At 52.0% G+C, this 57,671-nt stretch carries 55 protein-coding genes and 1 pseudogene (1 of these 56 running past the window's edge); 9 read left to right on the top strand and 47 right to left on the bottom strand.

The features are described 5' to 3' along the window. From PV433_RS21415 to uvrB, 5 genes are all read right to left on the bottom strand, one after another. On the bottom strand, positions 1 to 75 hold the 5' end (the start) of the coding sequence (locus PV433_RS21415; RefSeq protein WP_332074091.1) for an AraC family transcriptional regulator. It extends 840 nt beyond the left edge of the window; the window shows 75 of its 915 coding nt (coding positions 1–75); the start codon lies at positions 73 to 75; its stop codon lies off the left edge, out of view. A 105-nt stretch (positions 76 to 180) separates the two neighbouring features. Further along, on the bottom strand, positions 181 to 1,065 hold the full coding sequence (locus PV433_RS21410; protein ID WP_332074090.1) for a helix-turn-helix transcriptional regulator: 885 nt from the start codon (positions 1,063 to 1,065) through the stop codon (positions 181 to 183). Between the two features lie 128 nt (positions 1,066 to 1,193). Then, entirely contained in the window at positions 1,194 to 2,984 is a 1,791-nt protein-coding gene (locus PV433_RS21405) for a right-handed parallel beta-helix repeat-containing protein (RefSeq protein WP_332074089.1), read from the bottom strand. A gap of 293 nt (positions 2,985 to 3,277) precedes the next feature. Beyond that, complete coding sequence (uvrA, locus tag PV433_RS21400) at positions 3,278 to 6,160, bottom strand: excinuclease ABC subunit UvrA (RefSeq protein ID WP_332074088.1); 2,883 nt, start codon at positions 6,158 to 6,160, stop codon at positions 3,278 to 3,280. 122 nt (positions 6,161 to 6,282) lie between these two features. Further along, positions 6,283 to 8,280 (bottom strand): excinuclease ABC subunit UvrB, encoded by a 1,998-nt coding sequence (gene uvrB, locus PV433_RS21395; protein ID WP_332074087.1) that lies wholly within the window; start codon positions 8,278 to 8,280, stop codon positions 6,283 to 6,285. 167 nt (positions 8,281 to 8,447) lie between these two features. Here uvrB and PV433_RS21390 point away from each other — a divergent pair, with 167 nt between their 5' ends. Both PV433_RS21390 and PV433_RS21385 read left to right on the top strand, forming a co-directional pair. Continuing rightward, the gene (locus tag PV433_RS21390) at positions 8,448 to 9,233 is read left to right on the top strand and encodes a flagellar motor protein (protein ID WP_332074086.1); all 786 of its coding nucleotides are present in this window, start codon (positions 8,448 to 8,450) and stop codon (positions 9,231 to 9,233) included. Continuing rightward, positions 9,226 to 9,996, top strand: a complete 771-nt coding sequence (locus PV433_RS21385; RefSeq protein ID WP_332074085.1) for a flagellar motor protein MotB — start codon at positions 9,226 to 9,228, stop codon at positions 9,994 to 9,996. The genes PV433_RS21390 and PV433_RS21385 overlap by 8 nt, the downstream gene beginning before the upstream one ends. 173 nt (positions 9,997 to 10,169) lie before the next feature. On the opposite strand, the gene PV433_RS21380 is transcribed toward PV433_RS21385, so the two are convergent. From PV433_RS21380 to ftsE, 5 genes are all read right to left on the bottom strand, one after another. Continuing rightward, on the bottom strand, positions 10,170 to 11,462 hold the full coding sequence (locus tag PV433_RS21380; RefSeq protein WP_332074084.1) for a PDZ domain-containing protein: 1,293 nt from the start codon (positions 11,460 to 11,462) through the stop codon (positions 10,170 to 10,172). A 207-nt stretch (positions 11,463 to 11,669) separates the two neighbouring features. Next, entirely contained in the window at positions 11,670 to 13,124 is a 1,455-nt protein-coding gene (locus tag PV433_RS21375) for a S41 family peptidase (RefSeq protein WP_332074083.1), read from the bottom strand. A gap of 86 nt (positions 13,125 to 13,210) precedes the next feature. After that, on the bottom strand, positions 13,211 to 14,395 hold the full coding sequence (locus tag PV433_RS21370) for a murein hydrolase activator EnvC family protein (RefSeq protein ID WP_332074082.1): 1,185 nt from the start codon (positions 14,393 to 14,395) through the stop codon (positions 13,211 to 13,213). A 38-nt stretch (positions 14,396 to 14,433) separates the two neighbouring features. Next, positions 14,434 to 15,351, bottom strand: coding sequence for a permease-like cell division protein FtsX (gene ftsX / locus PV433_RS21365; RefSeq protein ID WP_190929288.1), 918 nt, complete (start codon positions 15,349 to 15,351; stop codon positions 14,434 to 14,436). Beyond that, positions 15,341 to 16,027, bottom strand: coding sequence for a cell division ATP-binding protein FtsE (gene ftsE, locus PV433_RS21360; protein ID WP_332074081.1), 687 nt, complete (start codon positions 16,025 to 16,027; stop codon positions 15,341 to 15,343). The genes ftsX and ftsE overlap by 11 nt, the downstream gene beginning before the upstream one ends. A gap of 189 nt (positions 16,028 to 16,216) precedes the next feature. Here ftsE and PV433_RS21355 point away from each other — a divergent pair, with 189 nt between their 5' ends. From PV433_RS21355 to PV433_RS21345, 3 genes are all read left to right on the top strand, one after another. After that, positions 16,217 to 17,686, top strand: a complete 1,470-nt coding sequence (locus PV433_RS21355; protein ID WP_332074080.1) for a VanW family protein — start codon at positions 16,217 to 16,219, stop codon at positions 17,684 to 17,686. Positions 17,687 to 17,817: 131 nt separating this feature from the next. After that, positions 17,818 to 18,348, top strand: coding sequence for a DUF1700 domain-containing protein (locus PV433_RS21350; protein ID WP_332074079.1), 531 nt, complete (start codon positions 17,818 to 17,820; stop codon positions 18,346 to 18,348). 1 nt (position 18,349) lies between these two features. After that, on the top strand, positions 18,350 to 19,240 hold the full coding sequence (locus PV433_RS21345) for a DUF4097 family beta strand repeat-containing protein (protein WP_332074078.1): 891 nt from the start codon (positions 18,350 to 18,352) through the stop codon (positions 19,238 to 19,240). Positions 19,241 to 19,384: 144 nt separating this feature from the next. Here the strand turns inward: PV433_RS21345 and argH are convergent, their stop codons facing one another. The 30 genes and pseudogenes from argH to PV433_RS21195 form a co-directional block, all read right to left on the bottom strand. Then, positions 19,385 to 20,803: an argininosuccinate lyase gene (argH, locus tag PV433_RS21340; protein WP_332074077.1), complete on the bottom strand. Its 1,419-nt coding sequence runs from the start codon at positions 20,801 to 20,803 to the stop codon at positions 19,385 to 19,387. A 147-nt stretch (positions 20,804 to 20,950) separates the two neighbouring features. Then, entirely contained in the window at positions 20,951 to 22,192 is a 1,242-nt protein-coding gene (locus PV433_RS21335; protein WP_190929282.1) for an argininosuccinate synthase, read from the bottom strand. A 103-nt stretch (positions 22,193 to 22,295) separates the two neighbouring features. After that, entirely contained in the window at positions 22,296 to 23,255 is a 960-nt protein-coding gene (argF, locus tag PV433_RS21330) for an ornithine carbamoyltransferase (protein ID WP_332074076.1), read from the bottom strand. Positions 23,256 to 23,324: 69 nt separating this feature from the next. Further along, positions 23,325 to 24,515 carry an acetylornithine transaminase gene (locus PV433_RS21325; protein ID WP_332074075.1) on the bottom strand — a complete coding sequence of 397 codons (1,191 nt, stop codon included), beginning with the start codon at positions 24,513 to 24,515 and terminating at the stop codon, positions 23,325 to 23,327. Positions 24,516 to 24,568: 53 nt separating this feature from the next. Then, positions 24,569 to 25,357 (bottom strand): acetylglutamate kinase, encoded by a 789-nt coding sequence (argB, locus tag PV433_RS21320; protein WP_332074074.1) that lies wholly within the window; start codon positions 25,355 to 25,357, stop codon positions 24,569 to 24,571. Positions 25,358 to 25,421: 64 nt separating this feature from the next. Then, the gene (gene argJ, locus PV433_RS21315; protein WP_332074073.1) at positions 25,422 to 26,654 is read right to left on the bottom strand and encodes a bifunctional glutamate N-acetyltransferase/amino-acid acetyltransferase ArgJ; all 1,233 of its coding nucleotides are present in this window, start codon (positions 26,652 to 26,654) and stop codon (positions 25,422 to 25,424) included. 140 nt (positions 26,655 to 26,794) lie between these two features. Continuing rightward, on the bottom strand, positions 26,795 to 27,844 hold the full coding sequence (argC, locus tag PV433_RS21310; RefSeq protein ID WP_332074072.1) for an N-acetyl-gamma-glutamyl-phosphate reductase: 1,050 nt from the start codon (positions 27,842 to 27,844) through the stop codon (positions 26,795 to 26,797). A gap of 376 nt (positions 27,845 to 28,220) precedes the next feature. Next, positions 28,221 to 29,090, bottom strand: coding sequence for a YitT family protein (locus tag PV433_RS21305; RefSeq protein WP_442951559.1), 870 nt, complete (start codon positions 29,088 to 29,090; stop codon positions 28,221 to 28,223). Between the two features lie 194 nt (positions 29,091 to 29,284). Continuing rightward, positions 29,285 to 30,398, bottom strand: a protein-coding gene (gene prfB / locus PV433_RS21300; protein WP_190929275.1) for a peptide chain release factor 2 whose coding sequence is annotated in 2 segments (ribosomal slippage) — positions 29,285 to 30,325 and positions 30,327 to 30,398 — 1,113 coding nt in all. Because the reading frame shifts where the segments join, the coding sequence is not laid out codon by codon here. A gap of 106 nt (positions 30,399 to 30,504) precedes the next feature. Further along, positions 30,505 to 33,009: a preprotein translocase subunit SecA gene (secA, locus tag PV433_RS21295; protein ID WP_332074070.1), complete on the bottom strand. Its 2,505-nt coding sequence runs from the start codon at positions 33,007 to 33,009 to the stop codon at positions 30,505 to 30,507. 272 nt (positions 33,010 to 33,281) lie between these two features. Continuing rightward, complete coding sequence (locus tag PV433_RS21290) at positions 33,282 to 34,376, bottom strand: site-2 protease family protein (protein ID WP_332074069.1); 1,095 nt, start codon at positions 34,374 to 34,376, stop codon at positions 33,282 to 33,284. Positions 34,377 to 34,592: 216 nt separating this feature from the next. After that, complete coding sequence (gene hpf / locus PV433_RS21285; protein ID WP_332074068.1) at positions 34,593 to 35,144, bottom strand: ribosome hibernation-promoting factor, HPF/YfiA family; 552 nt, start codon at positions 35,142 to 35,144, stop codon at positions 34,593 to 34,595. A gap of 346 nt (positions 35,145 to 35,490) precedes the next feature. After that, positions 35,491 to 35,688, bottom strand: coding sequence for a cold shock domain-containing protein (locus PV433_RS21280; protein ID WP_131016797.1), 198 nt, complete (start codon positions 35,686 to 35,688; stop codon positions 35,491 to 35,493). A 412-nt stretch (positions 35,689 to 36,100) separates the two neighbouring features. Further along, on the bottom strand, positions 36,101 to 36,436 hold the full coding sequence (locus PV433_RS21275) for a hypothetical protein (protein ID WP_332074067.1): 336 nt from the start codon (positions 36,434 to 36,436) through the stop codon (positions 36,101 to 36,103). Then, positions 36,429 to 36,824 (bottom strand): flagellar export chaperone FliS, encoded by a 396-nt coding sequence (gene fliS, locus PV433_RS21270; protein WP_190929270.1) that lies wholly within the window; start codon positions 36,822 to 36,824, stop codon positions 36,429 to 36,431. Before fliS ends, PV433_RS21275 begins: the two co-directional genes overlap by 8 nt. Before the next feature lie 23 nt (positions 36,825 to 36,847). Then, positions 36,848 to 38,362 (bottom strand): flagellar filament capping protein FliD, encoded by a 1,515-nt coding sequence (gene fliD / locus PV433_RS21265; RefSeq protein ID WP_332074066.1) that lies wholly within the window; start codon positions 38,360 to 38,362, stop codon positions 36,848 to 36,850. A gap of 22 nt (positions 38,363 to 38,384) precedes the next feature. After that, positions 38,385 to 38,735, bottom strand: coding sequence for a flagellar protein FlaG (locus PV433_RS21260; RefSeq protein ID WP_332074065.1), 351 nt, complete (start codon positions 38,733 to 38,735; stop codon positions 38,385 to 38,387). An 81-nt stretch (positions 38,736 to 38,816) separates the two neighbouring features. Continuing rightward, complete coding sequence (gene fliB, locus PV433_RS21255; protein WP_332074064.1) at positions 38,817 to 40,055, bottom strand: flagellin lysine-N-methylase; 1,239 nt, start codon at positions 40,053 to 40,055, stop codon at positions 38,817 to 38,819. Positions 40,056 to 40,208: 153 nt separating this feature from the next. After that, complete coding sequence (locus PV433_RS21250; RefSeq protein ID WP_332074120.1) at positions 40,209 to 40,538, bottom strand: flagellin; 330 nt, start codon at positions 40,536 to 40,538, stop codon at positions 40,209 to 40,211. Between the two features lie 2,036 nt (positions 40,539 to 42,574). Continuing rightward, a pseudogene (locus tag PV433_RS21245) lies at positions 42,575 to 42,998 on the bottom strand (flagellin N-terminal helical domain-containing protein); the annotation flags it as partial. Positions 42,999 to 43,194: 196 nt separating this feature from the next. After that, on the bottom strand, positions 43,195 to 43,446 hold the full coding sequence (gene csrA / locus PV433_RS21240) for a carbon storage regulator CsrA (RefSeq protein ID WP_190929267.1): 252 nt from the start codon (positions 43,444 to 43,446) through the stop codon (positions 43,195 to 43,197). Next, positions 43,427 to 43,909 (bottom strand): flagellar assembly protein FliW, encoded by a 483-nt coding sequence (fliW, locus tag PV433_RS21235; protein ID WP_190929266.1) that lies wholly within the window; start codon positions 43,907 to 43,909, stop codon positions 43,427 to 43,429. The genes csrA and fliW overlap by 20 nt, the downstream gene beginning before the upstream one ends. Before the next feature lie 70 nt (positions 43,910 to 43,979). After that, on the bottom strand, positions 43,980 to 44,552 hold the full coding sequence (locus PV433_RS21230) for a DUF6470 family protein (RefSeq protein ID WP_317891225.1): 573 nt from the start codon (positions 44,550 to 44,552) through the stop codon (positions 43,980 to 43,982). Positions 44,553 to 44,584: 32 nt separating this feature from the next. After that, the gene (gene flgL / locus PV433_RS21225) at positions 44,585 to 45,481 is read right to left on the bottom strand and encodes a flagellar hook-associated protein FlgL (RefSeq protein WP_190929265.1); all 897 of its coding nucleotides are present in this window, start codon (positions 45,479 to 45,481) and stop codon (positions 44,585 to 44,587) included. A gap of 45 nt (positions 45,482 to 45,526) precedes the next feature. After that, complete coding sequence (gene flgK, locus PV433_RS21220) at positions 45,527 to 47,113, bottom strand: flagellar hook-associated protein FlgK (RefSeq protein WP_332074063.1); 1,587 nt, start codon at positions 47,111 to 47,113, stop codon at positions 45,527 to 45,529. Between the two features lie 33 nt (positions 47,114 to 47,146). Further along, positions 47,147 to 47,641 carry a flagellar protein FlgN gene (locus tag PV433_RS21215; protein WP_332074062.1) on the bottom strand — a complete coding sequence of 165 codons (495 nt, stop codon included), beginning with the start codon at positions 47,639 to 47,641 and terminating at the stop codon, positions 47,147 to 47,149. Positions 47,642 to 47,665: 24 nt separating this feature from the next. Continuing rightward, a complete protein-coding gene (locus PV433_RS21210) occupies positions 47,666 to 47,944 on the bottom strand; it encodes a flagellar biosynthesis anti-sigma factor FlgM (RefSeq protein WP_332074061.1) in 279 nt (92 codons plus the stop codon). A gap of 110 nt (positions 47,945 to 48,054) precedes the next feature. Next, positions 48,055 to 48,471, bottom strand: coding sequence for a TIGR03826 family flagellar region protein (locus PV433_RS21205; RefSeq protein WP_332074060.1), 417 nt, complete (start codon positions 48,469 to 48,471; stop codon positions 48,055 to 48,057). A 65-nt stretch (positions 48,472 to 48,536) separates the two neighbouring features. Next, complete coding sequence (locus PV433_RS21200) at positions 48,537 to 49,298, bottom strand: ComF family protein (protein ID WP_332074059.1); 762 nt, start codon at positions 49,296 to 49,298, stop codon at positions 48,537 to 48,539. A gap of 96 nt (positions 49,299 to 49,394) precedes the next feature. After that, positions 49,395 to 50,009, bottom strand: a complete 615-nt coding sequence (locus PV433_RS21195; protein WP_332074058.1) for a helicase-related protein — start codon at positions 50,007 to 50,009, stop codon at positions 49,395 to 49,397. Between the two features lie 472 nt (positions 50,010 to 50,481). Here PV433_RS21195 and PV433_RS34195 point away from each other — a divergent pair, with 472 nt between their 5' ends. After that, a complete protein-coding gene (locus tag PV433_RS34195) occupies positions 50,482 to 50,727 on the top strand; it encodes a helix-turn-helix transcriptional regulator (protein ID WP_442951558.1) in 246 nt (81 codons plus the stop codon). A gap of 188 nt (positions 50,728 to 50,915) precedes the next feature. Here the strand turns inward: PV433_RS34195 and PV433_RS21190 are convergent, their stop codons facing one another. From PV433_RS21190 to PV433_RS21175, 4 genes are read right to left on the bottom strand one after another with little or no spacing between them, the layout of a single operon-like run. After that, on the bottom strand, positions 50,916 to 53,246 hold the full coding sequence (locus PV433_RS21190; RefSeq protein ID WP_332074057.1) for a hypothetical protein: 2,331 nt from the start codon (positions 53,244 to 53,246) through the stop codon (positions 50,916 to 50,918). Positions 53,247 to 53,252: 6 nt separating this feature from the next. After that, the gene (locus tag PV433_RS21185; RefSeq protein ID WP_332074056.1) at positions 53,253 to 53,873 is read right to left on the bottom strand and encodes a M23 family metallopeptidase; all 621 of its coding nucleotides are present in this window, start codon (positions 53,871 to 53,873) and stop codon (positions 53,253 to 53,255) included. After that, complete coding sequence (locus PV433_RS21180; RefSeq protein ID WP_332074055.1) at positions 53,870 to 54,247, bottom strand: hypothetical protein; 378 nt, start codon at positions 54,245 to 54,247, stop codon at positions 53,870 to 53,872. The genes PV433_RS21185 and PV433_RS21180 overlap by 4 nt, the downstream gene beginning before the upstream one ends. A 15-nt stretch (positions 54,248 to 54,262) precedes the next feature. Then, on the bottom strand, positions 54,263 to 54,517 hold the full coding sequence (locus PV433_RS21175) for a hypothetical protein (protein WP_332074054.1): 255 nt from the start codon (positions 54,515 to 54,517) through the stop codon (positions 54,263 to 54,265). A 134-nt stretch (positions 54,518 to 54,651) separates the two neighbouring features. Between PV433_RS21175 and PV433_RS21170 the strand changes: the two genes are divergently transcribed. Both PV433_RS21170 and PV433_RS21165 read left to right on the top strand, forming a co-directional pair. Further along, positions 54,652 to 54,879, top strand: coding sequence for an XRE family transcriptional regulator (locus tag PV433_RS21170; protein ID WP_332074053.1), 228 nt, complete (start codon positions 54,652 to 54,654; stop codon positions 54,877 to 54,879). Positions 54,880 to 55,184: 305 nt separating this feature from the next. Continuing rightward, positions 55,185 to 55,547: an FxLYD domain-containing protein gene (locus PV433_RS21165; protein WP_332074052.1), complete on the top strand. Its 363-nt coding sequence runs from the start codon at positions 55,185 to 55,187 to the stop codon at positions 55,545 to 55,547. A gap of 72 nt (positions 55,548 to 55,619) precedes the next feature. Here PV433_RS21165 and PV433_RS21160 read toward each other — a convergent pair whose 3' ends face one another. Then, the gene (locus tag PV433_RS21160; protein WP_332074051.1) at positions 55,620 to 56,024 is read right to left on the bottom strand and encodes a hypothetical protein; all 405 of its coding nucleotides are present in this window, start codon (positions 56,022 to 56,024) and stop codon (positions 55,620 to 55,622) included. Between the two features lie 85 nt (positions 56,025 to 56,109). After that, positions 56,110 to 56,292 (bottom strand): helix-turn-helix domain-containing protein, encoded by a 183-nt coding sequence (locus PV433_RS21155; RefSeq protein ID WP_332074119.1) that lies wholly within the window; start codon positions 56,290 to 56,292, stop codon positions 56,110 to 56,112. A gap of 146 nt (positions 56,293 to 56,438) precedes the next feature. On the opposite strand from PV433_RS21155, the gene PV433_RS21150 reads away from it, so the two are divergent. Beyond that, entirely contained in the window at positions 56,439 to 56,603 is a 165-nt protein-coding gene (locus PV433_RS21150; protein ID WP_332074050.1) for a hypothetical protein, read from the top strand. Positions 56,604 to 57,250: 647 nt separating this feature from the next. Here PV433_RS21150 and PV433_RS21145 read toward each other — a convergent pair. After that, a partial coding sequence (locus PV433_RS21145; protein WP_332074049.1) for a phosphodiester glycosidase family protein occupies positions 57,251 to 57,671 on the bottom strand: 421 nt, incomplete at its 5' end.

Raw genomic sequence — 57,671 nt, 5'->3', positions numbered from 1 at the left:
AAACGTTTTCACAAAAGGCGTATTGCATAAATAGTAATATTCGTTAAACAGCGGATAACGCCGCGTTAAGATCAATCGACTCCCCCTCCTTCCCGACGATCAAACGTCCCCGCCACCGTTGTATTTAATGTAGCACGGGTGCCAATCCGGTGCTTTCCTCTTGTTAACTTCCCCCCTTCCTCATTTGACTGTATTTGATTTCCGGTTGCTGCCGCCGTCGGCCGTTCCATGATCCATAACCTTTCGATATTGTTCCGGCGTAACTCCCACCTGGGTTTTGAACATTCGGCTGAAATGAGATGCATTCTTAAACCCGACCTGCAGGCCAATATCGGTTACTGAATATGCACGATGCATATAGAAGAGCTGCTTCGCTTGTTCAATCCGTCTGCGGTACAAGTAATCGAATATGGTAATCCCCGTACTTTCCCGAAAAATTCTCGACATATACTGCTTGCTTAAGTGGAGCTCCCGCTCCATATCGTTTAACGTGACATCCTCGTTGAATGCGTTTTCAATATAATGGATTACTTTGCGGACATGCCGCTCCTTCTCGCTAATCGTATAGTTCTGCTTCTTCAAATCCGGTTCACATAAAGCGTACACCACGACCAGCAAATCAAAAAAGGCCATTACGAGCCGATTGAGATCTACCCAATTGCCGCTTTGGCTAAACCGGTGTATTCGAAGCATCAAAGCTTCCATTTCCTTGCCGGCTTCTTCCGACATGTGAATATGATGATGCCCCAGCACTTCAAAAGGTAGCATGAGATCAATTCCGTTCACCGGCGACTTCATCTTCCTCAGTGACGACGGGCGAATCGATATCCGGGTATAGATGCATCCGATTTTGTCATCCACACGTAATCCCTGCTGTTTCGTTCCATCCGAGATCAGAAGATCACGGGCAGCAAGCGGAATCGCACGGTCGCCGACATTCGACACTCCGCTGCCTTCGTGGACATATAAAAGCTCGTACAGAGCCGGCCGGATCTCCTCCGTATACAGCGGCTTGGCGCAACGGTATTCGAATTCATGAAACAAAGAGGGCCGCTCGATTGGCATGCCGTATCCCCCCAGTGGCGATTTTTATCCATATTACCACAGGTGGCTTTGCCCGGATAGACTGCTTCTCAGATGAATATCGGCCCTCCATACCTTTCCATTGTTGATTCGTGCACTACCGAATTTTTCTAAACGGGAACATGGACGGCCGCATGCTCGATACAAGAAACGCTCACTGCCAATGCCGCTGTCCCTGCGTTCGTTATCGTTACGATCAGCTCCGTCATCTCGGCGTTCAACTGGAAGTGAGTGGTGAAGTCGGTCGCCGCATTTCCGGATATTTTGGTTAAAGCTCCTGCCGATACGTGGAACGCTCCGGAATGATTGGAGAGAATCACCGTCTGCTCCGCGGCATCGAAAAGTGGCGCCGGATGCTGAACGCATCCCGTGAAAGTCAATTTGACGGCTTTGCCCGATCCTGCGGCGGCGGGGTCGATTGCAAAAGAAGCGGAACCGGCGGAACCGGATGCCGCACGGATTGTCTGCGACTGAAAAACTTTCCTGTCTGCAACATTCAACCTCGTCCCCGAAGACTGGTACAAACGTTCCAAAGTAGGAACATCGTGATTGCCGGACAACGTATGATTGCGGTTTCCGTATAACCGGATCGCCCCGCCGGTGCTGCTGAATAAAACCAATCCGTTCACTTCGTTGCGGGAGATCTCCAGATCGAGACCCGGGTCTCGTACGATCCCGATCGATCCGCTCGTAAAGCCGGGAGCAATCCGGTTCTCCACAATGCGGCAAGCTTCCGTATACGTGCCGCGAATAAATATCCCCCAGCCCCCCGGACCAACCAATTCATTGTGGCAAACTTCCAGATTTTTTATTTTACCGGCCCGGTAGGTGCTGAACTTATCGACGTAGATCCGGTCGGCTATATTATTGGAGATGATCACGCTTTTGCAATCGTTATCCTGAACCGTGACAAAGATCCGCTCTTTGATAATGTTCCCGTCAATGACCACAGTCGAGCTGTCGTCAATCCAAAGCTGCCTGTCGAAATTGTTGGAGGAAATGATCACTTCCGCCCCGGGGGAGTTCTCAATCTCGCAAGAACCGTACGAATTGTTGAAATCGTAATTACCGACAATTTTGATTTTGCCGTTGCCTCCGAAAAAATTGTAGCTGGTTGCATTTTGGCCGTTGTAACATGCATTGCCGCTGTAATAAGTATTTATAGTGCACAGGTTTTGAAAATGGCCGGCGTTTACCCCAACCGGAGCGATCGACCGGCAGCCCTCCACCACTATATCCCGGATCGGATACGACTCGGTCCCGCGGAAGTTAGTCGCATAGAAAAACTGCTCGAACTCGCAATTATGTATCGTAATCCGTCCGATGCTTCTCCCGATCAGGGCGGTCTCCGCCTGAATGCCTCGAATTTGGCTTGACGTGTTCAGCGCCTTGAACCGCAGCCCGCTGCAGCGGAAACCGTCAGCAAGTAGCGAGATATGGCGGCCCAGCACGAGCTTCCCCGTTCCTTCCAGCGTCAAATAGTTCTTATCGATCGTAAATCCGTTCGCCACCAAGTAATCTCCGGAGGGAACGTATATTTTGCCGCCCTCACCCGCTGCATCGTTTACCGCTTGCTGAAAAATAGCCGAATTGTCGTAGCTTCCGCCCGGCCGGGCATTATACGGAGGTTGCGTGATGTCGATCCACGGGCCCGGCTTCCTGGGATGAAGTCTCGAATCGTTCTCCGGAGTTGAACCTGCATACACCGATTCCGCGACGGAAGAAGCGCTTGCCCCATAGGCTCCCGCAACCGTCATACACGCACCTGCTCCGGCCAAACCGATGGACGCCAACAGCCTCCTCCGGCTTATCCGCTTCGGTGTAAGCTTCGTTTCCCACTCCCTCCCGTCCGTTGAATGTTCCTTGCCTTCATGGATCTCCTCTTCGTGTTCTGCCTTCATCTCCTGCGCCTCCTTCATCTAATGAGAATGATGGCCTAACTGGATTACTCCGGCTTGCAATGCATCACGATACCGATATCCCCCCTATCGTCACAAACACAAATTTCCTCACTCTCGCTCCCTCCATGATCCTGCGCTTAGCGTATCAAATCAATCGTTCGACTTCTTTTCTCGTATTCATGAAAATTGCGGTTTATTTGACTAAGAAGGACGATTCTAACTTTTAAGCGCGCAAAGAAAAACCAACCCCGTTACGAACGTCGTCGTTCGAACAGGGTTGGTGGTTGGAGCGGTTATACGACCGCATTCTCCTTGGCTTCGCGCTCTTTCTCCTGCTGCTTCGTGCGCTCCATGTCGCGCTCCAGAATCGGCTTTAAATACTTGCCGGTGTAAGACTCCGGTACCCGGACGACTTCCTCCGGCGCTCCGGTCGCCACAATCGTGCCGCCTCGGGTACCGCCTTCCGGCCCCAGATCGATCAAATAATCGGCCGTCTTAATCACGTCCAGATTATGCTCGATCACAAGCACCGTCTCGCCGCTGTCCACCAGGCGGTGAAGAACGGTCAACAAGCGGTCGATATCGTCGATATGAAGACCCGTCGTCGGCTCGTCCAAAATGTAGATGGTTTTGCCGGTGCTGCGCCGGTACAGCTCGGCGGCCAGCTTCACCCGCTGCGCTTCGCCACCGGACAGCGTCGTTGCCGGCTGGCCCAGCTTCATATAACCAAGACCTACGTCCAGCAGCGTCTGCAGCTTCCGGTGAATACGCGGAATGTTGCGGAAAAACTCGCAGCCGTCCTCGATCGTCAGCTCCAGCACCTCGGCGATGCTTTTGCCTTTGTATTTGATATCGAGCGTCTCGCGGTTGTACCGTTTCCCTTTGCACTGCTCGCACGGCACGTAGACGTCCGGCAGGAAGTGCATCTCGATCTTGATGATACCGTCTCCGCGGCACGCTTCGCAGCGTCCGCCTTTCACGTTAAAGCTGAACCGGCCTTTCTTGTAACCTCGCACCTTCGACTCGTTGGTAGCCGAGAATACGTCGCGGATATCGTCGAACATCCCTGTGTACGTGGCCGGATTCGATCTCGGGGTTCTCCCGATCGGCGACTGGTCGATCTCGATAACCTTCTCGATATGCTCCAGGCCGACTATTTCCTTATGCTCGCCCGGGCGTGTCTTCGCTTTGTTCAGATCGCGCGCGAGCGATTTGTACAAAATTTCGTTGATCAGCGTACTTTTGCCCGATCCGGATACGCCGGTGACGCAAGTGAATACGCCGAGCGGTATTTTGGCGTTAACGCCTCGCAGATTGTTCTCCTTGGCGCCTTTGACCTCCAGCCACTTTCCGTTAGGCTTCCTCCGCGGACTCGGGATCGGAATGAACTTCTTGCCGCTCAAATATTGGCCGGTAAGCGAGTTCGGATCTTCCATAATTTCCTTCGGCGTTCCTTGCGCTACGACTTGTCCGCCATGGATGCCGGCACCCGGTCCGATATCGATAATATAGTCCGCGGCGATCATCGTATCTTCGTCATGCTCGACGACGATCAGCGTATTGCCGAGATCGCGCATATGCTCCAGCGTACGAATGAGACGGTCGTTGTCCCGTTGATGCAGACCGATGCTCGGCTCATCCAGGATGTACAGAACCCCCATCAGGCTGGAACCGATCTGGGTCGCCAGACGGATGCGCTGCGCCTCGCCGCCGGATAACGTACCGGCCGAACGGCTGAGGGACAAGTAATCGAGACCGACGTTAACCAGGAAGCCGAGACGGGCTTCGATTTCCTTAAGTACGAGATGGGCGATCGTCCGCTCCTTCTCCGTCAGATCGAGTCCGCCGAAGAAATCGGCCGCATCTCCAATCGACAGATTGGTCACGTACGCAATATTTTTATTGCCGACGGTGACGGCCAGCGTCTCCCGCTTCAGCCGTTGGCCTTTGCAACCCTGACACGGCTTCGCGCTCATATATTGCTCGATATGCTCGCGGATGCCGTCCGACGCGGTCTCGCGGTATCTCCGCTCCAGGTTGCGGACGATTCCTTCGAACGGAACGAGCGCCTCCTTGGACAGGCCAAAATCGTTCTCGTAACGGAATTTGACCTTCTCGCCGCCGGTTCCATACATAATCTTTTTCATATGGTCCGCCGACAGCTCGGCAACGGGAACGTCCCGCGGGATCCCGTAATGTTCGCACACCGCAGCCAGAAACTGAGGATAATAGTTGGACGTGCTTCCCGCCCAAGCCTCGAACGCGCCCTCCTCGATCGTCATCGACGGGTTCGGTACGAGAAGATCCGGATCAACAATCATCTTCGCTCCCAAACCGTCGCAATCCGGGCAAGCCCCGAACGGGCTGTTGAACGAGAACATCCGCGGAGCGAGCTCATCGATGCTGAAGCCGCATTCCGGGCACGCCAGCTTCTGGCTGAACAGCAGCTCTTCCTGCTCCATCACATCGACGATCACCCGGCCGTCGGCCAGCTTCAGCGCCGTCTCCAGCGAATCCGCAAGCCGGGCCTGAATGTCGCCCTTCACGACGATCCGGTCGACGACAACTTCGATCGAATGTTTCTTGTTTTTCTCCAGCTCAATCTTCTCAGACAGATCGCGGATCTCTCCGTTAACGCGGACGCGAACGAAGCCCTGCTTCTGAATGTCGGCCAACAGCTTCGTATGCTCGCCCTTGCGTCCGGATATGATCGGCGCCAAGATCTGCAGCTTCGTCCGTTCGGGATATTCCATAATCCGGTCGATCATCTGCTCGACCGACTGTGCGGTAATCTCGATGCCGTGATCCGGGCAGTGCGGCTTCCCGATCCGGGCGAACATTAGCCTGAGGTAATCGTATATTTCCGTAACCGTACCGACTGTAGACCGGGGGTTGCGGCTGGTCGTTTTCTGGTCGATGGAGATGGCCGGGGACAATCCTTCGATCGAATCGACATCCGGCTTGTCCATCTGGCCCAGAAACTGTCTGGCGTAAGCGGAAAGCGACTCGACGTAGCGGCGTTGTCCTTCCGCGTAGATCGTATCGAAAGCGAGCGACGATTTGCCGGAGCCGCTTAACCCGGTCAACACGACGAACTTGTCGCGCGGTATCGTTACGTCAACATTTTTTAAATTATGAGCTCTCGCTCCTTTGATCACGATGCGGTCTTGAGCCACTGTGAACCATCCTTTCCGTGGGTAGAGCCATTCATTCCTTCATCATAACACCGTTAAAAACGACTGAAAACCGGCCGCCCGGTTGAAACATTCTCCAGCTCCGCCGCGAAGAAGAGCCGCCGTTACAGGGCGGCTTTGAGCTCCAATATCGCATCGCGCAGCTCGGCGGCACGTTCGAACTGCAAGCTTTTGGCAGCTTCCTTCATCTCCGCTTCGAGACGCTCGATCAGCGAGGCGCGGTCTTTCTTGGACATCTTCTCGGACTTCACGCCGGCCAAATAATCGGCCTTCTGCTCCGCCACCTTCGTGGCCTCGATGACGTCGTGCACCCGCTTCTGAATCGTCTGCGGCGTGATGCCGTGCTTCTCGTTGAACTCGATCTGGATCGCGCGACGCCGCTCGGTCTCGCGGATGGCCCGGTCCATCGAGTCGGTCCGTTTGTCCCCGTACATAATAACCCGGCCGTTCGCGTTCCGCGCCGCCCGTCCGATCGTCTGAATGAGCGACCGTTCGGCACGCAGAAACCCTTCCTTATCCGCATCCAATATGGCGACGAGGGATACTTCCGGTAAGTCGAGCCCTTCCCGCAGCAGGTTGATGCCCACCAGCACATGGAATGTGCCTAGCCGCAATTCGCGCAGCAGCTGCATCCGTTCAAACGTCTTGACATCGGAATGGAGATAACGGACCTTAATGCCGAGCTCTTTGAAATAATCCGTCAAATCCTCCGACATTTTCTTGGTCAGCGTCGTCACGAGCACCCGCTCGTCCTTGGCGATCCGCTCGTTGATCTCGCCGATCAGATCGTCGATCTGTCCCTTCGTCGGGCGCACCTCGATAATCGGATCGAGAAGACCTGTCGGCCGGATAATCTGCTGCACCATCGTCGGGCAGCTCTCAAGCTCATACGGGCCCGGCGTAGCCGAGACGAAGATCGCCTGGCTGATCTTCTGTTCGAACTCCTCAAAGCGCAGCGGGCGGTTATCCAGCGCCGACGGCAGGCGGAAGCCGTGATCGACGAGCACTTCCTTCCGCGCCCGGTCGCCGTTGTACATCGCGCGGATTTGCGGAAGCGATACGTGCGATTCGTCGACGATGACCAGCATATCGTCGGGGAAATAGTCGAGCAACGTATATGGCGTAGCGCCGCGTTCGCGGAACGTAAGCGGTCCGGAGTAGTTCTCGATGCCGGAGCAGAAGCCCATCTCGTGCATCATCTCCAGATCGTACCGGGTCCGCTGCTCCAGCCGCTGGGCCTCCAGCAGCTTGTTCTCGGAACGAAGCTCTTCGAGCCGCTCCTCCAGCTCGCGCTCGATGTCCACCAGCGCCTTCTTCATTGTGTTCTCATGGGTGACGAAGTGAGACGCCGGGTAGATCGCCACATGATCCCGCTCGCCGAGAATCTCTCCGGTCAGCACGTCGATTTCGGTAATCCGCTCGATCTCATCGCCGAACAGCTCGACGCGAATCGCCTGCTCGCCCCTGGAGGCCGGGAAGATCTCGATGACGTCTCCCCGCACGCGGAACGTTCCGCGCACGAAGTTCAGATCGTTCCGCTGGTATTGGATGTCGACCAGCTTGTGCAAAATCTCGTTGCGCGGACGCTCCATCCCCGTCCTAAGCGACAAGACGAGATTCCGGTACTCCATCGGGGAACCGAGACCGTAAATGCACGATACGCTGGCAACGATGATCACGTCGCGGCGTTCGAACAACGAACTCGTAGCGGAGTGGCGGAGCTTGTCGATCTCGTCGTTAATGCTGGAATCTTTCTCAATGTACGTATCGCTCGAAGGAATATACGCCTCCGGCTGGTAGTAGTCGTAATAACTGACAAAATACGACACGGCGTTATGGGGGAAAAACTCCTGGAACTCGCTGCACAGCTGAGCCGCCAGCGTCTTGTTATGCGCAATGACGAGCGTCGGGCGGTTCACCCGGGCGATCACCTGGGCGGCCGTAAACGTCTTCCCCGTTCCGGTCGCGCCAAGCAGCGTCTGATATCTCTTGCCCTCCTGCAGTCCGCGGACAAGCTCGTCAATAGCCCCAGGCTGATCGCCTTGAGGCTGGAATGGAGAAACCAGTTGAAACGGTTTGTTGTGGAGCACGATATCGCTCATCGCTTTATCCCTCGCTCTGGGTCTTTCGACTCTATTGACTCTTTCTTCAATTACCGATATATGGTATGACATGCGACAGGGTCTACCGAATGTTTGTTCTCATCAGATATTATACTTCTTTTTCCGAATTGTTGCAAATTTTCAAACAAAGGGTGTGGGTCTGTTTCATGGATTTAACTACGATTCTAGGCATAATGCTCGGCCTGCTGGCATTGGTGGGAGGTTTCCTGCTGGATGGAGGCCATATCAACGGTCTGCTCGTATTAAGCGCCGCCATTATCGTGTTCGGAGGTACGATCGGCGCGGTTGTCGTCAGCTTCCCGAAATCGCAGCTGAAGCAGATTCCGAAAGCACTCCGCATGGCGTTCAGCGAAAGGAAAACAAAACCGGAGCAGCTGATCGAGGAACTGGTCGAGATGGCGGTTATCGCCCGCCGGGAGGGCGTGCTTGCCATAGAAGACCGCGCTCAGCAGCACCCTAACGCTTTTCTCAGGGACGGACTGCAGATGGTGGTCGACGGCACGGACCCGGATCTGATCCGGCAAATTCTCGAAGTTGAGATCGAAGCGAAAGAAAAGCTGCATGCCAGCTATGCGAAAATATTCGAAGCCGCCGGAGGTTACGCTCCGACGATGGGGATTATCGGTACGGTCATGGGTCTGATCCACGTCCTGAGCAACATGTCCGACCCCGAATCGCTCGCCGGATCGATTGCCGTAGCGTTCGCGGCCACCTTGTACGGCGTCGCCAGCGCGAACGTCATCTACTTGCCGATCGGCAGCAAGATCAAAGTCCGCAGCGAAGAGCAAATCGCCGAGATGGAGATGATGCTCGAAGGGCTGCTCGCCCTGCAAGCGGGACATAACCCGCAGATGATCCAGAAAAAGCTGACGTCCTTCCTGCTGCTCGACACGGAGGCGCAAGTTCGGAAGGAAGCGAACGCCGATGGCTAGGAGACGCAAGCAGCCGTCCGGTTCTCATTCCAGCAGCGAGCGGTGGCTGATCACCTATGCCGACCTGATTACGCTGCTGATGATTTTTTTCGTCATCCTGTATGCGATGAGCAAGATCGACTCGGCCAAATACGACACGTTGTCCAGAGCGCTGCAGATGCAGTTCAACGACGGCTCCTCGGTCATCCCGAAAGGGACCGGCATTATGGGCGAGGCGATTCCCGGGGACCCGAAGTCCGGAGACCAGACGCAGCCGCCGCCGGAATCCAAGACGGAGCCAAACTCCGATCCCGAGAAAGAAAAAGAGAAGGAATTGCAAAATTTGCTGAAAATCGTTCAGCAATATATTGCCGATCAGCATCTGGAGGAGCAGTTGTCCGCCAGCGATACCCCCCGCGGCATCGCGATCAAGCTGAACGACCTGTTTCTGTTCGACCTTGGCAAAGCCGAGCTGAAGCAAGGGGCTTATCCCGTGCTGGAGAAGCTGGCGAGCCTGTTTCCCACCCTGGATACGAAAGTGAGCATCGAGGGGCATACGGACGACCTGCCGCTCGCCACAGGCTCGGCTTATCAGGACAACTGGGGGCTTTCGCAAGCCCGGTCGGTGTCGGTCATCCGCTACTTCGTCAATACGGCCAAGCTGGACGCCGGTACGTTCATCTCCTCAGCTTATGCCGATACGAAGCCGGTTGCGCCTAACGATTCCGAAGCGAACCGGCAAAAAAACCGCAGAGTCGAAATCGTCGTGCTGCGGAACGATTAGAAGTAACCCAAGTACAAATTCAGAGCTAGATGCGGCTCTGAAATCGTTCTAGAAGCAAGAAACTCCAGTTCCATGATGAGTGGAATTGGAGTTTTTCATTAATCCCGGAAGAACCCGGCCGGCCGGACTTCCAAATCCAGCCGTTCGACGGACGGATGCCCGGGTCCTGCCGCCTACAGCGCTCCGCTCTCCTTCGCTGCGGGAGGTACCGCCTGGCTCCGCCGTCCGGCTTTCGTAAACCAGTTGACGTTTCGCTCTTCCAGGTAATACATCACCTTCTCGTCGGGAGCAAGCAGGACGCCCAGCAAATGGTGATCGCCCGAATAAAGAGCTCTCTGAACGAACTTGCTGTGCCCTTCGGTATTGATCACCTCCAGCTTGCAAAATGCCCCGTTGACGCCCAGCGCCTCATGCAGCTGCTCCTTAGTCCGGACCCGTATACCGTTCACCTTATGAATGATTTCCCCGGCAACAAGCCCCATCTCACTTGCCGGACTGCCGGGCAGCACGGCCAATATTCGCAGCCCTTGCTCGTTATGCACGTAATACGGAGGCTTCTCCGCCTCCTCCCGCCCGCTCCACCACAGTAAAGCTTCGTGCAGAACAATCGCCAGAACCGAACCGATCAGCACGAATCCGGGCAGCCATTCGGCCCCCGCCGCCAAGGCCAACACGGCCAGCGAGTAGAAGAACAGGAGCGACGCGCTCCGCTTCGCCTTCTGCTGCGGCAGCCGGGTCACCGTCCGTTCGGCGAAACCGAGCATCACCGGCAGTGCGGCGAAGGTCCAGCCCGCGTTCCAAATCTCCCCTCCGAACAAAGGTGTCCATGGCAGCGCTACCGCAGCACCGGCCGACTGAACCGGCACCAGCAGCAGCAGCGGCACCGGCCAAAACTGCTGAAGCTGATAGCCGCCGATCACCTTGCCTCGCTTGCCCGCCACGAACAACGGCATAGCCATGTCGGCCCCCTGCTTTCTGACGAAAAACGACTCCAGCAAATGCAAAACGCCGACTAAAGCGAGAAGCGAAGAGATGGGCAAGCTCTGCAGCGGCTTAACGGCCGCACCCACGTACGGAATCTCCGCCAGCCCCGGAAACCAGCCTGTAATGACGTGCAGCATTCCTAATACCCCGACGGAGTAGGCCAGACATATAAACCGTATCCGGAATACCGCCAGCAGCGCCGACAATACCCACAACCAGATCAAGGCGCCGGCCGGTACCGTTGCGCCGACGAACGCCATGACGAGCGATGCCGCCATCCCTGCAGCAATGCCCCAAAGGACCGTTTTCCAAGCCGTATCCAGCATCGAGTGCAGCCGGGTGGAGAACAGCTTGCGTTCCAGCACGATCTGTTTGTGATATTGCAAAATAACGAATAAAATCCCGATATAGTAAAACGGCTGAGCAGCAAGCTGAAGCAAAGCGCGCAGTACGCCTCGCGCCAGTTCGGCCACGATTTCCATCCAGGCACCGCTCCTTTATGCACAAACTATCTCCCTCTCTCCGCTGCAAAGGGAGTACGCACCAAATCCAACAAAAAAAGAAGGGACGGCTGATAAACCATCAGCCTCCCCTTCTTGGTTCGACGTTGCGATCGCGAATTCCTGCCGTTTCCCGCAGCTTTCCAGCGTTTTCCGATATCCGATCGTTTGCCCCTATGCTTCCGGCTCCTACTTGATCGCCTTCTTCATCGCTTCGACCGCCGCTTTTAATTGCAGGTCGTTTTTGGGATCGCGGATTTCTTTAGTGATCGCTTCTTCGATTTTGTTAGCCGTTGCGACGTCCACCTCACCGTTAGCCGGCAGACCGTGCTGGCCTTGGAACGACTTGACCGCCTGAGCGGTAGCTTCGCTGAAATAGCCGTCTATCCGTCCGGGCTTGTAGCCGAGACCTTCAAGCATCATTTGCAAGTTTCTGACGTCGTCCCCGAGCGTATCGGTTTTGAGCGTCGTTTTCTTGGACATCGGCGACGCTTTGAAGTAGGAAGGCTGATCCACCGTCAGATCCGGTTCGATTCCTTTCTCATTCACCCAGTTCCCGTTCGGGGTGAGCCACTTCATGACCGTCATCTTAATATTGCTGCCGTCGCCCAATTCGTGCTGGTAAGTAACCTGAACCGTACCTTTGCCGTACGTCTTCTCTCCGACCAGCGTGGCGCCGGCCGATTCTTTCAGCGCTCCCGCCATAATCTCCGAGGCGCTCGCGCTTCCGTTATTGATTAGCACGGCGATCGGATACGGCTTGCTCGATCCTTTGGATACCGTCTTCTCCCGCTGCCCGTTGCGGTCCTCGACCTGGACGACCGTCTTGCCGCTGGCCACGAACGGATCGAGCATATCCACTACTGCGTTCAGCATACCGCCGGGATCGTTCCGGACGTCGATGACGAGAGCTTTCATCCCCTGATCCTCGAGAGCCTTTAAGTGTTCCTTGAACGTCTTCGCCGTATTCTGCACGAACTCCCGGACGTCGATTTTGCCGACTTGACCGTCCATCATTTCGGAGTGCACCGTCTCGATTGGAATATCGTCGCGTACGACCACGATCTCGATCGGCTCGGCTCCGGCCCGCATAATTTGCAGCTTCGCCTGAGAGCCCTTGGTGCCCCGGATTTTCATCACCGCTTCCGATAACGTCAGCCCGTCCAGCTTCTCTCCGTTAACCGACATGATGATGTCGTTCGTCCGGATGCCCGCCTTCTCCGCCGGCGATCCTTTGATCGGGGAAACGACCTTCACCCTGCCGTCTTCCAGCGACACTTCGGCTCCAATCCCCTGAAACGTGGAGTTGAGCATGTCGTTGAACTGCTGCGCTTCCTTCTGGTCCATGTACGTCGTGTACGGATCGTTCAGGGAGCCCAGCATTCCGTGGATGGCGCCGTCGATTACCTTCGTCTTATCGACCTCGTGCAAATATTGGGTTTTGATCAATTCGTAGGTCGTGGAGAGCTTCTTCAGCTCCTGGGTTGTAAATCCCGACTGTTCCGCCTTGCCTCCCGATACGCTCTTGCCCTGCTCGGCAAACGAAAACGGACCGACGATCGTGAGCGTCAGCACGCTGCTCGCGAACATCGCCAACAGCATAAACGCCACGAAAATATACAGATTGCGACCTTTCCAGAACATCGTGCTTTCTCACCGCCTCTTATGGCTTGTCTGTCTGCGCTGTTTCCATTGTATGATGCCAGCCGTTCAAATATAAGCACGGTTCGTTATTTTTTCAAATAAGGGAGCGGATCGGCCGGCGCATTGTTTTTGCGTACCTCAAAGTGCAGATGGTTGCCTGTAGAACGCCCCGTAGAGCCTACTTCGGCGATCGACTGCCCGCGCTTCACCTGATCGCCTTCCTCTACCAGCAGCTTCCGGCTATGCCCGTACCATGTCTGCAAGCCGCCTCCATGATCGATGACGACCGTGTTGCCGTAGCCGTTCACCCACTGGGCGATAATGACCGTTCCGGCTTCAGCCGCTTGGATATGCGTTCCTGCAGGCGCCGGAATATCGATGCCCTTATGATTGGCGTCCGATTTGTTGATCGGATCGACCCGGTATCCGTAGCCGGACGAGATCGTCGTTCTGCCTGGCAGCGGCCAGCTTAAGGTTCCACCGCTGTACACGAACGTTTGCTTGCTGTTGTTTTTGTTGCGCTCCGCCCAAAGCTTCGATTTCTCCTTGGCCAGGTTGTTCAGCTGCGCTTCCGCTTCCTCGCTGATATGCTCGAGGTCCTTTTCCTGCTTGGCCAGGCTTGCGATCAGCACTTCCTTATCCTTTTCTTTCACTACTAGTGCGTTTTTGATCTTTTCGTTTTCGGCGTACAGCAACCGGATTTCCTCAAGCTGATTCTCCACCTGAACTTTCTTCTGGGCCACCGCTTCGCGATCCCGTTTGTTCGCCTCCAGAATATCCTTGTCCTGACTGACAATCGATTTGAGCGCGTGGTACCGGTCCAAAAAGTCGCTGAAGCTGGTGGATTCAAGCAATACATCCATATACGAGATGAAACCGTTCGTATACATGAGCCGCACTCTGGACTTGAGCAGCTGATCGCGCGTCTCGACGCGTTGTTCCGCTTCCTGAAGCTCTTCCGTCGTCTTCATCAGGTGCGTCGCCGACGTATCGATCTGCTTCTGAATTTCGTTCAGCTTGTCGCCCTGTTCCTCGATCTGCTTCCACAGCTCCTGAATGCTGCTCGCTTCCTGCTCCTTGCGTGCGGCAATATCCAATTTTAGCTTGTCCGCATCCTGCTGCTTTTTGGCGGTTTCCGCCTCTTTTTTCTGAATTTGCTGGAGCTGGCGGTCGATTTCAGCATTGGTAATAGCATACCCTTCTTTTGGCGCGGACATAAGCAGCATGGATAAGCTGCAGACGGCGATAAGCGATATTTTTACCTTTTTCAAGACAGGAATTCCTCCTTGGCGTCTGGGCCGACCAATTGTTACACTCTCAAAAACTTGCGAACGGACAAAATACTGCCCCATATGCCGATCATCACGCCGATGCCCAGCAGCAGTGCGGGAATGATCAAAATAAGCTCGTGAACCGGGATCAGAGTGATCAGCATCAGTCCGAGCTGTACTTTCGTATACGTGAGAAGCTCCGCGTATCCCCACAGCAGAACGCCTACAGGGATCGCCGATCCGATGATGCCGAGCAGAGCGCCTTCTATGAAGAAAGGCCAGCGGATAAAGCTGTTCGTCGCTCCGACCAGCTTCATGATGCCGATCTCCCGCCTGCGTGCGACAATCGTAATCTTGATCGTATTCGAGATAAGAAACATTGCGGTAAACGCGAGAAGCAGAACGAACACAAGACCTACGTTGCGGACGATGTCGGTAATTTTGAATAACGTGTCGACGGTGCCTTTGCCGTAGTTGATTTTGTAAATAAGCGGAGGGTTGTTCTGTGCGTCGAGCGCCTTGATCTGTTCGGCCACTTGTCCGACCAGCGGCGGATCGCTCACTTCAATCGTAAACGAATCGTTCAGCGGGTTGTTCTCCCCGTCGAAGCCTTCCAAAAGCTCCTTGCCCTCTGCGCCCATCTTGTCCCGCAGCAGCTCGAGCCCTTCCTCCTTGGATACGTAAGTAACTTTTTTTACGGCGGCTAAGGAGGCGATGTCCCGCTGTACGGCGTTTTTCTGCTGCTCGGACGTATTCACTTCGAGATACACGCGGATTTCGACCTGACTTTCGATCTGATCGGCCAAGTTGTTGACGTTAAGCGCCAAGACAAGAAAGATGCCAAGTACAAATAAAGATATGGATATCGCGCTGATCGAGGCGAACGTCATCCAGCCGTTGCGGACGACATTTTTAGCGCCCTCCCGGATGTGCCGACCGAAGGTGCTAATCCTCATAGCCGTAATCCCCTCTCAGCTCGTCGCGGGCAATACTCCCCTTCTCGATGGCGATGACGCGCTGGCGCATCGTGTTGACGATTTCTTTGTTGTGCGTTGCCATGACGATCGTAGCGCCCCGGAAATTAATCTCTTCGAGAAGCTTCATAATGCCCCAAGATGTATCGGGGTCCAAATTACCGGTCGGTTCGTCTGCGATAATGACGGCCGGATTATTCACGATGGCGCGGGCGATCGCCACGCGCTGCTGCTCGCCTCCGGACAGCTGGCTTGGCAGCGATCCGACCTTGTCCTTCAGTCTGACCAGCTCCAGCACTTCCATCGTCCGCTTCTTGATCAGCTTTTTGGGCGCCTCAATGACCTCCATCGCGAATGCGACATTTTCATACACCGTCATCTTCGGCAGCAGCTTAAAATCCTGAAAAATGACTCCGATGTTGCGCCGGACATAAGGAATTTTGCGCTGGCGCAGCTTTTCTAGATTAAAACCGTTTACGAAGATTTGGCCTTTGGTCGGCCTCTCCTCGCGATATATCAATTTCATGAACGTGGATTTTCCCGCACCGGACGGGCCTACCACATATACAAATTCGTGGGCGTCGATTTTCACATTGATGCCTTTCAATGCATGGGTTCCGTCTGGATACGTCTTCCATACATCTTGCATTTCGATCACACGATCACATCCTGTTAATAGTTAACATGTAAGAGTTCGACACCTGGTCCCGAAATCCTCTAGAAAACTTTGTCTTTCTACATATTCTTTCAGATTAGCCCGGCAATCGCCGCTTTTTTTGGTAGTCGTAATAACCTGCGCCCCTCGCATATACATAGGTTGTACCCCTTTAAATCGAGGAGCGTTGCTATGAAACGACGTACGATGAACGTGCTGCTGCTGGCCGCCGTGGCGTGCATGGCTGCGTTATGGATAGCGTTCTGGTGGTATTCGGGACAGCGTATCGTTCCTCCGGGAGTCCGTCTGGGAGACTTACCCATCGGCGGTATGCCGGAGCGGCAATTCCGGGTCGAGCTGCAGAGCCGGCTAGCGAACTTGTACGGGGAGACCGTACGGCTTGGGCCCGGGGAAAATCCGGAGGGAAGCCGTCCCTTCAATTGGGGACAGCTGGGCTTGTCGGTCCGGGAGGAAGAGCTGTCGAAATGGGCCGACTATTGGTTCGGAGGGAGCCGGCTCGAAACGATCAAGCGGAGATGGCAGATGCGCGGCAGCGTCCTTCCGGTTCATCTCGAATTGTCGGAAACGGCCTTGCGCGAAGCTTTATCCAAAGTGTGGCCCGCTCCCATGAATCCGGTCACCCGAAACGCAGTTCGCCATATTACGGCGGACGACCGTGTGGAATACGTTCCGGAACAGCGTGCCGCAGCTGTTGACGTACCGGAGCTGGTCAAGCGTCTGACCGATCTTGCCTATTCGCGGTTCAACGATCGTGCGCTTACGGAAGCGGGGAACGCCGAACCCCCGCCGTTCGTCGTCCTGCCGATGCGGGAAGCCGTCCCGGAGATGACCCTCGATCGGCTCCGGGCGCAAGGAATCGACCGGAAGATCGCCGAATATTCGACGACCTCTCCCGGAAGCGCCGCAGGCCGGAACCATAATATCCGGGTAACGGCGGGAACGATTCACGATAAGCTGCTCGCTCCCGGCGAACAATTCGACTACGGCGCTATCATCCGCGAGACGGAGAAAACACACGGCTTCCAGGAAGCCCCGGTCATCTATAACGGGAAACTGGTGCCGGGAATCGGCGGGGGCATCTGCCAAGTGTCGACGACACTGTATAACGCCGTTCTGCGAGCCGGCCTGAAAGTGAACGAACGGCGCAATCATACGCTGCCGATCAGCTACGCGCCGCTCGGTCTGGACGCCACATTTGCAAGCGGTTATATCAACTTCGTATTCACCAACAGCAGCGATCAATACTTGCTCATCCGCACCGAAACGGACGAATCCCGGGTAACAGTAAAACTGTTCGGGCGGCTGCCGGAAAATGTGACGTACGATGTCGAATCCCATGTCATTCAGACGCTGGAGCCCCCGGTCCAATACGTCCATAATCCGACATTGCCGCTCGGCGGTCAGACCTTGCTCCAGCAGGGCAAGCCGGGATTCGTCGTGGAAACTTACCGGATTCGCAAAGAAAACGGCGCCGAGACCGGTAGAGAAAAACTGTCCAAAGATACGTATCAGCCCCAAACGACGCTCGTGGCGGTCAATAACGGCGAAGCCAGGCCGGAGGAGAAAAACGGCCCGCCCGGAGGCGGCAAGCCGATCGTCGAAGACGGAGTCAGCGGTCCCGTATTTCCCAAGGGACGCTGACTTCTTTTTTTGTGCACGGAAACAGACGCGAAACGTGACAGTCATATGACGATCGGGACTATGTGACTATGACCGATAATGTGTATAGTAATCGTGTAGAAAATAAACGAATCGGTAGGGTGATGCAAGCGATGACGAAAGCGGAATTTTTCGATATGCTCGATCAAAAGCTGCGCGGCGTGCCGGAACCGGACCGGACGCAAATCATACAGCGGTACGAGGACCTGTTTCACCACGCTTTGGCAAGCGGGGAGACGGAGGAGCAAGTCGTGCACCGGATTTTATATCAGGGCAGCGGAGCGGCGGCCCCGGCTGCTCCCGGCTCCAAAAAAAGCGATTCTTCGCTGCGGCTTATTCTGGGAGGCTTCGCCCTGATCCTGTTTAATCTCATCTTCGTGTTAGGTCCCTTCATCGCCGTCTGCGCGGTACTGTTCAGCTTAGGGCTGGCGGGAATCATTTTGATGACCTCCCCGTTAGTTTATTATTTCGCCAACGGGATTCCGGACAGTTTGCTGGAGATGCTGTTCGTCATCTTCTCCTGCACGGCGCTGTTTGGGCTCGGACTGATCCTGACGGTGGGCGTCTCTTACGTTGGACCGAAATTTATGCTGCTGATCAAAAAGTATATCGGCCTGAATGTCAAAGCCGCGAGGGGGTATTAAGATGGGCTGGATTCGTAAATCATTGTTTGCTCTCGGGCTAATCTGTCTCGGCGGCGGTCTGGCCGGCTCGATCATCGTGTACTCGGCGGCGGATGGATTTCGCGGCAAAACGGAGCAAATCGACGTGGAGAAAAAAGTGTCCGCGCAGGATATAGAGCGGATCGCGATTCATTCGGACTATCCGAATATCAAGTTCGTCCGGAGCAGCGACTCGGATATTCACTTGAGGCTGACCGGCCCGATGTCGGACCGGCCGGGCAATAACGCCGATATTCAGCTGAATGCGGCAAACGGAACTTTAACGGCGGAAGTCGAGCTGCAAAAACGCAATAAATGGATCCAATTCAACTTGTTCGAGCTCCTGAACCTGATGGACGGCTCTCTGACCAAGCTGCAGGTGGAAGTGGCCCTTCCCGACAAAAACTTCAAGCTCGTAGAATTGGACACCGATGTCGGCCATATCGACGCAGGGAGTATGGTGCGTGCGGAACGGCTCCGGCTGGAAACGAGCTTTGGCAACATTTCGCTGGACGCGTTCCAAGGCTCCAAGCTGGAACTATCCTCTGAAGTGGGACGAATCGAGGCCAAGCGGCTGGAGACTTCCGATTTTGTTCAAGTGGAAACCGAATTCGGCAGCGTCGATTTGTCGTTCGACAAACTGGCCGAGTCGATGGAGCTGTCCACGGAAACAGGCAGTCTGAATGTAAAAGTACCTCGCTCCTTGCCGCTTCGCCTGGATTTGAAAAACGAGCTGGGCGGTATTAGCGCCGACCTGCCGGATCTGCAAGCCCATACGAAGACGAACAATACGCTGGAAGGCAGCGTCGGTTCGGGCGGTCCCTTGCTGAAGGCAAGATCGGAGTTTGGCTCGATCAAAGTCGAAGCGAAGTGAGAAACGGAGACATACCACGAGCAGGTTGCCCCTGATCGTTACAGCAAACCCTCCCGCCGGTGGCGGGAGGGTTTGCGCGCGCTTGAATATGTGAGTCATGCAGTGGCGGCATGGACGATTAGCGTTAGGACTTCCCTTCCGCTCTTACTTGCTGCTCTTCTCCATATATTCCTCAAACCAGGCTTCGCTCGCGGCAAGCGCCTGCTCGGCGCGGCCGATCGCGGCGGATACTTGAACGGTAGCGGTCCCCCCGTAGACGTTGCGGGCGTTGACCACTTGCTCCGGCTGAAGCACCTGGTAGATTTTGTCGTCGAACAGCTCCGAAAATTGCAGAAATTCCTGCATCGACAAGTCGAGCAAATACTTTTTAGTTTGGATGCAGTACAGCACCGTCTTGCCGATCACTTCGTGAGCTTGACGGAACGGCATGCCTTTGCCGACCAGGTAGTCGGCAATATCGGTGGCGTTGGAGAAATCCTGGTTCACCGCTTGACGCATCCGGTCGCGGTTCACTTTCATCGTCGCGATCATCGGCGCAAACAGCTGCAGCGCCCCTTGGAGCGTCCGTACCGTATCGAACATGCCTTCCTTGTCTTCCTGCATATCTTTATTGTAAGCAAGCGGAAGAGCCTTCAGGACGGTCAGCATGCCGACCAGGTTGCCGTAGACGCGGCCGGTTTTGCCGCGCACCAGCTCGGCGACATCCGGATTTTTCTTCTGCGGCATAATGCTGCTGCCGGTGCAGAACGCATCATCCAGCTCGACGAACTGGAATTCGGTGCTCGACCAGAGGACGAGCTCTTCGCACAGCCGCGACAGATGCGCCATGATAAGCGACGCATTCGCCAGAAACTCGACGATAAAATCGCGGTCGCTGACCGCATCGAGACTGTTCTCGTAGACGCGTTCGAAGCCAAGCTGCTCGGCCACGAAGTGACGGTCGATCGGGAACGTCGTCCCGGCCAGCGCGCCGGCTCCCAGCGGCAGAGCATTAATGCGCTTGTAGCTGTCGCGCAGACGCTCGATATCGCGGTCGAACATCGACACGTATGCCATCATATGGTGAGCGAACAAGATCGGCTGAGCCCGCTGCAGATGCGTATAACCCGGCACGATCGTATCGAGATTCGCTTTCGCTTGTCCGATCAGCGCTTCCTGCAACTTCACGAGCATGCCGACAAATTCGACGACACGCTTGCGCAAGTACAAGTGCATATCGGTCGCCACCTGGTCGTTGCGGCTGCGCCCCGTATGAAGCTTGCCGCCGACAGGGCCGATTTCCTCGATCAGCGTTTTCTCGATATTCATATGAATATCTTCGTCGGATACCGAAAACTCGACTTCTCCGCGACGGATCATTTGAAGCACCTTCAGCAGACCGTCCTGAATTTTCTCCACATCGTCTGCAGGTAAAATCCCGCATTTCCCCAGCATCGTCACGTGCGCCAGGCTGCCTTGAACGTCTTCCTCGGCCAACTCCTTGTCGAACATAATCGACGCCGTATATTCCTCGACCAGCTGGTCCGTCTTTTTCGTAAACCGTCCACCCCAAAGCTTCGACACGCTGTATATTCCCTCCTCAAGGTTCATCTCGTCTATGCGCTCGAAAGGCAAGGATCGCTCCGAACTTGCCCGCCTGCTTGCAGCGGAGCTTGCCGGAACGCCTCCTTGCCCTTTTGTTTCGCCAAGCAGGCGGTCATTTCGCAAAAGTTATTTGTTCTTTGCGTTTTGCTCTACGCCTGAAGCTACGCGCAGGCGAAGCGCGTTCAGGCGGATAAAGCCGGTAGCGTCTCCTTGGTTGTACGCTTTGGACGGGTCCGCTTCCATGGTAGCGATGTCCGGGTTATACAGGCTGACCGGGCTTTTGACGCCTGCGCCCATCACGTTGCCCTTGTACAGCTTCAGACGAACCGTTCCGGTTACGTTTTTCTGGCTTTCCGCCACGAGCGCCTGAATCGCGAGACGCTCCGGCGCGAACCAGAAGCCGTTGTATACGAGCGTCGCATATTTCGGAATCAGCGAATCGCGCAGATGCATAACATCGCGGTCCATCGTCAGCGACTCCATCTTCCGGTGAGCCACGAACAAGATTGTTCCGCCCGGAGTCTCGTACACGCCGCGGCTCTTCATGCCGACGAAACGGTTCTCCACCATATCGACGCGGCCGATGCCGTGCTTGCCGCCGAGCTCGTTGAGCGTCTCCATCACTTCGAGCGCGTTCATCCGTTGGCCGTTAATGGCTACGCAATCGCCCTGCTCGAACTCCAGCTCCACGTATTCTGCTTCATCCGGAGCTTCTTCCGGCGAACGGCTCAGTACGTACATATCGCGGTTGGAGTCCGCCGCAGCGTCGAACCAAGGATCTTCGAGCATGCCGCTCTCAAAGCTGATATGCAGCAGGTTGCGGTCCGTCGAATAAGGCTTGGCTGCCGAAGCGGTAACCGGAATGCCATGCTTCTCGGCATAGGCGATCATCTCGGCGCGGCCCGGGAACTGCTCGCGGAACTCTTCGATCCGCCACGGCGCGATCACTTCCAGCTCCGGAGCGAGAGCGGCTGCGGTCAGCTCGAAGCGGACCTGGTCGTTGCCTTTGCCGGTAGCGCCGTGGGCAATGGCCGTTGCGCCTTCCGCGCGTGCGATCTCGACCATACGCTTGGCGATCAGCGGACGCGCGATGCTTGTCCCGAGCAAATATTGTCCTTCATAAAGCGCCCCGGCCTGGAACATCGGGTAAATAAAATCGCTCGCGAATTCGTCGCGCAGATCGTCGATGTACGCTTTCGTAGCGCCGGTGCGCAGCGCTTTTTCCTCGAGTCCGTCCAGCTCGTCCTTTTGTCCGATGTCTGCGGTGAATGCGATGATCTCCGCGTCGTACGTTTCTTTCAGCCATGTCAAAATGACGGATGTATCCAGCCCGCCGGAGTATGCCAGTACGATTTTTTGTTTCGCCATGTGATCTGATCTCCCTCTCTACACGAATCCATCGGATTATGGGAGCCCGGCGGTACAGACCCGTTACAGTCTGCGCGGCCGGGCTAAAATTACAACGTGAACATTAGGACATTAATGCGGCCATAACCGCTTTTTGCGCATGCAGACGATTCTCCGCCTGATCGAAAATGATCGAGTTTGGCCCGTCGATAACGCCTTCGCTTACTTCCTCGCCGCGGTGAGCCGGCAGGCAGTGCATGAACAGGTAGTCTTTCTTCGCGTAGCTGGTAATCTCTTCATTGACCTGATAATTCTTAAACGCAATCTCTCTGGCGGATTGCTCGGACTCGAAGCCCATGCTCGCCCATACGTCGGTATAGACGACATCCGCGTTCTCGATCGCTTCTCTCGTGTCGCGGGTCAGCAGGAGCGAACCGCCGGTTAACGCCGCATTTTCACGGGAGTTCTTGACTACTTCCGGATCGGGATCGTAACCTTCCGGCGAAGCTACCGCCATATGCATGCCCAGCTTGGCAGCGCCCATCATTAAGGAGTGTACCATATTGTTGCCGTCGCCGATATATGCGATTTTGAGTCCCTGCAGCTTGCCCTTCTGCTCCAGAACCGTCTGGTAGTCGGCCAGCGCCTGGCAAGGGTGGGAGCGGTCGGTCAGCCCGTTGATAACCGGTACGGTAGCGCCCCGCGCCAAGTCGATGACGGTACGGTGAGCGTAAGTCCGGATCATGATGCCGTCGAGGTAGCGGGACATCGTTTGCGCCGTATCCCATATCGTTTCGCCGCGGCCCAGCTGGAGATCGTTTTTGCTCAGGAACAGAGCGTGACCGCCCAATTGATACATCCCTACTTCAAACGATACGCGCGTCCGGGTGGACGATTTCTCGAAAATCATGCCGAGCGTCTTGCCTTTGAGCGGCTGAAACGGCTGACCGGATTTCTGCTTTTTCTTCAAATCGATAGCCAGGTCGAGCAAATAACGAATTTCTTCCGGTGTATAATCAACGAGCCCGAGAAAATCCCGGCCCTTTAAGCTTGCGGCCATATCTTGAATCGCGATTTCAGACATCTTGCTCCTCCTTTATGTCAGGGCGCCTTGGGAAGCTCCATCCGGCGCCCGCCTCATCGTTTCGTTGCATTATTTAACCGAAGCGGCTGCCTTCCGGGCGAGAACGTCGGCAATGATGCCGATCCCTTCGTTAACCTCTTCGCGTGTGACGAGCAGATTCGGCAGCAGACGGATGACGTTAGGACCCGCCGCTGTGACGAGCAGCCCGGCCTCGTGAATCACCGGCACAAATTCTGACGCCGGCAAGGTGCACTCGATTCCGATGAGCAGCCCTTTGCCACGAATCTGCTTCACCAGCGGGTTGCCGGCCAGCTTCGCGTTCAGCTCGGACAGGATGTAGTCTCCCATCTCCGCAGCGCGCCCGGCCAGGTTCTCTTCGAGCATCGTCTCCACTGTCGCGATCCCCGCCGCCGTCGCGATCGGCGTACCGCCGAACGTCGAGCCGTGACTGCCCGGACCGAACGCCTCGCGCAGCTTCGCTTTGCCTAGCATGGCGCCGATCGGGAATCCGCTCGCAAGCGCTTTGGCCAGTGTAATAATATCCGGCTCGATGCCGTAATGCTCGTAGGCGAACAATTTACCGGTACGGCCCATCCCGGTTTGAATCTCGTCGATAATAAGCAGCAGATCGTGCTCCTTGCATAGACGCACAACTTCCTGCACGAACTCCGGTTCGGCCGGATTGACCCCGCCCTCGCCCTGTACGAGCTCCAGCATGATCGCGCACGTCTTGTCGGTTACGAAACCTTTCAGCGCCTCCGCGTCGTTGTATGGAGCGTATACGAAGCCTTCCGGAAGCGGGTGGAACCCTTCCTTCACTTTATCCTGTCCGGTAGCGGTCAGGGTAGCCAGTGTACGGCCGTGGAACGAAGTATGGAATGTAATAATTTCGTAGCGCTGCTTACCGAGCACCTTGGCGTTATATTTGCGAGCCAGCTTGATTGCCGCTTCGTTCGCCTCCGCGCCGCTGTTGCAGAAAAAGGCGGCGTCCAGGCAGCTGTTGTCGACCAGCAGTTGACCCAGCTTCTCCTGATTCGGGATATGGAACAGATTGCTGACGTGCCACAGCTCGCCGAGCTGCTCTACCAGCTTCTCCTTCACCTTATGCGGCGCATGCCCGAGGTTCGTCACTGCCAGTCCGCTTGCGAAATCGAGATATTCTTTGCCTTGATCGTCCCACAGCCGGCTGCCTTCCCCTTTAACGAGCGTAATCGGGAATCTGGCATAGGTGGGGAACAATGCGCTTTGTTGTTCGCTCATATGTGCTCACTCCGTTTCTTTCAATTCGTCCGTTCCATCACAACTCGCAGCTGCTATCGCTGGATACGAGTGCCGATCTTGTCTCCGCGCAGCACTTTGCTGAGCACTTCCGGCTCGCTGCCGTTTACGATTACGACTTCTCTGACATCGCCCTGGATGCACTGGATCGCCGCACGTACTTTCGGGATCATCCCGCCGTAAATTTCGCCGCTGGTTATCATCTGTTCAATATCCGCCACGGTCACGACTGGAAGAACCCGCTTCTCGCCGTCAACCGTCTTCATAATGCCCGGCACATCGGTTACGACGATCATCCGTTCTACGCCAATATGGGAAGCAACCGCGCCTGCCGCCGTATCGGCGTTGATGTTATACCGCTGTGCGCCTTCTCCGATCCCGACCGGTGCTACGACCGGCATGTAACCCATCCGGACAATACCTTGGATGATCTCCGCATTGACGTGCGTAACGTCGCCTACGAGCCCGACTTCGTGCGCATTCGCTACCGGCTTCGCCTGAATCAGATGGCCGTCCACACCGGACAAGCCCAGCGCCTTGGCTCCCGACTTCTGGATTTTGCGGACGATTTCTTTGTTGATTTGTCCGGACAGCACCATCTCGACGACGTCGAGCACCGCTTCGTTCGTTTTCCTCAGCCCGTTCACGAATTCCGTCTCGATGCCCAGCTTGCCCAGCGTATCCGATATCGCGGGACCGCCGCCGTGTACGATGACCGGGATCGTTCCTTCGTCCTGCAGCTTCTTCAGATCCAGAAAAAAAGCGTCGGGCAGCGCGGCCAGCGTGCTCCCCCCGCATTTCATCACAAAACAGTTGTTGCTCATGAATCGGTTCTCCTTTACTTCTGTACCGCTTCTCTATTGGAGAATGGATGGTATAATAGCGAACTTACGTCCGGTATGCCGCATTAATACGAACATAATCATAGGTCAGATCGCAGCCCCATGCGGTAGCGCCGCTGCCCCCCATATGCAAATCAACGTGAATAAGCACGAACTCGCCCTTCAAATATTCGGCGGCTTTCTCCTCGTCGAACTTCACCGGACGCGACTGCTCCAACGTAACGATATCGCCCAGACGGATATCCACCGTCTCCGTATTGACCGGATAACCGGCGCGACCGATCGCAGCGATGATCCTTCCCCAGTTGGCGTCAGCGCCGAAGCAAGCGGACTTGACGAGACTCGATCCGATGACCGTTTTGGCAAAAGCGCGGGCCGCTTCCACCGATTCCGCTCCGACTACGTTCACCTCAATCAGCTTCGTGGCGCCCTCGCCGTCGCGGGCAATCGCTTTGGCCAGCACCTCGCCGACATAACGGAAGCCTGCGGCGAACGCTTCCCAATCCGGATGGCTCTCGGTCAACTCGCCGTTGCCGGCCAGTCCGCTCGCCATCACGACCACCATGTCGTTTGTACTCGTATCTCCGTCCACCGTAATCATATTAAACGTCGTATCAGTTACTCCGTTAAGCAGCTTTTGCAGCGAAGCCGCAGGAACTGCCGCATCCGTCGTGATGAAGCCCAGCATCGTCGCCATATTCGGATGGATCATGCCCGATCCTTTGGCCGCCCCGGCGATATGTACCGTGTGGCCGTCCACCGTCAGTTTGACGCAAACCGACTTTTTGGTCAGATCCGTCGTCAAAATCGCCTGGCAAAACTGGTCTCCGCCTTCATCCGAAGCGGATACGCGCTCAGGCAGCCCGGCAATGCCGGATGTTACCTTATCCATCTTCAGCAGCTCGCCGATCACGCCAGTGGACGTAACGCCCACGTAATGATCCGGCACGCCGAACGCCTTGGCCGCTTCCGAACGCATCGTCCGCGCATCCTCATCGCCTTGTTTCCCCGTACATGCATTGGCGTTGCCCGAGTTGACCAGCATGACTTGAAGCTTTCCTTCCACCGCCAAGCTGTCCTTCGTTACTTGCAGCGGAGCCGCCTGAAACGCGTTAAGCGTATAGACGCCGGCCGCCGAAGCCGGAACGTCGCATACGATGACACCCAAATCGTTGCGCTGGGTCTTCTTCAGACCGCAATGCAAGCCTCCGGCCCGAAACCCTTTCGGCGTCGTGACCGAGCCATTCTCCACCACTACAAATTCGCCATGCTGCGCCATCGCAACCATCACCATCTTTCTGCAAACTGCAATTGCTTATAATTGGAACAGCCCCCGAGACCGCCGAAGTCGTAACTATAAGCGACAGCAGCGTCCGGAAGCCATGAGCCATTTCGTCCTAGTGCATCTATAGAAAACCGTTACGGATAAACCGGAGTAAAATCGAGCCCCGTCGATTCGTCCCAGCCCATCATTAGGTTCAGGTTTTGTACCGCTTGCCCGGCTGCGCCCTTCATCAGGTTATCGATGACCGAGATAACCGTTACCCGGCCTGTCCTCGCATCGACCGATACGCCGATATCGCAATAGTTCGAGCCGTATACTTCCTTTGTCGCCGGATATTTGCCTGCCGGGCGAATCCGCACGAATTTCCGCCCTTCGTAGTAGCTGCGGAACAAATTCACGACCTCTTCGTCCGTCCGGGCCTGCGTAAGCTTCGCATAGCTGGTGACCAGAATGCCGCGGGTCATCGGCAGCAGATGCGTCGTGAACGTCATCGTTACTTCCTGGCCGGCTACGCGGCTGAGCGTCTGTTCGATCTCCGGCGTATGCTGATGCCGGTTCACTTTGTAAGCCAGCGTGCTCTCGTTGATCTCCGAGTAGTGATAGGCCAGGCCAAGTCCGCGTCCCGCCCCCGATACGCCCGTCTTGGCGTCCGATATAATCGTAGACGGATCGATCCATCCTTCCGCCAGAAGCGGCACGAGACCGAGCGACGTCGCCGTAGGAAAGCATCCCGGGTTCGCGATCAGATCGGCTCCGCGCACGTCTTCGCCGAATACTTCGCACAACCCGTACACCGCCCGATCCAGATAAGCCGGATCTGCAGGCTTATGTTTATACCAAGTCTCGTATACGTCTCCTTGCTTCAGCCTGAGATCCCCGGACACGTCGATGACTTTCAGCCCCGCATCGATCAGCTTCGGAGACAGCTCCGTGCTTACCCCGTGCGGAGTCGCCAGAAAAACAACATCGGCCTTGCTCTTCATGGCCGCAACATCGATCGCCTCGAGCCGATCCGTAACGATCTCCGATAAGTGCGGATACCCTTCCGCATACAAAGCTCCTGCGTTCGAAGAAGAAATGACCGATGTAATCTCCGCCTTCGGATGCTGCAATAAAAGCCGGATCAATTCAACGCCGCCGTAGCCGGTCGAGCCTACGATAGCCGTTCTGAGCTTACCGTTCATGACTATGCCTCCCCGTAACAGCAAAGTTCCGTTCCTTTTCTCCCAAGAACAGGACCGGTGTTCTCTGCCGTTTTTGTATCGTTGTTTCTCGCAATCCTACGATTCCGTCCCGAAACATATGCATCATTATACATTCAAAAGAATAATAATTCAATCGCTTTTTATCCGGATTCCGTCTTCCTTTATCGGCAAAATCAACCGAAATCACTATGCTGAACATATCTCCAATTGAAGTGCAGCAAATCGAAAAGTTCTATGAAGAGCGACGGTCATGCCCCATCAGAAAGCCCGCCTCCCAATAGATGGTTCACGAGCGATTCGTCTCTTTTTCGATCATACGGAATATTTAGCGGAACTGCAACTGGCTTTTCCGGGCTTAGCCATGAAGCTTGAATCCTTCCCCGAGCACTTCGCTGGCATCGGCTAAAATAACAAAGGCTGCTGGGTCTACCGCCTTGACGAGCGTCTTCAGCCGGGTCACCTCGGTCTGGCTGACGACCACCATCAGGGTAGGCCGGTCTTCCCCCGTGTACCCGCCCCGGCCGGCCAATACGGTCATGCCCCGGTCCAGCTCGAACAGGACCGCCTCGCGGATCGCTTCCGTTTCCTTGGTCATGATAAAAGCGACCTTCGAGTACCGGAAGCCGATCTGGACGACATCGATCGTTTTCGTCGTGACGAACAGGCCGATCAGCGCCAGCAGCGCTTTCTCCGGCGAGAAGACGATCCCCGCCGTTACAATTACCGCTCCGTCCAGCATCGCTACAGCGATGCCGTAACCAATCCCCGTCCATTTATGGATTAACTGCGCCGCCGAATCGAGCCCTCCTGTAGACCCTCTGCCGCGGAACACGATGCCGAGTCCCGCTCCAATCCCGATTCCCCCGTAGATCGTGGCTAGCAGCGGGTCTGTCGTTAAAGGACCGATATCACGCGACAAAAGGACAAAAAGCGGGAGCACGATCGATGCCACCGCTGTCTTCAAACCGAACTGTCCGCCCAAAAAAAGCAGGCCGAGCATAAACAAGGGAATGTTAAGCACCCACTGCATAATAGCCGGCTCGATGCCGAACAAATGCTGAATGATGGTGGAGATGCCGGCCACTCCTCCGGATGCGATCCGGTTCGGGTTCAAGAACATATTAAAGCTAAGGGCAATGATCAGACAGCCGGTCAGCAACAACATATATTCAATCGTATGATGCAGCGGACTTCCGATCCGGATTGCGGGCTGCTTACGGCGCATTGGCATTCTCCTTCCCTCTATTCAGCGGTGCCTGGTTGTGCGGAGGCGGCTGCGATGTGCTTCTGCTCAAGCCTACGTCTCTGCATCGTCCTCTCCGGCAGTACGTCTCCAAAGAAGAAATCAACTTCAACTATGTACGATTTAAAAATAAATCCTACACTATAGTGTAGGATAAAGGTTTCCCTGTATATTCATCAAACGTCAGCCGGTTTTATTTGATGACGCAAGTACGCATCGATAAACGGCTCGATTTCGCCGTCCATGACCGCTTGAACGTTCCCGGTCTCCGCTTGGGTACGATGATCCTTCACCATGCTGTACGGATGGAACACGTAGGAGCGGATCTGACTGCCCCATGCGATATCGGATTGCTCGCCGCGAATCTCGGCCAGATGCTTGGCTTGCTCCTCCAGCTTTTTCTCGTACAGCTTCGAGCGAAGCATCTTCATGGCGCGTTCGCGGTTCTGAATCTGCGACCGCTCCAACTGACAGGCTACGACGATTCCACTTGGAATATGCGTAATCCGCACGGCCGACTCGGTCCGGTTGACGTGCTGTCCGCCCGCTCCGCTCGCCCGGTACGTATCGACCCGCAAATCTTCAGTACGGATCTCGACCTCTACGTCTTCCTCAATCTCCGGAACGACGTCGCACGATACAAACGACGTATGACGGCGTCCGGATGCATCGAACGGGGAGATCCGTACCAGCCGGTGCACGCCCTTCTCCGCCTTCAAGTAACCGTAGGCATTGTGCCCCTTGATGGAGAGCGTAACGCTCTTCACGCCTGCTTCATCACCCGGCAGGTAGTCGAGCAGCTCCACCTTAAAGCCTTTTTTCTCCGAATATCTGCGGTACATGCGGAGCAGCAGGTCGGCCCAGTCTTGGGACTCGGTACCGCCGGCGCCCGGATGCAGCTCCAAAATGCAATCGTACTTATCGTACGGCTGATTCAGCAGCAGTTGCAGCTCGAAGCCTTGCAGCTTCGCATGCAGCTCGCGAATGCTTGAGGTCAAGTCCGCCGCCATGCTGTCGTCGCCCTCTTCCTCGGCCAACTCCAGCATCACTTCGATATCCTCGTAAGCCGAAGCGAGTCCTTGGAACTCGTCGACAACCGACTTGACCGCGTTCATCTCGCCGATCACTTTCTGCGCTTTCTCGTTATCGTCCCAGAAATCGGGAGCGGCCATCTTCTCTTCGAAGTTACCAATCTGCTCCAGCTTCAGATCTAAGTCAAAGAGACCCCCTAAGGTCTTGAATTCGCTTGGCCACTTCCCGTAAATCCTGCTTTACATCTGCTTCCAACATGATTCCGTTCACCTCTGTCTCAAATTAGGCCACGCCCGCTGGTCCATCGGCAAAAGGAAGCCCCCTGTCAAGGGGGCCGCCTTGCCTTAGCCAATAGCAAGCTCGCTTACTTGCCGTGGCACTGTTTATATTTTTTGCCGCTTCCGCATGGACAAGGATCGTTGCGTCCGGTTTTGTCCTCGGCGCGGGCCGGGCGCTTGCCTTCCGCTTCCGCCTTCGGATCGACGGCTTGCCCTTCGGCTACCGCCTGACGTTCCAGGTTCGACTCGACGTGGGCCTTCATGATATACTTGGCCACTTCTTCGCGAATGTTTTCAATCATTTCCTGGAACATCTCGAATCCTTCGAACTGATATTCGCGAAGCGGATCGGTTCCGCCGTAAGCACGAAGATGAATCCCTTGACGAAGCTGCTCCATCGCGTCGATATGATCCATCCACTTGCTGTCAACCGCACGCAGCAGAACGACTTTCTCGAACTCGCGCATGTTGTCCGGACCGATCTCCTGCTCGCGCTGGTCGTACATCTCTTTAACCAGCTTCTCGATATATTCGATCATTTCCTCGCGTTCCTTGCCCCACAATGCGTCGGCGCTCAGTTGGTCTTCCTGAAGGAACGTGGAATTCGCATATTCGGCGATCGCCGCCAAATCCCACTCTTCCGGCACCTGATCAACCGGCGTATGGGCTTTGACGATCCGCTCGATGACCGGCATAATCATGCCGAGCGCGATTTCCTTGATATTATCGTGCTCCAGCACCTCGCGGCGCTGCTTGTAAATAATCTCACGCTGCTGATTCATGACGTCGTCGTACTGAAGGACGACCTTCCGGGTATCGAAGTTGTTGCCTTCCACCCGTTTCTGGGCAGACTCGATCGCGCGGGTAATCAGCTTGCTCTCGATCGGCTGATCTTCCTCGAATCCGATCCGATCCATCATGCCCATGATGTTCTCGGCACCGAAACGGCGCATCAGCTCATCTTCCATCGACAAGAAGAATTGCGAAGAACCCGGGTCGCCTTGACGGCCCGCGCGTCCGCGAAGCTGGTTATCGATCCGCCGGCTCTCGTGACGCTCCGTACCTATAATATGCAAACCGCCGATATCGGCAACTCCATCGCCGAGCACAATATCCGTACCCCGTCCCGCCATGTTGGTGGCGATAGTGACCGAGTTCGGCTGGCCCGCGCGGGATACGATCTCCGCTTCTTCGGCATGGTATTTGGCGTTTAGTACTTTATGCTGTACGCCTTTTTTCTTAAGCATGTCGGACAACCGTTCCGAGTTCTCGATCGATATCGTACCGACGAGTACCGGCTGGCCTTTTTTGTGGCGCTCTACGATCTGATCGACAACCGCTTTGAACTTGCCGTTCACGCTTTTGTATACAGTATCCGGCATGTCGTTACGGATCATCGGTTTGTTCGTCGGGATGACGACAACTTCGAGACCGTAAATTTTCTTGAGCTCTTCTTCCTCCGTCTTCGCCGTACCGGTCATCCCGGCCAGCTTGCGGTACATCCGGAAGTAGTTTTGCAGCGTAATGGTGGCGAGGGTCATACTCTCGTTCTGCACCTTCATCTGCTCTTTGGCTTCGATCGCCTGATGCAGACCGTCGCTGTAACGGCGGCCCACCATAAGGCGTCCGGTAAACTCGTCCACGATAATAACCTCATCGTCCTGAACGACATAGTCTACGTCGCGTTTCATGATAACGTGAGCTTTCAACGCTTGGGAGATATGATGGTTCAAGGTGACGTTCGCATGATCGTACAAGTTCTCGATGCCGAACATCTTCTCCGCTTTTGCCGCGCCCGCTTCGGTGAGGTTGACCGATCTTACCTTGATATCAACCGTATAATCCTCTTCGGGAGCCAGCCGGCTTACGAACCGGTCGGCCGCATAATACAAGTCCGTAGACTTGGCTGCTTGTCCGGATATAATAAGCGGGGTCCGCGCTTCGTCGACAAGGATCGAATCGACCTCGTCAATCACCGCATAATAAAGCGGACGCTGCACCATCTGCTCTTTGTAGAGCACCATGTTATCGCGCAAATAGTCGAAGCCGAACTCGTTGTTCGTTCCGTACGTAATGTCGCAGGCGTATGCCGCTTGTTTCTGCGAATGGGACAAGCTGTTCAGGTTGACGCCAACCGTCATGCCCAGAAACTCGTACACTTTCCCCATCTCATTGCTGTCCCGCTGGGCCAAATAATCGTTGACCGTAACGACGTGGACGCCTTTGCCGAGCAAGGCATTCAAATAAACCGGCAGCGTACCGACCAGCGTTTTCCCTTCACCAGTCCGCATCTCCGCGATTTTGCCTTCATGAAGCGCCATCCCTCCGATAAGCTGCACATCGTAGTGACGTTTGCCCAGCGCTCTCCATGACCCTTCGCGTACGACCGCGAAAGCTTCTGGAAGAAGCTCGTTTAATTCAGTTCCGGCTTCGATCTTGGATCTGAATTCCGCCGTTTTGTTGCGAAGCTCGTCGTCAGACAGTGCCTTGATCTGAGGCTCCATCTCGTTGATCATCTCTACCGTTCGCATCAATCGCTTAATCTCGCGATCGTTCGAATCGCCAAATATCTTTTTTACGAGTCCCAGCATGCGAGAACCCCTTTCGCTATACGTAGTCCGTCGGACGGAACAAACGAATTTTTTGTAGCATCGAATCCATGAAGCTTTAAAAAACCTTCGTGCCGCTGCAATCAGGCAAAGCGCCGTAAAGGTCCTTGATAATCGTTCCGTGTTTCAGACGAGACAATCGTTCCGAATGTTACAGGATAACGTCCTTTTTCACGACAAACCGTTTGCATAAATTGTAACAGTTTGCGCAAGCCGCCGCAACAACAGGCTTGTACCGACGGGCCCTGATCGGGTTACGAAATGACCGGCATTGCCATAGATTGGATGACCCACAGCATCGACACCAAAAAAGCGATTAGCCCGAAATAGGCGATTCCGTATCTCAGACGGGTTGTTGGGGGAACTTCATAGTACGTATCATTTTCATGAGTATCGCCCTGCACCTGCAAAAATATGACAAGCTTCGGCTCTTCCTCTTCGTCCGTCTTTTTGAAGACCCGAACAACTTCCACCTTACGGATTTGCGATTGTCCTTGCAAATCTGCCGTATGCTCCAGACCAAGGCCTTCCCATTTCACATGAAGCTGCTGCACACCGTTCTCAATCGTACTGGAGGTGCTGAACGGAAGCTCTCTTCGGTGCTCTTCTCCCGGGATAAAGTAACCGGCCTCCAGTAAAGGAACGAGCGGGGTTTCCCAGCGCACCGTATATTGGACAGGCGACGTCTTGACCCGTTTGATATACTTCTTATATAAATCGTAGGCGAACAAAACCCAGAATATCGCCAGTATCCAGGCGTTCAAGTAAAAGATAAGCAACGCTCCGCCGACAAGCCCTACAATCCACAGCCATCTGCTAAGCGCCGAAGCGATTCTCCCGCCGTCCATCGGCTGCATCGGAAGCAAATTGAACAAATTTAAAATAAACCCGATCTTGGCAATAACGATCCAGATGTACCATCCGGTGCCTCCGCCAGCTTGAATGCCGAGCCAGCCGATGACGTAGGCCGCCGTAGCGCCTAACGTGCCGATCAGCGGGCCTCCATAAGCGATATAAGCCTCCGTTACGGCATCCCGCGGATTCCGTTTTAGCATAATCATCGCCCCAAGAAAAGGAATAAAAAACGGGGCGCTTACCGGAAGACCCTTGCGCTTGGCTGCGACTATGTGTCCCAGCTCGTGAATAAGGATCATCCCCACCAGACCCGCCGCCACCTGGAACGGGAACACGATCGTATAGGCCCACACGGTGACGAGCATGCTGATGATGGCTGTGCCGAACTTGCTGAATTTGAATAAGGCGAGCAGCGTCTTGCCTTTGCTCAGAATAAACAGCCCTGCGGCTCCCAAAAGCCACCAGCCGTTGCGTTTGGCCGGCTTGTTGTCCAATGTACCAACCTCCCTGCGGCTACTTCACTCACCGCTGCTTTCATTTTCAATGGTGAAAACCGTGATGACGTTAAGTCTTTACGTTAGGTTAGCGTCCCCCGAATTCGGTTTCTCCGTGCTGGTTATTAGATTCTTATACGCAGAAAAGCCTGATCCGTTTCAGGATCAGGCGGGTTATTAACGTTATGGATGCCGTTCGTTACTATGTGTTAGGCTTCAGTTCGGCTCGATGAGGCCGTACTTGCCGTCGTTTCTCCGGTAAACCACATTCACTTCCTTAGAGTCGGCATTAGCGAATACGAAGAAGTTATGACCGACCATGTTCATTTGCAGGATCGCTTCCTCTACGTCCATCGGCTTCAGATTGAAACGCTTCGTGCGAACCAGCTCCAGATCTTCATCTTCCTCGTCCAGTTTCACTGCCGTCGAGCCGTCATAACTTTCTCTGAACAATGTACGAATACCGTCTCCCCGGAATTTGCGGTTTACTTTCGTTTTATGCTTGCGGATTTGGCGCTCGAGCTTCTCGGTCACCAAATCGATCGAGGCGTACATATCCTCGTTCTTAACCTCAGCTCTCAGCAGCACTCCAGGCAGCGGAATCGTTACTTCTACCGTCTGCATGTTTTTGGCTACGCTGAGCGTGACGTTCACGTCAGAGGTGGGAGCAGCTTCGAAATACTTTTCCAGCCTTCCGATCTTTTTAGCAGCGTACTCTTTTAGTGCGTCGGTGGGCAGCAGGTTTTGACCGCGAATGGTAAAGTTCATTGTTCAACAGCTCCTTTCATACTTCTACTATATCATATTAAGGAGCCTACTTCAAAAAAACTTTACAATAATTCAAAATAATTAAACAATTCTGATTATTGTTGTTGCACAATGTTCACACCTTGAAAATAGCGGGAATTCCAAGCGTAGAAGATAGGCCTACAGGTGGGAATTAGAGCCTTAGCAGCTGTAGGGATCAGCTCTTTAAGCGGAGTGGCAGCTCCCCAGCGGATTTTCATTTCCACGGGGATTTAGTGTTCCAAATTCATGCAAAAAAGACACCCCGGTTTCCCGGGGCATCTTCGCTGCTAGCGTATATATTCAATCGCGGCTGACAGCCGGTTGATTATAATTTGATGACGTTAGCTGCTTGCGGACCGCGTGCGCCTTCCACGATGTCGAATTCTACGGCTTGGCCTTCTTCCAAAGTCTTGAAGCCGTCCGATTGGATTGCCGAGAAGTGAACGAATACGTCTCCGCCGTCTTCGCGCTCGATGAATCCATAACCTTTTTCTGCGTTAAACCATTTTACTTTACCTTGCATGCAAAACATTCCCTTCATCTTCAAATAGCTGCGGGTCTTGCCCACACCCTGACTATACCACCAGCCCTGCCGAATGTCAACGTGAAAGCGCAATCTTTCTCTCCCAGCCTTGCCCAATTCTCGCTTGCCCGAATTGCACGAAAATTTGGCTATTTACAAGAAATACACATTATGAAAGCTTGTTTTCATTAGTTATTCACAGAGTTATGCACATTATCCACAGGGTAGTTATTCAGTTGTGCACAGGAGAAAATACAAATGGAAGGGGCAGATGCACTTGAAAAGCGGCTTCGGTGCACCCCTGCTTCAATTGTTTTATATTAACGAGATAGACCGAATTTTGCCGCAGCCTGCAGTTCCAATAAAAAATAAAAACACTGCATAACCATGCAGCGCTCATCATCGTACTTTTTTACTTTTTTTTATCAAACATGAACGGATCCATTACGTAATCCGCCTCGTAGGTAGCTTTTTGTTTTTTAGCCAAATTCATTCTAGTTATACCGCTCTGGTTCTCCACCTGGATTTCGGATATTCTCGCTGTGATTATTGAATCTTTTTCAAGCAAAGCGATCACCCGGTTACGATGAAATGATGCTTGGTCCGGGGTAATCTTTAATTCCACCAGTTGCTTGATCAATGCCTGTCGTTGCTCAATAAAGTCCTCTAACTCTTCCTGCTTGGCGAATTGTAAGGACCCTAAGAGTTGCTCCGTGATAATCTCCAGCTTCCCAATCAAACTATCCATGTTGAATTCCGCTTCTTTGGCTGTTTACGATTTTGGCGGCTTGAATCCACGTTTCCTTGAACTCCTGCAGGTAACCGAGAACCTCTTCGAGCGGCTCGATTTCTTTTTTGGTATTGGCTTGAATCAATCGGTAGATTAAATAATCGTATAGACGCAACAAGTCTTTCGCGATTGGCAAAGATTGATCCAAGGTAATCACAAACTCACTAATGATATCCTGAACCTTAAAAATATGATTGTGGGCAGCGGTAATATCGTTTTTGCGAATATCCTCTATGCTTAGTTTGCAGAAACGTATCGCCCCATCACAAAGCATAACGAGAAGCTGTGCGGGAGAAGCTGTCTGAATAGAATTTTCTAGATACTTATTCGGCTGTGATTGAATCATGGATGTCCCTCCTCATTCCCTCGTTACTGGCTCTTGCCAGTGCCAAACGCATTTGCCAAATAGGCCGATTGGGAGTTGTACCGATTAAGCGCAGCTTCCATTGCAGCAAATTTTTTATAATAATTGTCTTCCATCGTTCTGAGCTTTTTGTCCATTTGGTCAAGCTGTTTATTTACTTCGAGAAGCCTTGTGCTCACTATACTCTGATCAAACGAAGTCGTATTGGGAGCACCCGCTTTCTCGATCAGTTCATCAAGGCCATCCTTCAGCCGGGCGTACATCCGATTGGCAATGCCGCCTTTGGCCCCATCCTCGCCTTCACCTATTGGTTGTGTGAATAACGTCTGGACCGCTTCAAGGTTATTCTCGATGGCAGCACGCAGCTTCGTTTCGTCCTTGATGACTAGCTTCCCTTTTTCCGTATAATCTCCGGTGTCAATTCCGATCGACGCTAAGGACTTGATGGTCGAATGCCCGGTATCGACAATACCAGTAACTGCGAAACGTAGATCTGTGACCATATTGGCCAATATGGAATCATTACGCAGCATCCCGCTCTTGGCCAGCTTCTCCCATTGCTCGATTTGCTTCTCGGACATGGTTTCTTTTTGTGCATCTGTCAATGGAAGGTAGTCACGATTTCTTTTTTCAGAAAGCTTGTCCTGCGTTTGCTTCAGAAAATCGTTATATTCGGTAACAAAAGTTTTAATGGCTTCGACAACCTCATCGACTTTTGTTTTCGGTTCGATTGTGGCATCTGAGCCTCCGGCCTTTTTAAGCGTAATCTCAATACCGTTTACGGCAAACGTGTTGCTAGTGCGGGTAGTTACCAGGCCGTTGATTGTGACTTCTGCGTCATTGGCCTCTTTCGCATTATCCGGCTTGATTTGCAATACGTCAGTCAGAAACTCCCCTTCAAACTTAAGGGTCCCATCCTCATTAAGGCCCTCGACAAGTCCTGTCTGCTTCGCCATAAAAGACAGTTGTCTCTTGCTTTCGTCGTAATAGGCCGTTACATTCGTTTTCTGATTGATCTTGGCAATAACGTCATTCAACGACTCTTTGCTTGTATCGATTACGATTTCTTCGCTGCCGTTGATCTTAAACTTGTATGTTGTTTGTAGCGGTGCGCCGTTAAGAAGATTATCCTTTTGTTCGGCCAGAGGCTTTGTCCGGTCAAATTCCTTTTTTGCAACTTCGGCATCACTAAAGTTGGATGCAGCGGTTGCCAGCTTTTGAACAGAGATCGTGACATTGCTGTTCATCGTGGAAGCAGTCGCCTTGGCTGATACCGCTTCCGAATCCCCGGAAACCGTTACTTCCTTTTTATTAAAGGTACCTTCTAACCGGAATTTAAATAACTTATTGTTACGATAATCCGTTAATTTAAGATTCGTATCCCGGTACTCGTCTCTAGACCACTCAAACGTTTGTCTCTTTTGGTCCAAAGCATCGTACTTCACACGCTGGGCTTTCATCAACTCTTTTACGGTATTATCTACATCGAATCCACTCAATCCAGCCACTCGTAATGGCATTATTATCACCCACTTTCGACAGTTAAGCTCTCTTGTCTACCAATATACCGGCCATTTCCCATAACTTCGCGACGAAATCCAGCATCTTTTCCGGAGGAATTTCCCTAACCACTTTCCCGGTATCGCGCTCTAATACCTTTACCATAATCTGATTGGTGCTTTTGTGAATCGAGAAATCCAGTACTGTTGCAGGTCCCTGTACCGCTTGTACAGCTCTATCGATGGCCATAATAAGCTGCTCTTCACTGATGGAGATATGTTCCCCTTGTAATTCCGCCTTCTTAAGCTCTTGTGCATTCTGAATCGTGTTGGTCATATCGCTTACTAAAGACGGGATCTTAGGATAACTTCCCCCAATTGGTTGATTTTCCATGAAAATCCCTCCGTATAACATTCCTATAGGGTATATATCGGAGGGAGCAGGACTATTTATTAGTTGAATTTAAATGATTGACTAGTTTTTGATTAATACTGCCATATAGGCCATGGTTGTATATCCGTTCTGGGCTAAGAGTTTATAGGCATGATTAAGGAAAAATTGATTATGTTCCACTGTCTTAGAGAAGGATTGAATTAGTAATATAACATGATCAATAGAAAATTCCTCTTTGTAGTAACGAGCCATTCCTATCAGATTCATCTTAATTAAGGCAAAATGCACTACCATCCGGACATATTCCTCAAACAAATCTTTACTACCGGACAGCGGGAATGTGTTTTTGAATACGTAATTAACCAGATAATTTTCAAGTATATATTCATGGTCTTTCATGAACGGAAGGTAAAAGTTCACGTATGCATCTTGATATCGAACTGCAATATCCTCAATTTTTTCAGTTAACGTGTACTCTATCCCACTTAAAAAAGCACTGAAGCAATTATAGTACCTCTGACTACTAAAACCTGCAAAATACCGCTCATCGGCAAGCTCTTTTAAGAGTTCCATTTGTATAGCCGTATTTGACGGAATCTCTTTAATCGTGTCATGAAGAGATTCGTCCTGGATTATCGCCATAAAATTAGCTATTGTTTGTTCAATAGAGCCGATTTGACCTTCTTTCGCGATCTCTGCAAGTCTCTGATAAAAAAATCCAAGAATCACTAGACGATCCGCTACTGAATAATTCCGATTCTGTAAGACTTGAATCGAAAAAATACGCAACTCCCAGAAATAATCCTCTAGTTTTGTTTTAGCTGATTCACTAAAGTTCATTACTTTAATGAGGTTGATCTTTCCTCCAATCTCTTCTTCTACTTCATCGAATTCTATTCCATCGGGGTTAAGCAATGCAAGCCTAGCTACCTCCGGACAAGATACTGTAGCAGATCGCTCTATCACACTATTTACTATATTAGTAATTCGCGGATAAGCTGAGCACACTGTAGAGAGGTACTCTTCTCCCTTCTTCAACTGCATGGAACACAACTTTTCTTCATTTAAGAATGGACACAAATTATCACCAACTGGCTTGATTTTCGCGTAGGCCTGATTAGTTGGGTTTGACCTGTTTCTAGTAACCTTCTTATCTACTATACGTTTAAGTTCTGGATCCCTGATCGTTGTATACTTCTTATAAGTCTCTATATCGAGCTCAACCCTCCAACCCGCGCAGCATGTATCCTCACAGGCTGAACCTATGCAACTAAATGTTCTCATATAGCTCGGAACTAGAACTACCCCTTTTCTCCCCATTATACGTCCCCCTCGCTCATGTTAGTAAAACAGCTTCTCCTTACTATATCGGAGAGTTCCCTATAATTTTGTAGACAATTTTTCGTGAGAATCGCTACAATAAAAAAAGACGGGCCCTTTGAGGAGCCCGTCTTTTTTTGATATTGCCGTCGATTAACGAAGCAATTGCAGTACGCCTTGCGGCTGTTGGTTGGCTTGAGCCAGCATCGCTTGTGCAGCTTGAGAAAGAATGTTGTTCTTCGTGAAGTCCATCATTTCTTTCGCCATGTCTACGTCGCGGATCCGGGACTCGGATGCCGTCAAGTTTTCCGCGGAAGTTCCGAGGTTGCTGATCGTGTGCTCCAAACGGTTTTGGTATGCACCAAGCTTGGAACGCTCAGCGGATACAGTTTCCAGTGCATTGTTAACAACACTGATCGCAGTTTGTGCACCTTTACTTGTAGATACATCAACATCTTGAATGCGGAGGGCTTGAGTTCCCATCTCATTAATATCCACTTTCAATAGTTGGCCTTCATTCGCGCCGATCTGCATCGAAAGCGATGTATCAGATGCTGCATTTTGCGCTTTTTGTGTCTCAGTAAACCCACCAAATATGGTATTAAAGCTCGCAACACCAGTTGTATCAGTTGACGATTTCTGAGCGGTAAATTTAAGGTTGGAAATATCTTTAGTCGCTCCATCCGCTCCTGTAACTTTAATTTTACCGCTAGTGGTATCCAGGGAAATAGTAGAGCCTTGGAATGCATCCAAGTTACGCATAGAGTTCAGGATATCTGCAACACTCGAATCCTCACCTACGGTTATCGAAGATGCGAATCCATTACCGTTCTGGGTTCCTGTAATGTTAATTACGTTTCCTTTTTTAATACCAAGATTATTTCCATCAACATCGGACAAAGTAGAAAGTGCCGTATTAGTTGACAAAGAACCTTTTATCAGATCTGTTCCACCTGTTGTTGCATTTACACCAGAGGAGGAAACTGTAGCTGATTTATCTCCACCAAGGAGCAAACCTGCCGCTCCACCAGTGCCATCTTCAATCTTAAATGTCGAGGAACGTGCATTTGCTGTAAATGAAAGAGTATCTGTTGCACCCGACGTTGAAGTGTTAACGGTGATAGCTCCAGTTCCAAATGCTTTATCCAATTGGCTTTGCAGCGCGGTGACGACAGCATCACGTGAACTCAAGTCAGATTGAGTCAAAGTAGTTGTGTTAATTCCAGGTTGCCCCAACAGATCGATAGTGACTTTTTTGTTGCCCAAAGTAACATCGAATTTAGTATCTCCAGCAGCTCCGGTGAAATCCACGCCTGCAGCTATATCGTTACCCTTAATAGTACCTGCCGAACCAGCAAATCCGATCGCTGCAGCCGCAGATGATGCTGTGTTTACAATTACTTTCGAAGCTGCACCAGTAGAATTGGATACAAACTTAATCTTTCCGGTTTCACTATCTAATTCTGCTCTTGCTTTGCCAACCAAGCTGCTGTTGCTGTTGATCTGGTTATTTATTTCGTTAACCAAGTCTTTTGCTGTACTATAGTTGCCGGCCTTTAACGAAATTGTCTGTTCGGCTTCACCATCAACACTCAAGGATATCTGATCATTAGAGCCTGCAGAAATAACCGTTCCAGCTGTAACTGCATTAATTGTATTGGTTCCTTTAGTGATGGTTGCAGGATCTAAAGTTTCGGCGACAGCGTTGGAAGTAGCTGTACCAAACAGATTTGTGCCTGTTGCAGTTACTTGGAATGTATCGGTTCCCATGTTAGAGGTAAGTTTCAGATGCCCGTTACCGTCATCTCCAACTGTTACGATCCCTGCTCCAAACGCAGTATCCAACTTAGATTGCAAGTCTGTTTTAATTTTATCAAATGTATAGCTAGTTCCAGCCGTATAACCGAAAGTAATAGCTTTGGCGGCGGCTGCACCAATTTTTAAAGAGAAATCAAGATCAGTTGCAGCAGTTGTAGTAAATCCGCTCTTCAAGTCTGCAGTTCCAGTAATAGTGTCGGCTTTTCCTTTAAAGCCCAACGCCATCAAAGCACTTTGTCCAGCTGTAGCCGAGTTTGTCGCTGTGAGGCTAATTCCTGCCGAGCTACCATTCGCTACAGTAGTAATCTTAAGATGATTATCCGCAGTTAAACTTGCTACCGCTTGATTAAACTGAGATTTACTATCTGCGGCACCGACAGCCGTCTTTATGGCTTCGTTTATTGCATCCACTAATTCAGAACGCGAATATCCATTACCTGTGCTAGCGGCAATTTGTACTTCAGCGGCTGCATTATTCCCGTTAATATTAATTATAAACTTGTCATTTACTCCAGTTTGGATAATGGTTTTCTCAGCGAGTACGCCTTTACCCGTTAACGAATAGCCAGTACCCGTTTGTCCTGCAGAGGAAGAGCTAATGCTAGCTTCTAAACCAGCAGCAGCTGTTCCACCAGTTGCGAGGATATCACCGGCCTTGAACGCATTCGATACTTCAACAGAACCTTGAGCCGTCTTAGCAGCAGACAAGCTACCGTTCAACAATTTCTTAGTGTTGAACTCAGTCGTGCTAGCAATCCGGTCTACTTCGGATTTCAACTGAGAAACTTCTTTTTGCAGTTCTGCGCGGTCTGCATCTGTCGAAGTGTCGTTCGCTGCTTGTACAGCAAGTTCGCGCATACGTTGCAGAATGTTATGAGTCGTGCTCAGAGCACCCTCAGCCGTTTGGATCAACGAGATGGAGTCTTGCGAGTTGCGGCTAGCTTGCTCCAAACCACGGATTTGTCCGCGCATTTTCTCGGAGATTGCGAGACCTGCAGCGTCGTCGCCTGCACGGTTGATACGCAGACCCGAAGACAGCTTCTCAAGCGATTTGCTAGTTGCAGCAGTGTTGTTGGTCATCTGACGATGTGTGTTCAGAGACGCAATGTTGTGATTAATTCTCATTGTTTTTCTTCCTCCTTGAAAGGTATCCCCACATCCTTGTGGGAGCTCGGTCTTACTGTTTGCCAGGTCGGCCGCCCGGACAATACAGCGCCTGATTTATATATCGGAAGGAACTGTTACTTATGTTCATGTCAAATTCAAACAAAAACAGCCGATAATCGACAATTATCAGCTGTTTTCCCCGTCTATTCGAGATTCATCTATCGTTTTCTCCATTTTTCTCCGGTTTCTTCATCCATTGACTCAACTTATCGACAAGTCCGACGGATTGTGTCGCTTCCCGGTTCGATACTTGGATCATCTCATATATTTCGCTGCGATAAATTTGCACTTGCTGCGGTGCTTTGATCCCGATTTTCACCGCATCTCCTTCACTACCCAGGACGACGACCTCGATCGTATCCCCGATCATAATAGACTCGCCCTTTTTACGTGTTAATACGAGCATGTGCATCCCCCTCTTCAGCTGTTGCAGCCGTTTCAGCTTTTACATGCAGAGGATGCTGGGTCGAGTAGCCGCTGCCATGCAGAATACATTGCCGCCCAAGACGCTTGCTGCCGTTAATCAGCACCGGAGCCATCAAATTTAAGGTGGAATGGGCCAGCTCCTCTCGGACCGAGACGATCGCCCATATGGTAAGCTCCTGCCCCTCGATGATCTGAAGCTGCTGCTGTACTTCCTCCGGCACATCGAATTCGTACTCCGGATAAAATAGAAAAGGATCAGTTAGCACGAACGCGGTGTTCCCGTCATCAACAGCCTGCAAAAAGGAGAAGGGAAGCTCCGGATCCGGTGTCAGCACGGTAAACCTATGCAAGTTCTCAAATCCCGGCAAGCCGTGTTCAAACGTGAGAATACTGTCTTCCCGGATCTCAATTTCGCCAAATTGCAATGTTTGTATCTTCATCATCCATCTCACACTCCTACAGGTTCGGAAACTACAAAAAAACTATAGTCGTTACCCTATAGTTTATACGTTCCTATACTCTTGTATCAAACGCAGGAGGAGTTATTTCCACCTTGTTGTACTGCAGCATGTAAATATCCAGCTTTCCTCTGTAGTAGTCGACCTGTGGAGGATTCAGCTGCGCTCGTGAATGGACGGGACTTGGCGTAATGTTAATTTCTGGCCTGCGGGCCGTATAAGAGATGTCCACGTTGTCGAAGGAGGCCTCGCCGGCATACACCATCTCGGGGAAGCTTACTCTTACGTCCATGGCGAGTTCCGGTATAGCATCGGCTTTCGATTTATGGATCGCCGCCATACGGTTCCCATCTTCAACAATTCTGGCGGTTCCCTTCATCGCGAGTTCGCGGGCTTGCCCGTAAATCCGATGCATAACCTCCAAAATGTTAGTTCGGGACAAAGCATCCCACGCCCGGCTCTGGTCGATCTTCAGCTCGCCTTGAGGCTGTCTCATCTCTACTTTAGCCTGCGGCTGTTCGAGCTCGAGTGTGGGCCTGGGCTGCTTCATTTCATAACGGCCAAGATCCGCATCGATGCCAAGCTTGGCATACTGCTGCGATATTTGGATTTGGGGAATCGAGGGCACCGATGCTTCACTCCTTTATCAGGATGCTGTTATTACCTCAGAAAGTCGACCAGGCTCGGCTGAATCAGCTTGGATCCGGCAGATAGGGAAGCTTGGTATACATTCTCGTTCATTTTGAGATTCGTAATGACGATGGCCATGTCGGCATCTTCGGTCTTGGACTGCAGCTCCTGCACGTTAAGACCGATATCCTTTAACCGGTTCTCTGCAAGCTGAATCCGGTTTGTTTTGGCTCCGATATCCGCACGGATGTCCAGCATTTTGGTCATGCGGGAATCGATCTTGCCGATAAGTGCGCTAACTTCTTTATGATCCCCGTTCGTAAGCGCCTCCGATATTTCTCCGAAGATCGCAAACATATTGTCTTCATCCGTAGGCAGTCCGAACACTTGATTGCCTGTTACATTAATCGGCAGCTTGACGCCTACTCCGATCTCGAACTGGATCGCTCCATCATCTGTAACCTGGTTCTTGGCGTCCTCCAGCGTATACGGCTGCAGATCCGTCTTTTGTCCGTTAAACACGCGTTTGCCATTAAACTCACTGTTGGAGACATCCACCATCTGCTCGTACAGCTGCTTGACTTCCTGATTCATGATATCGAGAGCTTGCTGCGGATTTGTTCCGTTCGCTGCGCTAACTGCCATCTCACGCAGCTTATGAACCACACTGCCCGCCTGATCCATCAGCGTATCGGTAAACGTAATCCAGGAAAGCGCCGCATCCACGTTGGACTGATATTGGTCGTTGGCAGACAGCTCGCTCCGATATCTCATAGCAAAGCTGATTCCTACCGGATCGTCCGACGGTTTATTGATTTGTCGCCCTGTGGACAATTGATTCTGATAAACTTCGGAACGCAGCAGATTATTGTTTAAATTACGCAGCAATTGAGAGTTCATCATGTTCTGGGTTACTCGAAAACTCATCAGGGCCCTCCTTCTCAAACGTAATGAAAACCGGGTAGGTCAATCTTATCGACCGACGACTCCCATGCCGTTGATCACTTTATCCAATATTTCATCCTGTACGGTTAGTGCTCGTGCAGCCGCATTATAAGCATGCTGGAATTTGATCATATTGGTCATTTCTTCATCCATTGAAACGCCGCTGACGGACTGACGACGGGATTCCACTTGCTCGACTAATATTTTCTGGTTCGTCGCTTGACGATGCGCTTCCTGTGTCTGAACCCCTAACTGGCCGACAACGGCGCGGAAAAACTCATCCAGAGTCCCCCCGTTAAGTGCAACGGTCTCCGTGGAATTTGCCATAAAGTCGAACCGATTGGAACGCAACCCTGCAGCCAACAAGGCCAGATCATTATTCCCTTTGACCACTTTCACCTTATTATCGGCAGGGTCTAGATACGTTCTCATAGAAGAAGAAATATTCTCTACGTTATTAACAATGTCTGGATTTACGCTAATATTACCGGCCGTGATATTGTTGCTGCCGTCGTTTGTTTGAAAGAAGACGCCCCCCTGCTTAGCCTCTCCATTGGATAAAGCATAGCCTAAGCTGTGGAGCCCGTTAAAACCTCTAACCGTGACTTTGGTCGGCTCGGCTAATGTACGGTTGGCTATGCTTCCTGTGTAGGTAGTGCCATTAAGGATGGTACCTGCGGGAATAACAGCTCCCGCCGGAAGAGTAACCTCCGTCTCGCCTTCAACCAGAGTCTTGATCATAGCGTTCAATTCGTTACGGTAGCTGGCGACATACCCGTCCCGCGACAAAATCATCCCGTACACTTCTCCGCTCGCCAAATCCCGGCTCGTGTAGGCTTGTTCCATGGTCTCAGCTGTAAACTGAGTCACCGCTTCCCGACCATTAACCAGCTCGATATTTCCCATCCGAACGTTGTACCCGCTGTCAGTCTCCGTAACGTTCACGTTGATGATCTTGGACAAGTCGTCGAGCAGCACATCCCGCTGGTCTCTTAGATCGTTGGCGTCATTCCCCAGTCCCTCGACACGATATATCTCCTCGTTTAACTGTGCAATCTGCTGCACCATCGTATTCGTCTGGGTAACTTTTACGTTGATATTGTCCGTTAAATCGGAAGATAAATCGGATAGCTGCTTGGATGTATGGTTAAAAGCATCGCTTAGAGCGATCGCGCTTTCCTTAACAACCGACCGGGCCGTTAAGTTCTCCGGATTTTTGCTAAGCTCTTGCCACGAATTCCAGAAATTCTCGATGACTTGCCGAATTCCCGTATCTGTGGGTTCATTAATAATCGCTTCAATTTTCTCAAGTGTATCATTGCGAACAGTCCACTCTCCGAGGGATTTGTTCTCGTTGTAGTACTGCCCGTCCAAGAACCGTTCACGAATCCGGGTAATCGAAGTGAACTCCACACCTTGACCGCTTTGGCCAGGAATAGTTGTTCTCATCATTCCGATCGCTTCCATCGGCTTAGCTGCCACAAGGTTCACTACTTGTCTCGAGTATCCCCTCGTATTAACGTTCGCCACATTATGCCCCGTCGTCGTCAGCGCCGCTTGGTGGGAGAATAAGCTGCGTTTGGATATTTCTATTCCGCCGAATGTAGATCTCATTGCCGTTTCCTCTTTTCGTCGGTGGTATGACGTTTATGCTTTCTGATCGAACATCGATCTTGCCTGGTAGGTATGCTGCTCCTGCTGAGGATGCTGGTAAACGACGTCCTGGTTATCCGAGCCTACGAACACGTCGATCGAATAGTTAATATAAGCGAGCGACTGTTCGACCAGCTGCATGTTCAGCTCGTTCTCCTGCTTAATCTCGCCAATGAGCCGGACAAGCTCCTGCTGCCGTTCCACAAGCGCTTCCTTCTCTTCCAGCTTGGTTACGATTTTGCTGAGCGTGCTAACTGTGATGGCGCCCGTGACGTACATGTTCCTGGAGCGCATGTAAGCAAGCACTGCTTCCGACCGCTCCGTATCGAGCTGCTCTACACGCTTTGTCCACTTGTTTTCCTTCTGAGTCATCTGCATCAGACGTTCCACATCGTTATGCACGATCGCTTCCCGCTTGTGCCGGCTGAGCTCAAGCAAGAGCCGATGTACTTCTATCAGTTGATCCAAGCTTTGAAGAACCGCTTCCATGTCTATCGCTCACCCGCTCTCCCGCTACTTGATAAAGGGAAACAACTTCTCTGCAATATGGCCTGCTTCCACGTAATAAGTGCCGGTCGAAACCGACTGTTTCAAATGATCAAGCTTTTGGCTGCGCAGTGCGGCTTCAGCCGTCCCTTTAGCGTCCAGCAGCTCCTGCGCCTCCGGAGAGATCTGAACCGCATCCTTCTGCATCTCCCGCTTGCCCTTTATATCTGTCGGTCTCGCTTCGTGCTTCGCGTACGGATTGGCCGCGCCGATCCGCTGGATACCGTTAATTTTCAATGGGATCACCTGCTCTCTTCGTTCCTTTCAACTCCGACGATGCTAATATCGAGTATATCGGATTACTGGGTTTGATTGTTTATAGCTGTGCAAATGTTTTCTGGGCATCCGCAGCAGCATCATTTCCCGAATTTGTCCCGGTCCTTCATATAAGTGCTGCCGAAGCCGAAATGGTTTTGCCTGTCCGCTCTCCGCCGCTCATCCTCATGCAGATGCCTTACGTCCTTAGACAGCTTGCTTCGGCAATTGTCGCATATCGGGCCGTCTTTAATCAGCTCCCCACAGGATTCGCAAGGCAGCATCAAATTCGGGGCATCCTTCGCTCCGATCCGTCCTTCGCGGATAAATCGGGTGATCAGGCGTACCGATACGCCTGTTCCTTCGCTTAACTCATATAACGTGCTATCGCGGTTTTTACGCAGAAACTCCACGCATTTCCGGTAATGGTCTTCAATTTCTCTTATACAAGCCGGACAAATATTATAGCTGTTATTAACAAATACTTTCCCGCACTGCGGGCAATTGGATAAATTCACAACGCAGCCCCTCTTTCTCTATAGTCAAAAATCGGCTCCGCTCTCCTGATCCTTCTATGCTCCGGTCATCTGGCCCAAGTCAAGCCGTACACATTCGCTTCCAGCCGGCTGCAAATGGTGTCGGCGCAATAATGCAGCGTGCTTCCTGTCGTGTACACATCATCTACGATTACTATGTTTATCGGCGAATCGAGCGAATTTTTTAATAACAGATTTATCGAGGAGGGTTCGGGCGAAAAGACGCCCTTCAAATCGTTCAGCCGCTCCGAGCGCGACTTGCCGCTTTGCTTGACCGTGTCCCGGTTGCGTCTCAGAAGCGGTACGACCGGAACGTTCAGCCGTTCGCCGAGTCTGGCGGCAAGCTGGGCCGCCTGGTTAAACCCGCGGTCGTTCAGTCTCGCCTCGCTCACCGGGACGTAGGTGACGACATGCGGAGCGCCTGAACGGGTAAAGTCCCACTCATGCCGCTTGTAGGTCGTGTACAGCATCGTGGCGAACAGATTGCTTAACCGTTCGTTTTTGCGGTATTTGTAGGCGGCGAGCCATTCCTTCATCTCGGCGTCATACCGGACCGCGCTCCTGCTCAGCTGCAGCGACGCCGCTCCCCATCGCACACAGTCGGGGCAACGCTCCGCCCGCCCGCATTTTACACATCGAATCGTTTCAATCCACGGTATGCGGCTGTAGCACCTGTTGCATACGTTCAAGGACGGTACCGCATACGACTTCACAGGACAATTACAATAAGCGCAAGGACGAGTGGGCGTCCCCAGCCAAGCTTCCCCTGAGCGGATCAACCGGGACATAAGCTGCTTCCATTGAACCATAATAAACACTCCTATTGTAGAATCTGATCATATTCGGGTAAAACAAAAAACACCTCCATCGGCGGGAGGTGCTTCCTCACAGCTTCAACTGACATATTAGGGATGCTCCAACAAGTACCCCTTCCGCTTCGCCAGCCGATTCATCTGCCGGATTTGCCGAATCGCGCGTGCTTGTGATTGGGTAAGTGCCGCAGCAGCGAAAAACACTCTCCCGTTCGGATCGTCCTTCGACCGGCCGGCTCTTCCGGCCATCTGTACGAGTGCCGCAGAATCGAAGGTTCCGGAGTCGGCTTCCAGAATGAAAACATCGGTTCGCGGAACCGTCACGCCCCGCTCCAGAATCGTGGTCGTCACCAGCAGGCGAATGTTCCCTTGGCGAAAATTCGTAACCTTGTCCGCCCTATGCGGATCTTGAGAGGACGTTCCTTCAACGCTGCAACTGGGAAACTGTCTGCGTAACGCCTCCACCGTCGGTTCCACCTCGCGAATTTTCGGCACGAAAACGAACAATTGCGCACCCCTGTCGATCGATCGCTGCAGTGCCGTTTTTAGATTCGAAGGAACGCGTCCCTTCCAGCCCGACATCACCTTGATTTTCAATATGCGGGGGACAGGAAGCGGATGGCGGTGAAAACGGACCGGTACTTTCACATGTTCCAGCCGGCCTCGCTCAGCGTCGCGAATAAAACCCGCCGGCGGTGTTGCCGACAACAGCACGTAAGCTCCGTCAGACGTACACACCCGCTGCGCGGCTGCCTGAAGCATGGGATTATTGTGGTAAGGAAACGCGTTGATTTTAATTAGTATATTAAAAACCCCCTATGGGTTTTAGGGGGTTATTGCTTGATGTACTGTGATATCACTACGCCAATTATTTCCTTATGCTCATTATATAGTCTAAGTTTCATATCAGAACATAAAACAATCGAATTGGATGAGGGTGACATTTTGGCGTCAATCAATACAACATCACCTATTTCAATTCTGCCCACTGCATTCCTTGCTCGAAGGTAGTATTCGTTGATATCGTTATCGAAATGTTCTCTGCTTATTGTTTCCATCCTACCACTTCCTTATTTCAGTAAGGTAAGTTAATTGTAGCTTGTATACTATTAGCTCGTAAGTACGCACCGCATGGTATAATTGTTATCATTCTCAAATCTATATACCATCGAGGTGGCCCATGCCGGAAGTCCGCATGGGGAGAAGTAAAGTGCCTGAACTACTTATCAAGCGAGGTAAGACCCAAGTCGAACTAGCTGAATTTCTCGGAGTGTCAGAAGGATTCGTTTCTCAAGTCTGTAGGGGAAAAAGTAATCTGTCGCCACTTACGATGAAGAAGGCCGCTTACTATTTAGGCGTCCGCATGGACGATTTAAACGACTGGTTCCTTATCAAAGATGACGGCACGGTGCTAGAGCTAAAATAGCTCTAACTCCCCGCCCGGACTTTAGCTACACTTAAGTTTTTGTCAGAAAACCCCTTATTCCAATGGCATCACCCCTGTACTGTAAACGATTTCCTGTACTTATAATAGGATAAATATTCCTTATTTGATAGCGGTATTTAATGGAATAATATAGTATAAAGTAACATCCTTTCCATACCGATTCTCATTTAAACCGGACCCGGCAACTTTGTTATGAATCGCGAATACCCTTCCTTACTTTTGATCAAGTTCAGCGAGTGATAGCGCGGCAATCGCAACAAATCCTCTAGTTCGAACGGATGCAGCTCATCTTTAAGTTCGTCATAATTCTTTTTATCGCATCCGGAAATGAGCATATAACTGGCATTCGCGCTCCGAAGCTCCGTCCGAATGTACTGGATCTGATTGATATAGTGGCAGCTGATAATCGGTTTGAGGCCAAACTTTGCGAGCCTGCTCAATTTATCCGAGAGGAATTTTTGGGTGTTCTCGACTTGGTAAAGCTCATCGATCACCAGGTTAACCTTCCTTAGCTTATTTCGATCCCCTACGCGACTCTCGCGGATCTGGAGCGCAAGCCAAAGCTTCGTCATCCAATACGTTGTATAAACATCCCGCTCACTGTCCGTGCCGAACATCGTCTCCGGCATTTTGAAGCAGATTAATTGGTTCTGCTGCAGCTCCTCTGCCATGTTGATATTGCCGGACGTAGATCGTTTGAGCATCATTTCCATATATGTGTTGGCCTTCAGCTTATTCAACCGATCGATCACCCCAGTTATTAAGTGATCCTTCGTCCCGTAAACCTCTGGTTCTGTCCGCGTCGTTTTCCCTTCCTTGATCTTAACTTCTCGATACTCGTCGAGTTCGTCCAGGCTCGCGATATATTCTGAAAGGTTTTCTTTTTGAGATTCCGGCACCGCGTCTATAAATCGGCGTCGCGCCTTATAATCCGTCAGCACCGTGAAAACATCCCGGATGCTGCCACCTTGGATAAATACCGCGAGGCTTGCGCTGGTTAGATATCGTTCCATCTTGGCACTCAGGCGGGTGTCGTCGGAATTGACCGAATTGATCAAGGTCAGGAGCTGCGTAGTTTGCTTTTTGGCATTGTCATATTGTTGGAACGGGTCAGCGGATACGCCTACCTCGTTGTATCCAAGTCCCTGCATCGTCTTCGGATCACCGCAGTCAATCGTCAGGGTCTTTTCGGGTGGGAACAGTGCAGACACTTCACTGCTTAATTGGCAACTGCCAATAAAATCAAAGATGATCACACATTCCCCGGCCCCGATAGCATCCCGGCTTAAATTGCCGATTAGTGTTGATTTGCCGGCGCGTGTTGGGCCGATCAGCACAAGGGTCAGGTTCTTGTACTCACGATCATCTGATAGGTAAGCGGCCTGCTCATGCCCGCGGTACCGGTTGACGCCGATCCGAAGCGTGCCGGCCCGCAAGTCCTCCGGGACCTCCGTCTCCTGCGTCTCAACTTTTTCTATGAAGTTGTAACGTTCGAGCACATCGCGCCCGGCCAATGCTATTAGGTTTTGACATTCCTCGTCACCCATTTTATTAATTGCCGCACCCCGGATACTGTAGTCCGTATAGCGCAGCTGGCCCCGGTATGGACGGTACACCAGCCGGTTATCGTCGGTGATCGTGTCAAAGCTCTGTGCAAGGCTCCGAGCGTTGTTTCGCTGCCGGACGGAATCGCTGCTTTGGCTTAATACGAGGACTTGAGTATTAAGGACCGTCGCATTTGCTTTACGGTGCGTACTCTCGCTGATCTTCCGGCCACCGTTAAGCCGCTCGAGCGCTTGCTCAAACAATCCGACCGTATTGGAGCTTTCGCCCTTTTTGGGTCCGACTACGGCCGCTGTGACCGTGCCAACAATACTAGATAACATCGATATCGTGATTTTAAACAAATACCAGGTGTCCAGCTTGTTACGGTCCACCGGCACGTTGTTCTTGACCTTTTCGATCGTGTCACTGTAGGCGTTCCGCCAGCTAAATTGAGATGTTGGGATAAAGTTGTAAAACACTCCGACGCGGTCTCCCTCCTCGAGTACATCTATTATATTTAGTGTTGATTGCAGGAGATCGTTGTCACGGCGGTCCGTTCTTAAACTCAACCCGTCCTCCTTAGCATACGTGAGCTGGTACTTTGTCACGGAACCATTAAACTGCGGCAGCTCGCTGACCTCCTCGATCGTGATGCTCTTCCAGCAGTCGCTGATCTTTTCTCGAAGCACGCTGGTATGCTGCTTTGGAATGACGAAGTAAAACTCGACCTTTTGTTTTTCGATATAGACGAAATAGGCCACCTTGGAATTTATCGTATAGGTCAGCCCGATCCTCGCTTCCTCTCGCCTGATATTCTGGGTGACGTTTCTGTACAGGCTGGCGATTGATCGAGCGATTTTGTGTGTATTGTTATTGCGGATCGAGTTGTTCGGTTTGAGCCGCAAAAAGACATATTCCGGGCGTACGATGCGGATAGCTTCACTGATCTTCAAATGCCCTCACCCCAACAGATATTTGATCAGCACATATGCGACCGTTAATAGCCCGGCCCACCGAGTGCCCTTTTCCCATCCGGCCACATGCAGAATAATTGCCAATCCGCCGCCGATCAACGCAATCGAATACGATAGATCGACGACCAGGTCGCGAACGCCCTCCAAAAAACCCAGCATTACCTTATAGGTGAAGCTCCGGGCATGGTCGCCTACGCTCTGCTGCGCCTCTCCAATTGCCTTCTCCACCACTTTGCCGAGTATCCCCAGTTGCGGATCAACAAACGCTCCAGCGCCGTTTACGAGTCCGATATGCACGTGAGGTCCGGTACTATTTCCGGTATTACCGCTCAACGCGATTAGATCGCCAGAGAACACCCGATCGCCGATGCGGACCTTGGCTTCCGACAGATGGCCAAGGATATACTGATAACCTGTTTTGGTTTTGACAAACACCGCTTTGCCAAGTCCATTGTTTCCGTAATCAGCAATTCGGGAAACCACTCCATCAGCCGGTGCGTACAGCTTAGAACCATTCGGAAGCGCTACGTCAATTCCAGTATGCGGGGTAACGTGAATGGAATTGATTTCCCCGAACTTTGCCGTAATACGCGGTGCGGCTATCATGAGGACTCCATCCCCTCAAAGAGCTTATCAATCTCTCCCATTCCCCATGGGAGTGCCCAGAGAATAGCGTAAGTGACCAAGTAGCCCAAAAAGTTTCGCTTTGCCGCCTGCAAATCACCATCAGCAACGCTTTTTATGGTGTCTATGCCACCCTTGGCTACAATCACCCATTTGCCGACGTTAAGAAGCTTCTTGTAAATTTTCTCGGCCCCCACGTCGATCCCGGTACTGGCCGCAAAGGCTGAAGCTGGGATCGCAAGTAATACAACCGTAATACCTGCCGTTTTGAACACTGTTTCTTTTGAAAATACTCTCCGTTTCATTTCCCCGCGGAGCTGCTGCAGATCGATAACGTAGCACTTCGCTTGCTCCATGTCGCTTCCCTCGCTTTATCTTTTTTGGTTCGGTATAAAAACCACCGGTTTTGAACGAGCACTCTCGACCACCCGATTTTGCTGATCCGGACGAACAAGGGGCCGCTCCGTTACTTCTAACCGTTTTGTCGTAGTTAATCCAAGAATCAGACGTAAGCCATCACGACATAAATCGGACAAAGCGCTGGCGTCTATACTATCGATCGCTTTGGCCAGATCAGTATCAACTTTGCGTAGTCGGAACGAGAATGTATTACCTTTGCGTGACAACCGCATCACCTCCGTATGACGTTTGTGATACAGCTTATTGGGTGCGGCTTGTTCAATATGTTGGGTTTTCTTAAGGTTTCGGGAATAAATTTTGCCATGTTTGTCCACGCTTAAAACAAAGGAGTTGGACAAACATGAGCAATTCGATACCGTGGAAAAAGGATAGATCAAGACTTGGATATTGGATGGATAATCATAATATTTCGCAGCAATGGCTTGGCAATAAAACGGGGCTTAATCGATCTACAATTACAGAGCTGTGTAACAACTCGGAATATACGCCGCATAACGCAACGCGGGCGACAATAATTAAAGCGCTCCGTCAGGTGGATCCCAACGTAAGCGCCTCGGATTTTTGGTAAACGTATTACGTATTACACCCCAATATACTACAGCCTTCGGCGGCCATCGCTCGGGGCGCGCTGGACGCGGTTTACGTCCTGCTTTGTAAAGCGTATGCGTGAAACATGCCGATTTATGCACGTCTTCTCTATCCGTCCAACTTTTTATTTTATTGATTGCTACGGAGACGGATGGTATTATTATCCTGTTTAGACTTTGATCTAGATGGGGGCGATCAGCTGGGGTTGGGGGATTTTTCGCAACGAAATCGAACGCGGACCTCGTTCCGCTTCAAGCGGTCGCTGAAGCATTTGGAACTGGCGTTGTGTGGGATGTAAGAAATGAAAAAATTTTGATTGATCCAGTGAATTCGCAACAGTCTCAGAGCTCAGAAGCCCCACAGGGGTCTTACAAAGTTGGCGATATAGTATTTAGTGACGTATCGGCTAAACATGTATTGAATAATCATTGGAACATAGCTGTCAATGTAAAAAATACTTCTGCTAAAAACTACAGTTATATTTCCTTCACTATATCCTTTTTTGATGGTAACGGGAAAAGAGTAGGGACAGCACAAGATACCGTACACGATCTCAACGCAAATGAATCAAAGACAGCAACATTTTCATCAATAGACGACATCTCGTCTTATAAAACAATGAAATTTCAAATTAATGTTATCAAATGAAATACGAATTAAGCCCCTGTGAATTAAACAGGGGCATTCTTATTCCCTCGATACTCAACCCAGCCAGCCTTGTCAAAGCACTCCTTCCTTAACAAGTTCAGACTCATATATGCCTAAATAATGATTCATTTTGATTTCAACATCGGATCGGAGTGTCCCCCATAAAAAAGCAACTTTCCCCATATATCCTCGGCACAGATATTCGTGGATTACTTCCTTTTCTGAGCGATCCCCATCATAAACTTTGATTCCTCGTTTACGCATTTCGATTCTGATCTTTGTTAGATCACGGACAATCTCGCCTATGACCAAGTTAAATTTAGCGACGTACGGTTTGTATGTTTTAAAAATCTGTTCGGTTTCCATCTTCTTCATGTCCCGTTCAAAAACATTCAGAACATGTGGCAAAACTATATATTCCTTTATTAGCTGCATTTCGAGTTCATCGGGGATCTGCGCTTTCTTCAGTGCTTGCATTTTGGTTGCCTCCTATACGAACATTTGTTCTTATTATAGACAGGAAGGCGAAAACAATGCAATGACAAAAAAAGGAGCAGCGAGGTTATCCCTCCTGCTCCTTCTTATGCTCAATTACATCGTTTGGCGTGCAACCGAAGTACGAACAAATCTTGTCGATTACTTCAAGGGAGACATACTCGTTCTTCCCCATTTTCGCAAGCGTAGAGGACGACAAGCCGAGCGCTTCTCGCATTTCAGTTTTTGTCATCTCCCGATCCACTAACATCATCCAAAGTGGTTTGTATGAAAACATCTCGTTCACCCTTTATTAAATAATTTGTCTGTATAATAACAAATATTATTCGCGAAAGCAAATAAAACGTTTGACAACATGTTTATATAATGATATATTATGTTTAGGAAGTCGAACAAATGATTTCCCGAAAGGGTGAGAAAATGCAAGATTGGGATTGGGACGGTATCTTGTCCTCGGTAATCCAGCTGGCCGCAGCGATTATAATTTACAAGGCCGCCAAGCTGGAATGGACAAAGAAAAAAGGAACCAAACGCCAGCGCAAGCCACGCAAACGTAAATAGGTTCCCTCGGAGGGGAGTTAGCGCCTCCCCTCCTCCCAATCTTAACATAACAAGGAGGCTGATCCTATGCTGGAGACAATTATCAAATTTGCTGGGCCGGTGGCGCTGCTGATCGCGGCTATCTACTACTACCGGGCACGGCGTAAATAAACGGGAGGGATCCGGGATTATTACGGGATGGATGTGGACGGCCGTTGCACCCGGCCAGCAGCTATACGTGCTTATTATTCTGCTAGCGATCGGGACATTGGGTTTCGGGGTGCTCACGGTTTTGGAGATTCGATATAGACGGGATAAGAAGCGTGAAGAGGAAGAGGAGCGGAAAAATATAAAGAAGTATCCGCCGTTTGAATAGCGGAACAATATACGCCCAAATGAATAATCTAACTTTGTGGTCCCCTTTAGGAGATAGTACCTTACCAGTCATATGATGACTGGTCTTTTTTTTCGAAAAAAAAGAACGGGAGGTGGGTGATCCCCCGTTCATAGAGAAATGGAGTGAACTGGAGTACGCTGCCAGTACTCCAGTCGTGGATGCGAGGGATCACTGCAAATCCCCTATGTTATACTATGCAGTACAATTTATGTGTGCTTAGGCTATTGCCATCATTAATACCCTACCGCCATCGGGCCAGCGGGGTTCTTCTTTATTTCATTTTACGCAATACTGCCCCAAGCTCTGCCCAGGTCGGCGTGGTATCCGGATCGCGGACCGCATCCGTCAGCCCTTGCGCGTTCAGCCACTCCACAGACTCCTGTTTCCAGTTCTTCGGCTGCTCGACCGACTGATCCGGCTGCAAGAAGATCAGCAGCGCATGATGGACGGCTCTCTCGTTCTCCCCGATATTTTCGTCCTGGTTTAGCCCGCCGGACCGGTCCGCGATCACGGAGCTGCCGCCGCCGTCGCCATTAATCGCCCACACCGCTCCTTTGTCGAGCATGTAAAGAGCCATCTCCTCAAGGGTCAGCCCCTGATCGGAGCGTGTACGGCCATCGGAAACCGCAAGCAGCAGGTTGCCTTCGGCGTCGATCCCGGCAAACGTCCGCTGACAGCGCACGAGGTTACCG

Source organism: Paenibacillus sp. GYB004 (assembly GCF_036577605.1).
GTDB lineage: Bacteria > Bacillota > Bacilli > Paenibacillales > NBRC-103111 > Paenibacillus_AB > Paenibacillus_AB oceani.
Note: the sequence above shows the minus strand (reverse complement) of the source record. Positions and strands in the feature narration are given on the sequence as shown.

Coding starts and splice junctions, on each gene's coding strand:
- argC (WP_332074072.1), bottom strand. CDS start 27,844: ATGAACGGTAAGCTCAGAACGGCTATCGTAGGCTCGACCGGCTACGGC.
- fliW (WP_190929266.1), bottom strand. CDS start 43,909: ATGATGAAGATACAAACATTGCAATTTGGCGAAATTGAGATCCGGGAA.
- PV433_RS21390 (WP_332074086.1), top strand. CDS start 8,448: ATGGATTTAACTACGATTCTAGGCATAATGCTCGGCCTGCTGGCATTG.
- PV433_RS21185 (WP_332074056.1), bottom strand. CDS start 53,873: ATGATAGCCGCACCGCGTATTACGGCAAAGTTCGGGGAAATCAATTCC.
- PV433_RS21305 (WP_442951559.1), bottom strand. CDS start 29,090: ATGCGCCGTAAGCAGCCCGCAATCCGGATCGGAAGTCCGCTGCATCAT.
- PV433_RS21280 (WP_131016797.1), bottom strand. CDS start 35,688: ATGCAAGGTAAAGTAAAATGGTTTAACGCAGAAAAAGGTTATGGATTC.
- PV433_RS21385 (WP_332074085.1), top strand. CDS start 9,226: ATGGCTAGGAGACGCAAGCAGCCGTCCGGTTCTCATTCCAGCAGCGAG.
- uvrB (WP_332074087.1), bottom strand. CDS start 8,280: ATGAGCGATATCGTGCTCCACAACAAACCGTTTCAACTGGTTTCTCCA.
- PV433_RS21275 (WP_332074067.1), bottom strand. CDS start 36,436: ATGGATAGTTTGATTGGGAAGCTGGAGATTATCACGGAGCAACTCTTA.
- argJ (WP_332074073.1), bottom strand. CDS start 26,654: ATGGCGCAGCATGGCGAATTTGTAGTGGTGGAGAATGGCTCGGTCACG.
- PV433_RS21170 (WP_332074053.1), top strand. CDS start 54,652: ATGAGCAATTCGATACCGTGGAAAAAGGATAGATCAAGACTTGGATAT.
- PV433_RS21405 (WP_332074089.1), bottom strand. CDS start 2,984: ATGAAGGCAGAACACGAAGAGGAGATCCATGAAGGCAAGGAACATTCA.
- fliB (WP_332074064.1), bottom strand. CDS start 40,055: ATGGGGAGAAAAGGGGTAGTTCTAGTTCCGAGCTATATGAGAACATTT.
- PV433_RS21380 (WP_332074084.1), bottom strand. CDS start 11,462: ATGGAAATCGTGGCCGAACTGGCGCGAGGCGTACTGCGCGCTTTGCTT.
- PV433_RS21155 (WP_332074119.1), bottom strand. CDS start 56,292: ATGTTAGTGGATCGGGAGATGACAAAAACTGAAATGCGAGAAGCGCTC.
- secA (WP_332074070.1), bottom strand. CDS start 33,009: ATGCTGGGACTCGTAAAAAAGATATTTGGCGATTCGAACGATCGCGAG.
- PV433_RS21160 (WP_332074051.1), bottom strand. CDS start 56,024: ATGCAAGCACTGAAGAAAGCGCAGATCCCCGATGAACTCGAAATGCAG.
- PV433_RS21345 (WP_332074078.1), top strand. CDS start 18,350: ATGGGCTGGATTCGTAAATCATTGTTTGCTCTCGGGCTAATCTGTCTC.
- flgL (WP_190929265.1), bottom strand. CDS start 45,481: ATGAGTTTTCGAGTAACCCAGAACATGATGAACTCTCAATTGCTGCGT.
- PV433_RS21150 (WP_332074050.1), top strand. CDS start 56,439: ATGATTTCCCGAAAGGGTGAGAAAATGCAAGATTGGGATTGGGACGGT.
- PV433_RS21325 (WP_332074075.1), bottom strand. CDS start 24,515: ATGAGCGAACAACAAAGCGCATTGTTCCCCACCTATGCCAGATTCCCG.
- PV433_RS21215 (WP_332074062.1), bottom strand. CDS start 47,641: ATGGAAGCGGTTCTTCAAAGCTTGGATCAACTGATAGAAGTACATCGG.
- PV433_RS21335 (WP_190929282.1), bottom strand. CDS start 22,192: ATGGCGAAACAAAAAATCGTACTGGCATACTCCGGCGGGCTGGATACA.
- flgK (WP_332074063.1), bottom strand. CDS start 47,113: ATGAGATCTACATTCGGCGGAATAGAAATATCCAAACGCAGCTTATTC.
- PV433_RS21355 (WP_332074080.1), top strand. CDS start 16,217: ATGAAACGACGTACGATGAACGTGCTGCTGCTGGCCGCCGTGGCGTGC.
- fliD (WP_332074066.1), bottom strand. CDS start 38,362: ATGCCATTACGAGTGGCTGGATTGAGTGGATTCGATGTAGATAATACC.
- fliS (WP_190929270.1), bottom strand. CDS start 36,824: ATGATTCAATCACAGCCGAATAAGTATCTAGAAAATTCTATTCAGACA.
- ftsX (WP_190929288.1), bottom strand. CDS start 15,351: ATGAGGATTAGCACCTTCGGTCGGCACATCCGGGAGGGCGCTAAAAAT.
- argF (WP_332074076.1), bottom strand. CDS start 23,255: ATGTCTGAAATCGCGATTCAAGATATGGCCGCAAGCTTAAAGGGCCGG.
- PV433_RS34195 (WP_442951558.1), top strand. CDS start 50,482: ATGCCGGAAGTCCGCATGGGGAGAAGTAAAGTGCCTGAACTACTTATC.
- csrA (WP_190929267.1), bottom strand. CDS start 43,446: ATGCTCGTATTAACACGTAAAAAGGGCGAGTCTATTATGATCGGGGAT.
- hpf (WP_332074068.1), bottom strand. CDS start 35,144: ATGAACTTTACCATTCGCGGTCAAAACCTGCTGCCCACCGACGCACTA.
- PV433_RS21375 (WP_332074083.1), bottom strand. CDS start 13,124: ATGTTCTGGAAAGGTCGCAATCTGTATATTTTCGTGGCGTTTATGCTG.
- PV433_RS21250 (WP_332074120.1), bottom strand. CDS start 40,538: ATGGGAACTCAAGCCCTCCGCATTCAAGATGTTGATGTATCTACAAGT.
- PV433_RS21180 (WP_332074055.1), bottom strand. CDS start 54,247: ATGGAGCAAGCGAAGTGCTACGTTATCGATCTGCAGCAGCTCCGCGGG.
- PV433_RS21260 (WP_332074065.1), bottom strand. CDS start 38,735: ATGGAAAATCAACCAATTGGGGGAAGTTATCCTAAGATCCCGTCTTTA.
- PV433_RS21200 (WP_332074059.1), bottom strand. CDS start 49,298: ATGGTTCAATGGAAGCAGCTTATGTCCCGGTTGATCCGCTCAGGGGAA.
- PV433_RS21410 (WP_332074090.1), bottom strand. CDS start 1,065: ATGCCAATCGAGCGGCCCTCTTTGTTTCATGAATTCGAATACCGTTGC.
- argB (WP_332074074.1), bottom strand. CDS start 25,357: ATGAGCAACAACTGTTTTGTGATGAAATGCGGGGGGAGCACGCTGGCC.
- PV433_RS21350 (WP_332074079.1), top strand. CDS start 17,818: ATGACGAAAGCGGAATTTTTCGATATGCTCGATCAAAAGCTGCGCGGC.